The sequence below is a fragment of the Thiohalophilus sp. genome (assembly GCF_034521165.1).
GTDB lineage: Bacteria > Pseudomonadota > Gammaproteobacteria > UBA6429 > Thiohalophilaceae > Thiohalophilus.
The window spans coordinates 1-57,227 of sequence record NZ_JAXHMV010000008.1 but is presented as its reverse complement, the minus strand read 5'-3'; the positions used below and the strand labels follow the sequence as shown (position 1 = coordinate 57,227).

Sequence of the window (57,227 nt, the reverse complement as noted above, 5' to 3'; positions counted from 1 at the left end):
AGTTACCTCGACTTGATTCGCACGACGTTTGCCGGGTACGGCCGCCGTGACGGTGCTTTGGTTGGCTATCGGCACAATCCCGTGATGATTTAGGGGTTTTAGCCGCCAGGGATAAATGATGGCGGGGCGATGGGCAGCCGGGGTCTGGATCTTTACAATGGCCGACGACAGACCGGGAGAAGGTCTGCGGCGAAGTCGGGTTATCTCTGGTGCCCCCGCCACCGTCGGCTTCGCCATAACAACAATCCAACTGGAGGAGGAAATTCCATGAAACGTCTAACTGTCTTTATTCTGGGGCTTTGTCTGCTGCCGGCCGCCTGGGCCGGGGATGTGCCGGGACTGGTGGTCAAGCAAAGTCCGCACAGCGCCGCCGAAACCCTCGATCGGCTGGAGAACGTGCTGAAGAAAAAAGGCATCGGCATCGTCACCCGCTGGAACCACGCCGAAAAAGCCGCCGGAGTCGATATTCCGTTGCGCGATACCGAGCTGTTGCTGTTCGGCAACCCGGCGCTGGGCAGTCACATGTTCACCAGCCAGCAAACCGCCGGGATCGATCTGCCGATGAAGGCGCTGGCCTGGAAAGATGAAAACGGGCAGGTCTGGCTGGGCTATAACGATCCGCAGTACATCGCCGATCGCCACGGCATTAGCAACCGTTCCGAGATCATTGCCAGGATGCAGGGCGCGCTCGACAAGCTGAGCGACGCGGCGATCGCCCGCTAGATCGGAACGCCGCACAGTGGACAAAACACTGTCGGATCAGCTGTCGCGGCGGGCGGGAGAATTGCCCTTCTCCCTGCCGCCGCAGGCTCAACAAAAACTGCTGGATTTCATTGCCTTACTGGATAAGTGGAACCATGCTTACAATCTGACAGCGGTGCGCCAGCCGGCGCAGATGATCCCCCGGCATCTGATGGATTCGCTGGTGGTGATGCCCTATCTGCAGGGTGAGCAGATTCTCGATGTGGGCAGTGGCGCCGGTCTGCCCGGCATTCCGCTGGCACTGGCCTGTCCCGCGCGACAGTTCACCCTGCTCGACAGCAACGGCAAAAAGGTCCGTTTTATGCGCCAGGCCGTGGCCCAGCTGGGGCTGGAAAATGTAACTGTGGTACATTCGCGGGTGGAGCAGTTCCAATCCTCACCGGGCTTCGATACTATCATTGCACGTGCCTATGCGACCCTCGGGGAGCTGGTGCGAGGCGCGCGCCATCTGTGCCGGCCCGACGGCCGGTTTCTGATCATGAAAGGGGCCTACCCGGTGGCGGAGCTCGATGATCTGAGTGCGGATTTCGAGCTGGAAGCGAGCCATTCATTACGCGTCCCCGGACTGGAAGCGGAGCGTCATCTGTTAGTGGTCCGGCATGTCGCCGGCCGGCACTGAGCCGGTATACAGGGGAATCAGAACATGGGCAGAACCATTGCCATTGCCAATCAAAAAGGCGGGGTCGGCAAGACCACCACCTGTATCAACCTGGCCGCCTCCCTGGCTGCGACCAAGCGCCGGATCCTGCTGGTGGATCTCGATCCGCAGGGCAACGCCACCATGGGCAGCGGGCTGGACAAAAGCAACCTGCCCCTGACCACCTGCGATCTGCTGCTGGACGAGGCGGGGGTCGAACAGATTCTGCAGCGTCCGGAGGGCATTGGCTATGACGTGCTGCCGGCCAACAGCGATCTGACCGCGGCGGAAGTTGCGCTGATGAACAGCCCCGATCGTGAGCGTAAATTACGTGATTGTCTTAAAAATGTCCGCGATCAGTACGATTACATCCTGATCGATTGCCCGCCCTCGCTGAACATGCTGACCCTCAATGCCCTGGTGGCGGCCCAGTCGGTCATGATCCCGATGCAGTGCGAGTACTATGCGCTGGAGGGGTTGTCGGCCCTGCTCAATACCATCGAACGTATTCGTAACAGCGTCAATCCGGAACTGAAAGTGGAAGGCTTGCTGCGCACCATGTTCGATCCGCGGAACAATCTGGCCAACGACGTTTCCGGGCAGCTGATTTTCCATTTTCCGCAGCAGGTTTATCGCACGGTGATCCCGCGCAACGTGCGCCTGGCCGAAGCTCCCAGTCACGGCCTGCCGGTGATCAATTACGACAAGAGCTCGCGTGGCGCGCTCGCCTATCTGGCCCTGGCCGGGGAGATCCTACGCAAGGATCAGGGCGGGCTGGGCACCCGGGAAGCCAGTATCCTGGGCACGAGTGCCGGAGGAGCAGGTTAATCATGGCCGGTAAGAAACGCGGACTGGGTCGCGGACTCGATGCGCTGCTGGGGGCGGCCGCCTCGCCGCCGGTGCAAACGACCACCGAAGAAGGTGAGGTCGCCCTGCCCGAGCCCGATCAACATCCCCAGGGCGATCACCTGCGCATGCTGCCGGTGGATGTGATTCATAAAAGCCGTTATCAGCCGCGGCACGATTTTCCCGAAGAGAGTCTGCAGGAGCTGGCCGACTCCATCAAAGCCCAGGGGGTGGTCCAGCCCATCGTGGTACGCCCGCACAGCCAGGCCGGTCACTTCGAACTGATCGCCGGTGAACGCCGCTGGCGCGCCTCGCAACTGGCCGGGTTGCACGAGATTCCGGCGGTCGTGCGCGATGTGCCCGATCAGGCCGCCATGGCCATGGGGCTGATCGAAAATATCCAGCGCGAGGAGCTCAATCCCATCGAGGAGTCGATGGCTCTGCAGCGGCTAATCGAGGAATTCGGCCTGACCCATCAGCAAACCGCCGATGCGGTCGGCCGCTCGCGGGCCGCCGTGTCCAATCTGCTGCGCCTGCTGAGTCTGGAGCCGGCGGTGAAGGAACTGCTGGAATCGGAACAGATGGAGATGGGCCACGCCCGGGCCCTGCTGGCCCTGCAGGGGGGTGCCCAGATCGAGGCGGCACGGCAAGTGGCCCAGCGTGGTTTGTCGGTGCGCGAGACCGAAAACCTGGTGCGTAAGCTTTCGCAACCGGCCAAACCCAAAAAGTCGAACCAGAACAAGGACCCCGACATTCGTCGCTTCGAAGACGATCTGTCGGAAAAGCTCGGCGCCAGAGTACAGATCCAGGGCGATAATAAAGGCAAGGGCAAGTTGATTATTCAATACAATAGTCTGGATGAACTGGACGGCATCCTGGCTCATATTAAATAGTGATTAGCGCTATACCGGTTTCGCTATACCTCACGTTAGCCATTGAAAATTAACCGTTTTTATAAAAAGGCGGATAAACTCTGGTGATGTGCCCATCATTGACCCTGTCGGGTCGACCCCATATACTACGCGCCCTTGATACCTGAGGTTCCGCTCGGAGGGCAGGCACCAAGTGACCCACTTCGGCATGCCCAATGCGGCGAAGATTGCCTTCCGACGTACGCTCCTGAGGTTGATCCTGATTCAGGTGGTGCTGACCACGGCAGCCGCAATCGTGATGTTCCTGCAAAAGGGAATGGATTTCACTCTGGCGACACTGTTTGGTGGCGCCGTGGGTATCGCCGGTGCCCTGGCGGGTGCCTGGCGGATAAGTCTGGCAACAGAGTCCGATAATGCAGCGGCTGATAATAATGTGCTGCGCATGGCCGAGTTTTACAAGGCCACCCTGTTCCGCCTGCTTACCATCATCGGCGGACTGGCGCTTGGCATGGTGGTACTGGAGCTCGAAGCGATGGGGATTCTGATCGGCTTTATCGCTGCCCAGCTCGGCTATTTTTTCGCCCGTCCGTTGCGCGCCCGCTAAATTGGCGACCGGGGCACAAGATTTCACGTTATAAAATTTGGATCCGACACAACAATGGCAAGCGAATTAACTTCAAAAGAGTATATACAGCACCATTTACAGAACTGGACCTATGGCCAGCATCCCGACGGCAGCTGGGGCTTCGCCCATAGCGCGGCCGAAGCCCGGGAAATGGGTTTCTGGGCAATCCATGTCGATACCATGCTCTGGTCCATCGTCCTCGGCGCCCTGTTTTTATGGCTGTTCCGCAAGGCGGCCAAAACCGCCAGTGCCGAAACCCCGAGCGGCTGGCAGAACTTTGTCGAATGGATTTCCGAATTTATCGACACCAGCGTGCGTGGTTCTTTCAGTGGCAAGAACAATCTGGTCGCACCGCTGGCCCTGACCATTTTCATCTGGATCTTTTTGATGAATCTGATGGATCTGGTGCCGGTCGACTGGCTGCCCTCGCTGGCCGGCTGGGTCGGCTCCAGCGTGTTCGGCGTCGATCCCCATCACGTTTACTTCAAGGTGGTTTCCACCACCGATCCGAATGCCACCTTCGGTATGGCCTTAGCGGTGTTCTATCTGATTTTGCACTACAGCATCGCCAACAAGGGCGTCGGCGGTTTCCTGGGCGAGCTGACCATGATGCCGTTCCAGGCCAAGAATCCGCTGGTGCAGGCGCTGTTTATCCCGGTCAACTTTATTCTGGAATTCGTGTCCTTGATTTCCAAGCCGATTTCACTGGCCCTGCGACTGTTCGGCAACATGTACGCGGGTGAGATGATCTTCATTCTGATCGCGCTGATGTACAGCGGCGGTCTGGCGATGGGCATTTTTGGCGGCTTCCTGCAACTGGGTTGGGCCATTTTCCATATTCTGATCATTACGCTGCAGGCATTCATCTTCATGACCCTGACCATCGTATATCTGGATATGGCGCAGTCGGAACACTGACGTAAAAAGTTTTTATTTTTTGTTATTTAACGTTTAAAGCTACAGGAGAAAACAATGGAACAAGCTCTGTTATACATCGCAGGTTCTCTGATGTTGGGTCTGGGTGCACTGGGTGCCGCGGTTGGTATCGGTGTTCTGGGCGGTCGTTTCCTTGAAGGTGCTGCCCGTCAGCCGGAACTGATTCCGATGCTGCGTACCCAGTTCTTCATCGTCATGGGTCTGACCGACGCGGTTCCGATGATCGCCGTGGGTATCGCCCTGTATATTCTGTTCGCCGTTGCTGCCTAAGTTTAAGAATAGTCGAGTAACCGAGACAGACATTCGAACTAATCAACCAAGGTTCTGGCGATGAATATCAACTTAACTCTCATAGGCCAAACGATTACGTTCATCGTGTTCGTGTGGTTCTGCATGAAATTCGTGTGGCCACCGATCATGAGCGCGCTGAACGAGCGCAAGAAAAAGATAGCCGATGGCCTTGCCGCAGCCGAGCGCGGCGCGCATGAGAAAGAGCTGGCTGAAAAGAAGGCGGCAGAAGTTCTGCACGAAGCCAAACAGCAGGCTCAGGACATTATCAACCAGGCTCAGAAGCGTGCTTCCGAGATTGTTGAAGAGTCCAAAGAAACCGCGCGCAGCGAAGGCGAACGCATCATTGCAACGGCCCAGGCCGAAATCGAACAGGAAGTTAACCGCGCCCGCGAAGAACTGCGTGGCCAGGTCGCTTCACTGGCGGTTAGCGGCGCCGGCAAGATCCTCAAGCGTGAGATCGATGCCAAGGCCAACGAAGATCTGCTCAAGGATCTGGTCGCGCAAATTTAATCCAGGGGTCTGAACTATGGCAGAAAAAAGCACCATTGCACGCCCCTATGCGCAGGCCGCGTTCGATCTGGCAAAGCAGCAGGGCAAATTAAAAGAATGGTCCGAGATGCTGCAGTGGCTGGCCGCCGTGGCGGCGGATGATGCCGCGATGGATCTGGTCGGCAGCCCGGAAGTCAGCAAGGACGCAAAGGTCAAGCTGTTCGTCGATATCTGCGGTGACAAGCTCACCGCAGATGGCAGCAACCTGCTCAAGGTTCTGGCGGATAACAAACGCCTGGATGTACTTCCCGAAATTGCCGAGCAGTTCGAAGAACAACGCGCAGAAGCAGAAAAGACGGTTGAAGCGGAAGTGACGACGCCCTATCCGCTCTCTGACGATCAACAGCAGGCCATGATCGCCGCGTTGAAAAACCGTCTGGGTCGTGAAGTGACACTGGTCAACAAGACCGATGAGTCACTCATAGGTGGTGCGATCATCCGCGCCGGAGACCTGGTCATTGATGCTTCTGTCACCGGTCAGCTGGAGCGGCTGACCAACACACTGACGCATTAAAGGCTTTCAACAAGGATATCAATCATGCAACTGAATCCATCTGAAATCAGCGAGCTGATCAAGAAGCGCATCGAAGGTTTCGAAGCCGCTTCTGAAGCTCGCAATGAAGGTACCGTCGTGGCCCTGGCCGATGGCGTAGTCCGCATTCACGGTCTCGACGACGTCATGGCGGGTGAAATGATCGAGTTTCCCGGCAACACCTTTGGTATGGCGCTCAACCTCGAGCGCGATTCCGTCGGTGCGGTAATCCTCGGTGACTACGAACATCTTACCGAAGGCGACAAGGTCAAATGTACCGGTCGTATCCTGGAAGTGCCGACCGGCGAAGCCCTGCTGGGACGCGTGGTCGACGCGCTGGGTAATCCCATCGACGGCAAGGGCCCGATCGAAAACGCGGTTTCCGCCCCGGTCGAAAAAGTGGCCCCGGGCGTGTACTGGCGTAAGTCGGTTGACCAGCCGGTGCAGACCGGTCTCAAATCCATCGACGCGATGGTGCCGGTTGGCCGCGGTCAGCGTGAGTTGATCATCGGTGACCGCCAGACGGGTAAAACCGCTGTGGCCATCGACGCCATCATCAACCAGAAAGGCACCGGCGTGAAATGTATCTACGTCGCCGTCGGCCAGAAGCAGTCTTCCGTGGCCAGCGTGGTACGCAAGCTGGAAGAACACGGTGCTATGGAACACACCATCGTGGTCGCCGCCGGCGCTTCCGAATCCGCGGCCATGCAGTTTTTGGCACCCTATGCCGGTTGCTCCATGGGTGAATACTTCCGCGACCGCGGTGAAGACGCCCTGATTATTTACGACGATCTGACCAAACAGGCCTGGGGTTATCGCCAGGTTTCCCTGCTGCTGCGTCGTCCGCCGGGTCGTGAAGCCTATCCCGGTGACGTGTTCTATCTGCATTCGCGTCTGCTGGAACGTGCCGCGCGGGTTAACGAGGAATTCGTCGAGAAGGCTTCCAACGGTGAAGTTAAAGGCAAGACCGGTTCATTGACCGCCCTGCCGATCATCGAAACCCAGGCCGGTGACGTGTCTGCCTTCGTACCGACCAATGTTATCTCCATCACTGACGGTCAGATCTTCCTGGAATCGGATCTGTTCAACGCGGGTATCCGTCCGGCGATCAACGCCGGTCTGTCGGTATCCCGTGTTGGTGGTGCCGCCCAGACCGCCATCATCAAGAAACTCGGTGGTGGTGTGCGTCTGATGCTGGCCCAGTATCGTGAGCTGGCGGCCTTTGCCCAGTTTGCTTCTGACCTGGACGAGTCCACCCGCAAGCAGATCGAGCGTGGTCAGCGTGTTACCGAACTGATGAAGCAGAATCAGTACGCGCCAATGAGCGTGGCCGAACAGGCATTTTCGCTGTTCGCCGCCAATGAAGGCTACCTGGACGACGTCGAAGTGAAGAAGATCGTCGATTTCGAAAAAGCCTTGCAGGCGTATCTCAAGTCGAACCAGGCGGACCTGCTCAAGCAGATCAATGACAGTGGTGACTACAACGACGAGATTGCGGCTTCCATGAAGGATGCAATCGAGAAATTCAAAGCCACCAGTACCTGGTAAGCGAGGTTATCGCAATGGCGAGCGGCAAAGAAATACGCACTCAGATCAATAGCGTTAAAAATACGCAGAAGATCACCAGCGCCATGGAAATGGTGGCGGCAAGCAAGATGCGCAAGGCCCAGGATCGGATGGCCAGCTCTCGTCCCTACGCGGACAAGATGCGGGGTGTTATCGATCATCTGGCCTTTGCCCATCCCGAATATCACCATGCGTATCTGCAGGAACGCGATGTCAAGCGGGTCGGTTATATCATCATTTCATCCGATCGCGGTTTGTGCGGCGGCCTGAACAACAACATGTTCAAGGCTGTGCTCAACGACATGAAGCAGTGGCAGGAACAGAATGTCGATATGGACTTCTGCACCATTGGTCAAAAATCGCTGGCGTTCTTCAAGCGGCTGACGGGCAACATCAAGGCGCAGACCACCCATCTTGGCGATGCACCGTCGCTGACCGATGTCATCGGTACTGTCAAGGTGATGCTGGATGCGTATGACAACGGCGAGATCGACCGTTTGTTCGTGGTCTATAACCGCTTCGTCAATACCATGACCCAGCAGCCGACGATCGAACAGTTGCTGCCGGTGGCTTCCGCCGAACGGAACAAAGAACTCGAATACCACTGGGATTACATTTACGAACCGGATGCCAAGGAAGTCTTGGATGGCCTGCTGGTACGTTACATCGAATCCCAGGTTTATCAAGGTGTTGTAGAGAACGTCGCCTGCGAAATGGCGGCCCGGATGGTGGCCATGAAGGCCGCTTCCGACAATGCCGGCAACCTGATTGATGACCTGCAGCTGGCCTACAACAAGGCCCGCCAGGCCGCCATTACCCAGGAGCTGTCCGAAATCGTCTCGGGCGCCGCGGCGGTATAACCGATTTCAAGCAAAGTTACAGGGGAACTGACAATGAGTTCTGGAAAAATCGTACAAATCATCGGCGCGGTCATCGACGTGGAATTCCCGCGCGACCGGATGCCGAAAGTGTATGACGCACTGACAGTCGAGGAAACCGGCCTGACTCTCGAAGTCCAGCAGCAGCTGGGTGACGGCGTGGTTCGTACCATCGCCATGGGCAGCTCGGAAGGGATCAAGCGTGAAACCGCGGTGGCCAATACCGGCGCGCCAATCACCGTGCCGGTGGGTCTCAAGACCCTCGGTCGCATCATGGACGTGCTGGGTAACCCGGTGGACGAACAGGGTCCGATCGGTGCCGACGATTCCATGCCGATTCATCGCAAGCCGCCGACCTATGCCGAACAGGCGACCGGGATCGAAATCTTCGAAACCGGCATCAAGGTTATCGACCTGGTCATGCCCATCGCCAAGGGCGGTAAAATCGGGCTGTTCGGGGGTGCGGGTGTTGGTAAAACCGTAACCCTGATGGAGCTGATTCGTAACATCGCGATGGAGCACAGCGGTTATTCCGTCTTCGCGGGTGTCGGCGAACGTACTCGTGAAGGGAACGACTTCTATCACGAAATGACCGAATCGGGCGTACTCGACAAGGTGGCCCTGGTTTACGGTCAGATGAACGAGCCGCCGGGTAACCGTCTGCGTGTCGCCCTGACCGGTCTGACCATGGCCGAGTACTTCCGTGACGAAGGCCGTGACGTACTGATGTTTATCGATAACATCTACCGTTACACCCTGGCCGGGACCGAAGTCTCCGCCCTGCTGGGACGTATGCCCTCCGCGGTAGGCTATCAGCCGACCCTGGCGGAAGAGATGGGTGTCCTGCAGGAACGTATTACCTCCACCAAGACCGGTTCCATCACCTCGTTCCAGGCCGTTTACGTTCCCGCGGACGATTTGACCGACCCGTCGCCGGCGACCACCTTCTCGCATCTGGATGCGACCCTGGTACTCTCCCGTCAGATCGCCGAGCTGGGTATCTACCCGGCGGTGGATCCGCTCGATTCCACCTCGCGCCAGCTGGACCCGCTGGTTGTCGGTGAGGAACACTACGACGTGGCCCGTAACGTCCAGGGTACCCTGCAGCGCTACAAGGAGCTGAAGGATATCATCGCGATCCTCGGAATGGACGAACTGTCCGAAGAAGACAAACTGGCTGTGTCCCGCGCGCGTAAAATCCAGCGCTTCCTGTCGCAGCCGTTCTTCGTGGCGGAAGTGTTCACCGGCGCCCCCGGTAAATACGTTTCCCTCAAAGACACCATCCGTGGCTTCAAGGGCATTGTTGAAGGTGAGTACGACAACATCCCGGAACAGGCCTTCTACATGGTGGGCACCATCGAGGAAGCCCTGGAGAAAGCCAAGTCCCTGTAATCGGGCGAGGAGTGAAACATGGCCATGACCATGCATCTTGACATCGTAAGCGCCGAAGCGGAGATCTTCTCCGGGACGGCCGAAATTGTGGTGGCGCCGGCCAGTACCGGTGAGGTGGGGATCTATCCCCGCCATACCCAGCTGCTGTCCCCCCTCAAGCCCGGCGAGGTCCGCGTGACCAAAGAGGGTGGCGAGGAGGAAAGCTTCTACGTCTCCGGCGGGATCCTCGAGGTTCAGCCGCATCACGTGACCGTGCTGTCGGATACCGCCGTGCGGGCCCACGACCTGGACGAAGCCGCGGCCCTGGAAGCCAAGCAGGCCGCCGAGCAGGAGCTCAAGGATCGTTCCGGCGAAATGGAGCTGGCCGAGGCCCAGGCCAAACTGGCCGAGGCGGTGGCCCAGCTGCAGACCATCCAGAAGATGCGCAAGAAACGCTGATCGTCACCCGACAATGGATGTGTCAGAGCAAAGGGGCAGTTGTTATACTGCCCCTTTGCTATTTTGGGTACCACTGATCAAGTCATTCCGGCGGAAGCCGGAATCCAGTAACTGATTTATCCGGACCCCGGCTTTCGCCGGGGTGACGATCTGGCCCCGGCTTTTGTCGGAGTGATGAACAGAGGCGCAGGTCAGGTTGCGCACAGCGCTACCTGACATTCTGCCGCAGTCGCCCATGCAATTATGATTAAGAGAAGGTGTCATGGCTGAAGAACGGGTGGAAAAAAATAAAATCGTGACCTTTGTTTACACGATTACCGACGAGGCAGGCGAGGTCCTCGAGCAGTCCGATATCCCCAACGACTATCTGCACGATCAGGATGAACGGATGTTTCCCAGGGTGATGGAGGCACTGGAAGGCCACCAGGTGGGCGATACGGTGACCGTGACCCTGACCCCGGAAGAAGGCTTTGGTCATTATGATCCGAGTCTGACCTTTTCCGATGATCTGAAAAACGTTCCCAAAGAGTATCAGCGGATCGGCGCCGAAGCCGAGTTTCGGGACGACACGGGCCAGGCGGTCACCATGCGCGTCACCAGCATCGAGAACGGGCGAATCGAACTGGACGGCAACCCGCCCTTTGTCGATCGGACCGTAGTGTTTATTATCAATATCCTCGGCATCCGTGATTCGAGCGCGCAGGAAGTCGACAGCGGGCAGCCGGTGGAGCCTGCGCAAACGTCGAAGCCGACGCTGCATTGATCCGATGGACTCGTTACAATCCCCTTATGGCCAAATCTGAACTGAATATCCTCATCCTTGCCGCCGGGCAGGGCACCCGCATGCGCTCGCGCCTGCCCAAGGTGTTGCATCCGCTGGCCGGCCGGCCGATGTTACAGCATGTGATCGAGACGGCCCGCGAGCTGCGCCCGCACGGGCTGGGGGTCATCTACGGGCACGGCGGCGAGCAGGTCCCGCAACAGATTGGGGACGAATCGATCGAATGGATCCTGCAGGCCGAGCAACTTGGCACAGGCCATGCCGTGATGCAGGCCCTGCCCCAGGTGGCGGACGAGCAAATCGTGCTGGTGCTCTACGGCGATGTCCCGTTGCTCGAAGCCGACACGCTGGCCATGCTGGTGGAGCATGCCGATCAGGCGTTGTGTCTATTGACCGTGCATTTGCCCGATCCGACCGGATACGGGCGCATCGTGCGTGACGAACATGGTCGGGTCACCGCCATCGTCGAGCACAAGGATGCCACGGATGAGCAGCGGCGTATCACCGAGGTCAATACCGGCATCCTGGCGGTCAACGGCGGGCGGCTCAAGAAATGGTTAGGCCGGCTCGATAACAACAATGCCCAGGGCGAATATTACCTGACCGATATCATCGCCATGGCGGTGGCCGATGGCGTGCCGATCGAGGTGAGTCATCCGGCTGAAGTCAGCGAGGTGCTCGGGGTCAACAGCCGCCAGCAACTGGCCGCGCTGGAGCGCGAATACCAGCTGCGACAGGCCACGCGACTGATGAGCGAGGGCGTCTCGCTGGCCGATCCGGCGCGGCTGGATATCCGTGGACGACTGCATTGCGGCCAGGATGTGGCGCTGGATATCAACCTGGTGGTCGAAGGCGAGGTCAGCCTGGCCGACAACGTGACGGTAGGCCCCAACTGTGTGTTAAAAGATTGTACGCTGGAAGACGGGGTGCAGGTATTGCCTATGAGCGTGATCGAAGGCGCGCATATCGGCGCCGGCAGCCGTATCGGCCCGTTTGCCCGCATCCGTCCGGGGACCGAGCTTGCCGGGCAGACCCATATCGGCAACTTCGTGGAACTGAAAAACAGCCAGGTGGGCGAAGGCAGCAAGATCAATCACCTCAGTTACGTGGGCGATACAATAATCGGCAAACAGAGTAATATCGGTGCCGGGGTCATCACCTGTAATTACGATGGGGCCAACAAGCACCGCACCGAAATCGGCGACAACGCCTTTGTCGGCTCCGACGTGCAGCTGGTCGCCCCGGTCAAAGTCGGTGACGGCGCCACCATCGGTGCCGGCACCACCCTGACCAGTGATGCCCCTGAAAACGCTTTGACCCTGAGTCGAACCAAACAGAAAACCGTGACGGGTTGGAAGCGACCGACGAAACAGGGACGAGGGACGAGGGACGAGTGACGAGGAAAAGCGTATTATGGCTTATATAAAATCGTATAATCAGAATCCAATCTACGTTAATAGCAACAGGTCCAGAAGTATGCAGGTTGTAATGAAGGCCTCGTCCCTCGTCCCTCGTCCCTCGGCCCTGTAATTATTATGTGCGGTATTGTAGGCGCCATTTCCCATCGAAACATCACCCCGATCCTGGTCGACGGGCTCAAGCGGCTGGAATATCGCGGCTATGACTCGGCCGGGGTGGCCGTGCTGGATGACCAGGCGTGCCTGAACCGGGTGCGCACCGTCGGCAAGATCGCCAATCTCAAGCAGGAACTGGAGAAAACCCCGGCCGATGGCCACATAGGTATCGGCCATACCCGCTGGGCGACCCACGGCGAGCCGGCCACGCACAATGCCCATCCCCATGTGTGCAAACAAACCGTGGCACTGGTGCACAACGGTATCATCGAGAACTTTGAAGGGCTCAAGAATGCCCAGCTGGGCGAGGAATACCTGTTTACCTCCGATACCGATTCCGAGGTCATCGTCCATCAGCTGCACAAGCATTTGAACAAGGGTGAGAAACTGCTAACGGCGGTGCAGAAGACCGTTGCCGAACTGGAAGGGGCCTATGCCCTGGGCGTGGTCTACAACCGGGAGCCGGACAAGCTGGTCGCGGCACGACGTGGCTCACCGCTGGTGATCGGTATTGGCGAGGGCGAGAACTTTATTGCCTCGGATATGGCGGCCCTGTTACCGGTAACCAACCGGTTTTATATCCTTGAAGAAGGCGATGTGGCGGTAATTACCCGCGATGGGGTCACCATTTATGATGAACACCATCAGCCAGTCGAGCGCCCAATCCATGAAAGCAAACTGAGCGCCGACGCGGTCGAGCGTGGCGAATACGCGCATTACATGCTCAAGGAGATCTACGAGCAGCCTCATGCTATTGCCGAGACCCTGGAAGGGCGGCTGGGTGAAGACAAGGTGCTGGAAGCCAGCTTCGGCCCGAAGGCCGCGGCGATTTTCGAGAAGACTCGCAACATCCAGATCGTCGCCTGTGGCACAAGCTATCACGCCGGCTTGATCGCCAAGTACGGCTTCGAGTCGGTCACCCGCCTGCCCTGTAACGTGGAAGTGGCCAGCGAGTTTCGTTATCGCAAGCACGTCGTCCAGCCCGATACCCTGTTCATTACCATATCCCAGTCCGGCGAAACCGCCGACACACTGGCGGCGTTGCGCCTGGCCAAGGAACTGGGTTACGAGCACACACTGACGATCTGCAACGTGCCGGAAAGTTCGCTGGTACGCGAATCCGAACTGTCGTTGATGACCCGCGCCGGCCCGGAGATCGGTGTGGCGTCCACCAAGGCCTTCACCACCCAGCTGGTTGCCATATTGTTATTACTGGTCGTGCTGGCGCGCCGCCACGGTCTGTCCAAAGAGATCGAGGCCAAGGTGGTGGACCAATTGCGCCATCTGCCGAGCATTATCGAGGAAGTGCTCGGACTCGACGGGGAGATCCAGAAACTGGCCGAGAACTTTGCCGACAAGCAGCACGCCCTGTTTCTGGGGCGCGGCATGATGTACCCGGTGGCCCTGGAAGGAGCGCTCAAGTTAAAAGAGATTTCCTATATTCATGCCGAAGGCTATCCGGCCGGCGAACTCAAGCACGGCCCGCTGGCGCTGGTCGATGCCAATGTCCCCGTAGTCGCCGTCGCGCCCAATGACAAGCTGCTGGACAAGCTCAAGTCCAACCTGCAGGAAGTGCGGGCACGGGGCGGCAAGCTCTATGTCTTTGCCGATCAACACGCCGGCATGCGTGCCGATCAGGGCGTAACGGTACTGGACATTGCGCCGGTCGATATCGCCATCTCGCCCATCATCTACACCGTCCCGCTGCAGCTGCTGGCCTACCACGTCGCCCTGCTCAAGGGCACCGACGTGGACCAGCCACGCAATCTCGCCAAAAGCGTGACCGTCGAATAAGGCAAGGTTTCCAGGCCAGGTTATTGTCCGGGGAAAAAAATGTTCTTACCTGGAAAATAAAGTCTTTACCTGAATAAAAAAGTTCTTACCTCAGCGGGTGTGGTTAAGTAATTGATTAAAAATGAGTTATCCGAAGAAGCAATTATTTGGTCCGTTTAGAGGCTGGTCAGACCGAGATTAGCCAGGAGCTCTGCAAAGAGCCCGGTTCTGTGCAATTTTGGGTATCCGGAATTTTCGGTTGATAAAACGCCAAAAACCCAAAGGAGAAAACCTTTCTCAACGGATTATATGGTTGATATTCTCAAGACTTTTCTGTCAGATTTCTGTTTCCATTCTATGCCTAACTTTTCAATGACGATGCCAGCTAGGAATGGCAGTTTGAGCAGAGCGAGCATCAAAGCCGTTCTGAATCATGCTCAATCTGGACGCCTGCACAACATTCTTCTTGCAAGAACCCAATCAGGTTCTCTAGATGCTCATACTCCGGTATGCAGACGATGGTGCGGCTATGTTTCTCCTGCCGGATTAGCCCAACCTTAGCCATGCGTGCAAGGTGATGCGATAGCGTCGAAGCAGGAATACCCAATCCCTTCTGGATATCCCCGACCGAAGACCCATTATGGCCAGCTTTGACCAGAAAACGGAACACAGACAGTCGGTGACTATTCCCTAACTCAGCTAAGCTGGCTGCAACTTTTTCGTGATTCATAACACCCCTCATAAGATTCGATATTTCTAGAATCATAGTTGACAGACCTGAGAAGCGCAATTAACCTATCTTATATTCGATGTATCTAGAAATATAGGAGTAAAAATGTCGCCTCAACTGCAAGATACCCTAAGCATGTTCGCCTTCCTCGCTGTCGAGCTATCGGTCTTATTCATTGGTATCAGCCTGCTAGTCGGGGTTCTTCAACGCCATATCCCGCCATCCAAAGTGGAAGCTTTACTGAGCTCCAACCAGCGCAGGGGCTATTTTCTCGCCGCTGGTCTGGGGGCAATCACGCCTTTTTGTAGTTGCTCCACCATTCCCATGCTGAAAGGCCTGATTCGTGCGCGTGCTGGGTTTGGTCCGATGATGGTATTTCTTTTCGCCTCTCCGTTGCTGAATCCCATCATCGTCGTTCTACTGATAGCCACCTTTGGCTTGGCCCTCTCCGCTATCTACGTGCTCGCAGCTCTCGTGGTCTCACTCGGTGCCGGCTGGTTACTGCACACGCTTGGGTTCGAGCGTTATGTGCGTCGGATGGCAACACAAGAGCACAGTGGATGTAGTTCATCAGCAAACCCATGCGGTGCTACACCGACCGTATCGAGTTGCGGAACCAACAGCTGCGATACAATTCCGAAGACGGCTTTTTGCGCCGCTGATGAGAAGACAGATTTTACGTCCAGCGGATGCTGTGACAGTCAACCTTCTGTCACGGTTAAGAAAAAAGGGAAGTACAGTGGCGTTTGGCGGGACGCCTGGTCGGACTTTGTTGATGTGCTGCCTTACCTGCTTATCGGTATTGCGATTGGCAGCGTGATCTATGGTTTCATGCCTACTGGTCTATTGGAGCAGTATGCTGGTCCGGACAACCCGTTCGCTATTCCGATCGCAGCCGTCATTGGTGTGCCGTTGTACATTCGCGCTGAAGCCGTCATACCGCTGGCAGCGGCTCTGATGGCTAAAGGCGTGGGTGCCGGGACGGTACTGGCCTTGATCATCGGCAGTGCCGGAGCCAGCCTGACCGAGATCATTCTGTTGCGCTCTTTGTTCACACTAAAGCTTCTAGTAGCGTTTGTAGCCGTCATCTTTGCCATGGCAATGATTGCAGGTTACGCTACCTATCTGTTTTTCTGACCGAGGCGGGAGATGATTAATCCCTTAAACCTCCCTGGGTATCAGTTAGTGGGTTCTGAGGAACAGAATGACGACATACATCTTCGGCTTGAGGCACCTACACCATTAGCCTGCGAAGAGTGCGGCGTGCGGGGTGAGTTCGTGCGGCTCGGCAAGCGTGATGTTCCCTATCGTGATCTTCCCATCCACGGCAAGCGGGTCACCCTCTGGGTGGTCCGCCGCCGGTACACCTGCCGGGCCTGCAAGACCACCTTCCGACCCCTACACGGAACCGGGGTCAGCGGAACCGGGGTCAGAGCACAGATTTTGCTAATATACTACTGAGACAATCAACCTGCGATAGTTAGTCAAACCACAAGGAGGTGGCCAATGGCAGGGATATTTGGGGTCAGAGTAAAAACATGAGCGTCCGCTACTGGCCGCAAGCTGCCAGATTGCGATGACTTTTTTTAAATATTACGTTTACAGACTCTACAGCCTACTCTTTCAACAACCGCTTGAGAAACACCCGCATTTCCTTCGCAGCCTGCATATCGCCTTTCTTTTCCGCGACTTCGATGCCTTTTTCATAGGTGGCGATGGCCTGATCGCGATCGCCGCTGTCAGCGTGGGCCTGGCCGAGCAGTTTCCAGGCGGCGGAGTATTCGCCGTCGAATTGCAGGGCGCGTTGCAGGTGGGCGATGGCGTTGTCGTAATGGCCTTCCTTGTAATAGGCCTGTCCCAGGCCGAAGCGCAGCAGCAGACTGTCCTGCCCGTCGGCGAGCATTTTTTCGAGGTTGTTGATCATGTTCATGCAATCAGCATAAGTAGCCGGCGTGAAAATTACAACGCGCGGGATACAGGGTTATTGAGGTTTAGCGGCGCCAGAAGGCGGGAGTGAGTAGAACAAGCAGGGTGAAGATTTCCAGACGCCCCAGCAGCATGGAAAAGCAGAGAATCCATTTGGCAGTATTGGTCAGCGAGGCATAGGTGACGCCGACCTCGCCCAGACCGGGGCCGAGGTTATTGATGGTGGCGGCCACGGCGGAGAAGGCGGTGACCTGATCCAGGCCGGTCATCATCAGGATTAGCAGCATGATGGCAAAGACCGCGACATAGGCGGAGAAAAAGCCCCAGATCGCGTCGATGATGCGCGGGGAGACCGGTTTGCCACCGAGTTTGATCGGAATCACGGCGTTGGGATGAATGATCCGGGTGATCTCGCGCATGCCCTGTTTGATCAATAACAAAAACCGGATCACCTTCATGCCACCGCCGGTGGACCAGGCGCAGGCGCCGACGAAACTGACAAACAGTAACAGCACCGGCAAAAAGCCGGGCCACAGGTGGTACTGGTGCGTGGTAAACCCGCTTGTGGTGCCGATCGAGACCGTCTGGAAGACCCCGTGCAGCAAAGCCCGATCGAAGCCGGGGAAGACGTTTTCGTTATACAGGTAAAAGACGGTAATCAGCGCCACCAGCAGAAGAATGACCACATAAGCGCGGAATTCGGAATCGAGCAGGTAATACACCGGTGAGCGATGGCGCCAGGCGGTAAAGTGCAGCGCGAAGTTGATACCGGAGAGGAACATGAAAATGATCGCCACCACCTCGACCATGGGCTTGTCGATGTAATAGCCCATGCTGGCATCATGGGTTGAAAAGCCGCCGATGGCGACGGTCGAGAAACTGTGCCCGATAGCATCGAACAGACTCATGCCGCCCAGCCAGTAACCCAGCGCGCAGAGCACGGTCAGACTCAGATAGATATACCACAGGGCCTTGGCGGTCTCGGTAATGCGCGGGGTGATCTTGGTATCCTTGACCGGCCCCGGCGTTTCGGCGCGGTACAACTGCATCCCCCCGATGCCGAGCATGGGCATGATGGCCACGGCCAGCACGATGATCCCCATGCCGCCCAGCCACTGCAATTGCTGGCGATAGAAGCGGATGGACTCGGGCAGGTAATCGATCCCGGTCAGGACCGTGGAGCCGGTGGTGGTCAAACCGGAGAAGGACTCGAAAATCGCATCGGTGATGGAGATGGACGGATCCGGCGAGAGAATGAACGGGATGGCCCCGAACAGGCTCAATGTGGTCCAGAACAGCGCCACCACCAGAAACCCGTCCCGCACGCGCAGTTCCTGTTTCTGGTTTTTGACCGGCAGCCATAAAACGATCCCGCTGATCAGGATAATGGCAAAACTGTAGAAAAAGGCTTCGAAAGTAATATTGAGATAGAGAAAGGAGACGAACAGCGGTGGCAGCATGGCCAGGCTGAAGACCATCAGCAAAATACCCAGGATGCGTTGGATAACTAACAAATGCATGATCAGGAACAGTGCTGAGTGCTGAGTTCTGAGTGCTGAGAAAGGCTCACGAGCCCTCCGTTGTTGTCTTGCTTACGCTCGGCGTTACAGCGTGCTCCGGCAATGAAAGAATGGAATGTACTCATTTTCCTCGTCCCTCGTCCCTCGTCACTCGTACCTTGTTTTTATATGAACGTGATGCTGACCTGGAACAGGCGTTCGACATCGGGGATGCGGGCCTTGTCGACCAGGAACAGGATGACGTGGTCGTCGGGTTCAATCAGGGTGTCGTGATGGGCGATGATGACCTCTTTGTCGCGGACGATGGCGCCGATGGTGGTGCCCGGCGGCAGTTTGAGTTCCTCGATCTTGCGTCCGACGACCTTGGAGGTATTGATATCGCCGTGGGCGATCGCCTCGATGGCTTCGGCCGCACCGCGGCGCAGGGAGTGGACCTTGACCACATCGCCGCGTCGCACGTGGGCGAGCAGGCTGCCGATGGTGGATTGCTGGGGCGAGAGCGCGATGTCGATCACGCCGCTCTGGATCAGATCCACATAGGCCGCGCGGTTGATCAGGGTGATCGCCTTGCGCGCCCCCAGGCGCTTGGCCAGCATGGAGGAGAGGATATTGGCTTCGTCGTCGTTGGTCAGCGCGCAGAACACGTCGGTCTTGTCGATGTTCTCTTCCAGCAACAGTTCCTCGTCGGCCGCGTCGCCGCACAGCACCATGGTCTTGCTCAATTCGTTGGAGATTTGCCGGGTCCGTTCCGGATTGTGATCGATGAGTTTGACCTGGTATTTGCGCTCCAGGGCCTGGGCGACGCGTTTGCCGATATTGCCGCCGCCGACGATCATGATGCGTTTGTAGGGTTTGTCCAGGCGGCGCAGTTCGCTCATCACGGTGCGAATGTTCTTGCTGGCGGCGATGAAGAAGACTTCATCATCGGCCTCGATCACGGTGTGACCTTCGGGAATAATCGGCCGGCCGCGCCGGTAAATGGCCGCCACCCGGGCCTCGACACCGGGCATGTGCTGGCGCAGGGTGCGCAGCTCATGCCCGACCAGCGGACCGCCGTAATAGGCGCGCACCCCGACCAGCTGCACCAGCCCGTCGGCAAAATCGAGCACCTGCAGGGCACCGGGGTGATTGATCAGGCTCTGCACATAATTGGTGATCAACTGCTCGGGGCTGATCAACACATCGATGGGCAGGGCGGACGGGCTGAACAGGTTATTGTGCTTGAGGTATTCCAGGGCCCGGACACGGGCAATCTTGGTCGGGGTATGGAAGATGGTATAGGCCACCTGGCAGGCGACCATGTTGGTCTCGTCGCTGTCGGTCACGGCGATCAGCATATCGGCGTCGTCGGCGCCCGCGCGCTGCAGAACCTCGGGATGCGAGGCATGACCGATGACGGTGCGCAGATCGAGGCGATCCTGGAGTCCCTGCAGCACCTCTTCCCGCTGGTCGACCAGGGTAATGTCGTTGGCCTCGCTGGCCAGATTCTCCGCCAGCGAACTGCCGACCTGACCGGCGCCGAGAATGATGATCTTCATAAAGGTCCAGAGTCGTTCTTGTTATTTGAACGCAATTGTAAAGTGTTTGATGACCGTTTACCCGTCCTGGGGAACATTTTTCGGATCGATGCCCAGTGAGCGCAGCTTGCGATACAGATGGGTTCGTTCCAGCCCGACGGCCTGGGCAACCTTGCCGACACTGCCCCGGGCCTTGCGCAGCTGATACTCGAGATAGTCGCGCTCGAACTGTTCACGGGCCTCGCGCAGCGGCAGATCGTAATTCACCTCGACCTCGCGTTTGTGCAACGTCGGGCCGGTCTCGCCCAGGGCGATATCGACCTCGTCCACATCGATTTCGTGGCCGGAGCCGACGATCAACAGCCGCTGGATCAGGTTGGTCAGCTCCCGCAGGTTGCCCGGCCAGTGATAGTTGCGCAGCCGGTTCTGGGCCGCCAGGGTGAATTTGCGATACGGCAGCTTCTCCTGATCCACCAGCAGGTTGGTGAAAAAGTTGAGCAGATCGGGTACGTCTTCGCGATGTTCGCGCAGCGCGGGGATACGCACCGGGACGACATTCAGCAGATAAAACAGATCCTTGCGAAACCGGCCGTCGGCCACCCGTTGTTCCAGATCCTGATGGGTGGCGGCAATGATGCGTACGCGCAGTTCGACCGGATGGTTGCCGCCGGTGCGATAAAAACTGTGGGTATCCAGCGCGGAATAGAGCCGGGCCTGGGTGGCCAGATCCATTTCGGCGATGTCGTACAGCAACAGCGTGCCGCCGTTGGCCTGTTCGAGCAGGCCGTAATGGACGCTGCCGCCCTGTTCGACGCCGAACAGTTCGCGGGCGGCGTTGTCCGGGGCGAGACTGGCGGCATTGACCTCGACAAACGGGCCGTCGCGGCGGCTGCTGGCGTCGTGCAGGTAACGGGCGGCAATGTGGATCCCGCAACCCGGTTCGCCGCTCATCAACACGCCACTGTCATGTTCGGCGATGCGCCGCAGCTGATCGCGCAGGCCCTGCATGACTGCGCTTTTACCGATGGGTTCATTGACCTGCAGGCTGTGGCGGCGCAGTCCCTGGTTCTCGCGTTGCAGCTTCTGGGTTTCCAGCGCATGTTCGACGGTCAGCAACAGCTTGGCCAGGGAGATCGGCTTTTCGATGAAGTCATAGGCCCCCAGGCGGGTGGCTTCGACGGCGGTTTCCACGGTGCCATGGCCGGACATCATGATCACCGGCCCGCCGGCCTGTTCCTCGTCTTTCCATTCCTTGAGCAGGCTGATGCCGTCGATATCCGGCATCCAGATATCCAGCAGGATCAGATCCGGTTTGCGCTGGCGATGTTGCTGGCGGGCGGCTTCGCCGTTTTCGGCCACGGCGATCTCGTAGCCTTCATCCTCGAGGATCTCCTGGAGTAACTGGCGAATGTCCGGCTCGTCATCCACCACCAGAATATAGGGCGCGGCGGTCGTGGCGGGCTGGGACAGGTCCCGGGTGGCGGCTTCAGGCGGCGGCATCATCGTTGCTGTTATAGGTTGATTCGGCGTCGCTGTCCATTGTATCGCGGATCTCCGTGCCGGTTGAAACCACCGGCAGGCGGATAATAATGGTGGCACCCCCGTCGGGGTTGTTCTCGGCCCACAGCATGCCGCCGTGTTCCTCGATGATCTTCTTGACGATGGCCAGCCCCAGGCCGCTGCCGCGCGGCTTGGTGGTGACATAGGGATCGAACAGCTGATCGAACACACCGGGGGGAATACCCGGGCCGTTGTCCTCGATTTTCAATTCCACATAGCGACAGCTCTGCTCGTGAGCGCAATGGGTGCTGACCTGGATCCGGGAGCCACTGGCATACTCCATGGCTTCGAGCGCGTTTTTGAACAGGTTGTGCAGGACCTGGCGTAAGCGTCCGGCATCGGCCTCGATCTGCGGCATACTCGGGTCGAGTTCGAGCCGAAAGCGGATCTGGTGGTTGCTGGTGCGATACAGGTCCAGGACTTCGTCGATGATGTGATTCAGATCCAGGGTTTCCAGTTGCAATTCGGGCATGCGCGCATAATCGGAGAAGGCCTTGACCATCTCCTTGAGGGACTCCACCTGCTGGACAATGGTGTGGGTCGAGCGGTCCAGCACCTCGGCATCCTTTTGTTCCATCTTTTTCAGGTATTTGTGCCGCAGGCGCTCGGCGGCCAGCTGGATGGGTGTGAGCGGGTTTTTGATCTCGTGGGCCAGGCGCCGGGCCACCTCGCCCCAGGCGGCGTTGCGCTGGGCCTGAATCAGCGCGGTGATGTCATCGAAGACGATGATATTGCCGCTGTCGCGATCGCCGCTGTCGGGTAACGGAGTCCCGCGGCACATCAGCACCTTGCGGCCGTTGGGACCGAACAGGGTGACCTGTTCCTGCCATTCCTGTTCACCGGCATCCAGATACTGGCAGATGGCATCGATCAGCTGACGCGAGGCCGGTTCGGCCCCGGCCAGGGTATCCAGGCGCGCATCGTGATAGCGATCCAGATCCACGTTCAGTATCTCGCTGGCCGCCAGGTTGTGGGTGCGCAGACGATGATCGTGATCCAGGGTCAGCACCCCGGAGGAGAGATTGGCCAGCACGGCTTCCAGATAGGCGTGCTGGGCTTCCAGTTGCTGCTGGCTCTGCTGGGCCTGTTGCTGGGCGATGGCGATCTTGTGGGTCATCTCGTTGAACGAACGCACCAGAAAACCCAGTTCGTCCTTGCCCGGCAGGGGCAGGCGCTTGTCGTAATTGCCGGCCGCCACCGCCCGGGTGCCTTCCACGAGATCGTAAATGGGTTGGACCATGCGCCGCGCCGCATAAAACGCCGCCCAGATCGCCACCAGAATACTCAGCAGCAACACCAGCGACAGGGCCAGAATAAAACTGTATTTGAGCGGGGTGCGCAGATAGGCCACTTCACGGTACTGACTGAAGGCCGTCTGCACACTGTCGGCCAGGGTATTGATGCGATCGCTGACCGGGAACAGCGCCTGTAAAAAGCGGGGTTCGGTGACGGCGTCGGGCCCCGGCACCGTGACGGCCGCACGAAAATGCAGCCCGCTGTCCTTGATGGGGACCAGCCCGATATCATCGTTGCCCTGACGCAGCATGTGCAAACTGGCATCGTCCAGGCGTTCGGGTAACAACTGGGTCGATTCCATGCTGCTGGAGGCGATAATGCGCCCGTTACGGGAGAACAGGGTCAGTTCGGACGCCTCGGTACTGCGATGAATCTCGCTCAGTTTCAGCGCCACGAGGTTGTTGGGCGTATCGGACAGGTTGCGGCCCAGATTCTGGGTTTCGCGCAGCAACTCGCGCATGCGCATGCCCAGTGATGCCTGACTCAGTTCCAGCGCATCGTTCAGGGCATTCTCGACCCGCACATCGAACCAGCTGTCGATACCGCGCTTGATAAAATCGAGCGAGAAATAATAGACCACCGACACCGGTGTGACCGACAGGATGATAAACATGACCACCAGTCGGGCGGTGAGGCGGGTGCCGGTGTCGCGCTTGCGATATTGCTGGACCAGTTGCCACAGGCTTTTGCCGATCAATACCAGCAACAGGCCGATGGCCAGCAGGTTGATGCCGAGCATCAACGAATAGAGTTTGCCGAACAGCGCCGAGTTATGCGTGGCCCCACTCATCAGATAGAGCGAGGTCAACAGCAGCACGAACAGGATGATGATCGGTGCGCTGCCGGAAAACAGTTTGCGGATCAGTGAACCAATGACCATGAGTACCAGTCGCTTTGCAGTTGCCAGTCACTGGAAATATAGGCCAGTGGGCGCATGGGTGCCGGCAGGGATTCGATGTCCAGTCGGCTGCGCAGCTCCAGCGTGTATTCGGCGCCCGACTCCAGCAGATTGGCGTCAATCAGGGGCAGATTGTCGACCCGGCCCAGTGCCCACAGGGCGGTATCCAGATTGACGTAGTTTTCCTGAATCCCGCTGTTGAGATTGTGAATCACGTATTTTTCGGTCAGCGCATGATAGAGCAGCAGATAATTCTGGGTGAGGGTCGCCACTTCCTGGTTCAGCCACCAGCGGCGCTGGCGTTCCACCCGGATATCCATGGCGATGATCAGCGGGACGCCGTTTTTGACCGCGTCGATGGCCTCGGGGGAGAGCTCATAGTCGATCCGGGCGTCGAGGTGATAGACGCTGCCCTGCAGGCTCATGCCGGCATCGCGGATCACAAACCCGTTGTTGGCCAGCGCCAGCGGGGCACTGCCCAGCACGCTGACCAGCAACAGGCAGCGCAGCCAGCGCCGCGGGGCCGGGCGGCGGGTGTCAGCTTGTCTTGACCAGGCGTGCGTAATAGAAACCATCCATTTCATCCTCACCCGGCAGGATCTGTTGTCCGGTCGACAGGGGGTGTCCCCAGCCCGTCGCGAGAGGCACGTGTCGCGCCGAGTTCTCGGCGGCGAGAAAGCGTTCTACCTGCTGCCGGTTCTCCTCGGGAAGGACCGAACAGGTGGCATACAGCAGCGTACCGCCGGGTTTGAGCAGTGGCCACAGGGCCAACAGCATAGCATGTTGCGTGGTGGCCAGTGCGGCGATATCGCTTTGCCGGCGATGCAGTTTGATGTCCGGATGACGGCGAATCACGCCGCTGGCGCTGCAGGGCGCATCGAGCAGAATCCGATCGAAGGGCTGTCCGTCCCACCAGCTATCCGGTTGGGCGGCATCGCCCGCGATCAGGGTGGCAGTCAGCTGCAGACGGGTCAGGTTCTCCTGTACCCGTTGCAGCCGGGCGGCATCGAGATCCAGGGCGATCAATTCCTGCAGCTCGGGCTGGCGTTCCAGCAGATGGGCGCTCTTGCCGCCGGGGGCGGCGCAGGCGTCCAGCACCCGCTCGTCCGGTTGTGCATCGAGCAGGGTCGCCGCCAGCTGGGCGGCGCCATCCTGCACCGAGACGTCACCCGTGGCGAAGTCGGGCAACTGCTCCACCGGGCAGGGTTCGGCCAGAATCACGCCGCTTTCGGTGTGCGCCGCCGGGCGTGCCTCCAGCCCCGCGTCGAGTAAACGCTTTATATAAGCGTCGCGCGAACCGTGGCGGCCATTGACCCGCAGGCTCATGGGGGCCTGGGTGTTGTTCGCTTCCACGATCGCCGGCCAGTGATCGGGCCAGGCCTGTTGTAACGCGGTGAGTAACCAGGGCGGGTGCGCGCTGCGGGCCGGCGGATCCTGCTCCAGGCGTTGTTCCAGGTCAGCTTGACGACGGGTGTAATTGCGCAGGACCGCGTTGACCATGCCCCGCGCCCAGGGTTTGTTCAGGCGCTGGGTCAGGGCCACGGTCTCATCGACCGCCGCATGGGCGGGAATCCGGGTGAAGCGCAGCTGATAGAGGCCGAGCAGCAGCAGCAGGCGCAGATCGGTGTCTTTCTTTTTTAAAGGTTTGTGCAGCAGCCGGGCGAGCAGGAACTCCAGCTGCGGATACCAGCGCATGACCCCGTAGCACAGATGCTGGAGCAGTCCCTGATCCCGGGCCTGTTCCAGTTGCGGGATCACGCTCTCCAGGGCGTTATCCAGATTCTGTCCCTGCTGCACGATTTGCTGCAGCACCTGCAGGCTGGCGAGGCGGGCGTTCATGTCGACTGGCTGTCACCCAGCCGCATGCCGGGTTCGATACGCCCGGGGCGGCCATGCAGGAAGGCGGCCGCGCTCATGGCCTTGCTGCCGGCCGGCTGGATTTGCTGCAGCAGCAGGCTGCCCTCGCAACAGGCCACCGCAATCCCGTCGACATCCGTACTGAGCACGGTTCCGGGCGTCGCGCCAGGCGTTGCCGGCTGGGCCTGGGCCTGCCAGATGCGCAGCGGCTGAGCGTCGAGCAGGGTGTGGCTGACCGGCCAGGGGTTGAAGGCGCGCACTTCCCGGGCCAGTTGCCCGGCCGGTTTGTGCCAGTCGATCCGCGCCTCGGCCTTGTCCAGCTTGCGGGCGTAAGTGGCCTGGCTGTCGTCCTGTGGTTGTGGTGTCAGGCTATCCAGGTTAGCAAGCGCTTGCACAATCGCCTCCCCGCCCAGTTTCGCCAGCCGGTCATGCAGACGGCCGCCGGTGTCGTCCGGGGCGATGGGGCAGGATAATTTGAGCAGCATGTCGCCGGTGTCCAGCCCGGCGTCCATCTGCATGATGGTGATGCCGGTCTCGCGGTCACCGGCCAGAATGGCGCGCTGGATCGGTGCCGCCCCCCGCCAGCGCGGCAACAGCGAGGCGTGAATATTCAGGCAGCCGTGACGGGGAATATCCAGCACTTTTTGGGGCAGCAGCAGTCCGTAGGCGGCGACGATCATGCGATCCGCCTGCCAGCGGGCCAGCTCGGCCAGGGCCGCGTCGGAGTTGAAATTCTCCGGCTGACAGACAGGCAGATCGTACTCCAGCGCCAGCTGCTTGACCGGACTGGCCTGCGGCTTGCGCCCGCGCCCCGCCGGGCGATCCGGCTGGGTATAGACGGCGACGATATTGTGCCCGGCATCAAGCAGGGCGCGCAGGGCCGTGGCGGCGAAAGAGGGGGTTCCAGCAAAGATCAGGGGGGAAGGAGAGGTCATCGTTTGTTTTTTTTGAAGTTATGCGGCCGCGGATAAGTGACCAGGTGCCAGGGGCTAGTTTCCAGGACCTGGCCCCTAGTATCTAGCACCTGCCGGATTTATCCGGCCTGGCGTTGTTGTTTTTGCAGTTTTTTGCGAATGCGCTGGCGCTTGAGGTCGGAGAGGTAGTCGACGAACAGCTTGCCTTCCAGGTGATCCATTTCGTGCTGGATACAGACTGCCAGCAGGCCCTCGGCTTCCATCTCCACCGGGTTGCCGTCGCGATCCTGCATCTTGAGGCGGATATGCTCGGCCCGTTCGACCGGCTCGTAGACGCCGGGGACGGACAGGCAACCTTCGTCGATCTGCTGGATGCCGTCCTTTTCGGTGATCTGGGGGTTGATCACCACCAGCGGCTGGCTTTTGTCCTCGGAAACGTCGATGACGATCAGCCGCTGATGGAAATCCACCTGAGTGGCGGCCAGGCCGATGCCCGGCGCGGCGTACATGGTCTCGAACATGTCGTCGATCTGCCGGTGCAGGCGCGCATCAAACTCGGTCACCGGCTTCGCCTTGATGCGCAGCCGATCATCGGGATAATTTAAAATATTGAGTATTGCCATATAATTTCGTGACGTTTCTCTAGTACAAGTGTAGAAAAAGCTGCTAACATTATGATACTACTAGGATAGACCTGTCAGATTCGGGCTTGTTCCGGGCGCCAGGTCAATTAAACTCGAATAACAAAGCGGCCTCTGACAGGGGAACCTTCCATGGTGAATAATAAACTGACTGGCCTCAGATTGACACGTTTCCTGTCCACACTTTTACTGGGCCTGGGTCTGGCGGCCTGTGGTTCTGCCCCGGAGCAGCCGCCCGCGGCGCCGGCGCCCCAGACAAGTTCTTACTCCCTGGAAGAGCCCAGTGCCCCGGAACCGGAAAAACCGGTTTTCAAGCCCGATTATCCCGAACGTTATGTGGTGAAAAAAGGCGACACCCTGTGGGGTATTGCCGGACGTTTTCTCAATGATCCCTGGTTATGGCCGCAGGTCTGGCATATCAACCCCGAGATTCGTAATCCGCACCTGATCTATCCGGGTGACGTGGTGGTGCTGTATCGCGATGCCGACGGCAAACCCTATCTGACGCTGGAAGGCAGCGCGGGTATGGCCCCGCCGCGCGGCATCCAGACCGAAAAACTCTCGCCGCGGCCGCGCTACGAATCGATCGAAAAGGCGATTCCGACCATCCGTCGCTCGGTGATCGCGCCGTTCTTGCAGCGCCCGCGGGTCATCGGTAAGGATGAGCTGGAAAATGCCCCCTATATCGTGTCCAGTTACGAGGGGCATCTGATCAGCGGCACCGGCAATCGGATTTATGCCCGCAACATCCAGGATGAGAGCATCGGTCGCTACGATGTGGTGCGCCCGGGACGGGTCTACAAGGATCCACAGAGCGGCGAAGTACTGGGGTATGAAGTCATTCGCCTGGCCGACGCCCGGGTGATTCGCGGCAAGAGCGGTCGCGATGACGTGGTCACCCTGAACATCTCGCGGGCCCAGCAGGAAGTGCTCAACGGCGATCGCCTGCTGCCGATCGAGCAGCAGCAGCTCGAGTTCAATTTCTTCCCGCGGCCACCCAAAGAAGAAGTCGAAGGCGAGATCATCGCGGTGCATAACGGCCTCTCCCAGATCGGACAGTATAATGTAGTGGTCCTGAGCAAGGGCGCGCGGGACGGCCTCGAGCCGGGCCATGTGCTGGCCATCTACCAGGACGGCGGCACGGCCCGGGATCCCGACAGCTGGCTCGGTTTCCATGTGGATTTGCCCGACGAGCGGGCCGGCGTCCTGATGGTGTTCCGCAGTTACGAGAAGGTCAGCTACGCGCTGGTGATGGAGGCCTATCGCTCCCTGCATGTGAACGACAAGGTCGCCAACCCGTAACCCCTCTGAACCCGGCGGGGCTGTGCAAATCCCCGCCGGGTGGTACAATGGCTCAACAAACCGTCAACCCGGCCGGCTGATCCGGCCGTGGTCGATGACCAAACGGAGTTGGTCTGGACAGGAGCTATGGCTGACGAACAGGAATCACTGCGCCCCTGGCTGGTGCTTCATCGGGCCCCGTACCTCGGCCCCGCGACTTTTCACTCCCTGATCGAGCGTTTTGGCAGCCCCGGGAAGATTCTCGGCGCCGGGCGAACGGCGTTGTCCGCGGCCGGTTTGCGCGAGCAGACGCTGGCGGCGTTGCTGAGCCCGGATGAGGCGGCAATCGAGGCCGATCTGGCCTGGGCCGCGCAGCCCCGGGCGCATATCCTGACCCTGGCGGATCCCCGTTATCCCGCACGCCTGCGGGAGATCAGCGATCCACCTCTGCTGTTATATGTGTTCGGGGATCCCGATTGTCTGGCACTGCCCCAGCTGGCGATGGTCGGGACCCGCAACCCGACCCCGTCCGGGCAGGAGACGGCGCAGGAGTTTGCCCGCCACCTGGCCGGGATGGGACTGACCATCACCAGCGGCCTGGCCCTGGGCATCGACGCCGCCAGCCACCGGGGTGCCCTCAAAGGCGGCGGCTACAGTCTCGCCGTGGTGGGCACCGGACTGGATCGGGTCTACCCGGCCCGGCATCGCGAGCTGGCGCACGAGATTGCCACGCAGGGGGCGCTGGTCTCCGAGTTTGCCCCGGGCATGCCGCCGCTGGCGGCCAATTTTCCGCGCCGCAACCGCATTATCAGCGGCCTGGCAGTGGGCACCCTGGTCGTAGAGGCGGCCCGGCAGAGCGGCTCGCTGATCACCGCCCGCCTGGCGCTGGAACAGGGCCGCGAGGTCTTTGCCGTACCCGGTTCCATTCATAATCCGCAGGCCCGGGGTTGTCATCAGTTATTGCGCCAGGGGGCCAAACTGGTCGAGACCGCGCAGGATGTGGTGGAAGAACTCGGTTCCCTGGTGGCCTGGACACCGATGAGCGGGACGCAAGAACCGGTTTGTGGCACAGCGCCCGAACTGGACGCGGAGTATCAAAAAGTGCTGGAGTGCATCGGTCACGAGCCGACATCCGTGGATACCGTGGTAGAACGTAGTGGATTGACGGCCGATGCCGTTTGTTCCATGCTCTTGGTACTGGAATTGCAAGGCTTTGTAGCCGCCACCACCGGTGGTCATTATTGCCAGACCTGCTAGAGGGGTAGAAAAATGAAAGAGAGTGTACTCGACGTATTGATGTATCTGTTTGAAAACTATATGAATGATGAAATAGAATTCGATACGGACGAGGAAACACTGCGCGTTGAACTGCAGGAAGCCGGTTTTCGTCAGGTCGAAATCACCCGCGCCTTTGAGTGGCTGGAAGGACTGGTTGCTCTGCAGGATGACCCGTCGATTTACAGCGGCAAAACCACCGGTTCAATTCGTATCTATACCGCCGAAGAGTGTGAACGGCTGGATATCGAAGCGCGCGGTTTTCTGCTGTTTCTGGAACAGACCGGTGTCCTCGATCACTTCACTCGCGAGATGGTGATCGATCGGGTCATGGCACTGGGCGAAGATGAAATTGATCTCGAACAGCTCAAATGGGTTGTCCTGATGGTACTGTTTAATCAACCGGGCAGGGAAGCGGCATTTGCCTGGATGGAAGATCTGGTGTTTGACGAAATGCCCGGTATTCTGCATTGAGTGGCAAAACAAGCAGAGTTAACCACAGTGCCCGCTAAACGCGGGCATTTGCTTTTATAAGAGTAACCAATCTTATGGCTAAAAGTCTGGTCATCGTTGAGTCGCCCGCCAAGGCCAAAACGATTAAAAAATATCTCGGCAAGGATTATGAAGTCCTGGCCTCCTACGGTCATGTGCGCGATTTGCTGCCCAAGGAAGGCGCGGTCGATCCTGAACATGACTTTGCGATGAAGTATCAACTCATCGAAAAGAACGAAAAACATGTTGATGCGATTGCCAAATCCCTGAAAAAAGCCGACAACCTCTATCTCGCGACCGACCCGGATCGCGAGGGCGAAGCCATCTCCTGGCATCTGTATGAAATTTTAAAAGACCGTGGCCTGCTCAAGGACAAGCATGTGGGCCGCGTGGCCTTCAACGAGATCACCAAGCGCGCTGTCAACGATGCGGTCGAGCATCCACGCGAACTGTCCGACGATCTGATCCACGCCCAGCTGGCACGCCGTGCGCTGGATTATCTGGTGGGTTTTAATCTCTCGCCCCTGTTATGGAAAAAAATCCGCCGCGGGCTCTCCGCCGGCCGGGTACAGAGCCCCGCCCTGCGTTTGATCGTCGAGCGCGAGAACGAGATCGAAAACTTCAAGCCCAAAGAATACTGGACGGTCGATGCCGAGGTAGAGCAGGACAAGCAGGCTTTCGCCGCCAAGCTGACGTATCTCAAGGGCAAGAAAGTCAGCCAGTTCACCATCAACAACGAAAAGAAAGCCAAAGACGCCGAGCAGACTTTAAGTTCCGCCGCCAACGGCAAACTCACGGTCCACAAGGTTGAAAAGAAGCAGCGCAAGCGCAACCCGGCCGCACCGTTTACCACTTCCACCCTGCAGCAGGAAGCCTCGCGCAAGCTGGGGTTCACCGCGCGCAAGACCATGAGCGTGGCGCAGCAGCTCTATGAAGGTATCGATATCGGCGGCGAAACGGTCGGCTTGATTACCTATATGCGTACCGACTCGGTGAACCTGGCGGAAGAAGCGCTGACCGAGATCCGTCAGTTTATTCAGGACAAGTACGGTGCGGACAACCTGCCCAAGGAACCGCGTCTGTTCAAGACCAAGTCAAAAAACGCCCAGGAAGCGCATGAAGCAATTCGCCCGACTTCCGTGCTGCATGAGCCGGATCAGATCAAAAAACATCTGAGCAAGGATCAGTTTCGTCTCTATGAATTAATCTGGAAGCGCACCGTCGCCTGCCAGATGATTCACGCCACCATGAATACCGTGGCGGTGGATCTGGCTGCCGGCAGCCCGGAAAACCTGTTTCGAGCCAACGGTTCCACCGTGGTCAAGCCGGGGTTTATGGCGCTGTACATGGAGAGCGAGGACGACGCCAAAAAAGACAAGGAGAAGGATGACAAGGATCGGATCCTGCCGCCGATGAAAGAAGGCGATGAAGTCAAGCTGCTCAAGATCCTGCCCGAACAGCATTTCACCGAGCCGCCGCCGCGCTATTCGGAGGCGAGCCTGGTCAAGGCACTGGAAGAGTATGGCATCGGACGACCTTCGACTTATGCCTCGATCATCTCCACGTTACAACAGCGTGAATATGTGGAGATGGACAAGAAGCGCTTTATCCCGACCGACGTGGGACGTATCGTCAACAAGTTCCTCACCGAGCATTTCCCGCAGTATGTGGACTACGAGTTCACCGCGCACATGGAAGATGATCTGGATGCCATCTCCCGCGGCGAGAAGGACTGGGTGCCGATGATGAAAGCGTTCTGGAAGCCCTTCCACGAACTGGTCGAGGACAAGGACAAGAGCGTGGATCGCAAGGACGTGACCCATGAACAGATCGACGAGAAATGTCCCAAGTGCGGCGGCAGCCTGGCCATTCGCCTGGGCCGGCGCGGCCGCTTTATCGGTTGTAATAATTATCCCGACTGCGACTACACCCGTAACGTCAACGAAGACGCCAACGCCGAGCCGGAAGTGATCGAGGGGCGCAAATGTCCCGATTGCGGTTCGGACCTGATCATTCGTCATGGCCGTTATGGCAAATTCATCGGCTGCAGCGGTTATCCCGATTGCCGTTATATCGAGCCGCTGGAGAAACCGGAAAACACCGGCGTGCAGTGCCCCGAATGCAAGCAGGGCAACATGCTCAAGCGCAAGGCGCGCAGCGGCAAGATCTTCTTCTCCTGCGAGCGCTATCCCGACTGCAAATACGCCGTCTGGAACCAGCCGCTCAACGAAGCCTGCCCCCAGTGTGGCTGGCCGATGCTGACCCTCAAGACCACCAAGCGCCGCGGCACCGAAAAAGTCTGTCCGCAAAAGGACTGCAATTACAGCGAGCCGGTGGAAACCGAGGAAGAAGAGACTGAGCAGGAATAAGAAAAAGTTGGCAGTTAGCAGCCTGCAGTTGGCAGTCGAAAATCGTTAATCGTTGTCGATCTGATTTGTTATGCCATCTGCCGGTGTAGGAGCGGCTGCGCCGCGACCTTTGGCAGCGGAAAATCGGAAGTCGTGAATCGTCAATCGATGGTGGTCTGATTTGTTGTGCCATCGGCCGGTGTAGGAGCGGCTGCGCCGCGATGCGACCTTCGGCAGCGGAAAATCGGAAGTCGTGAATCGTCAATCGATGGTGGTCTGATTTGTGGTGCCATCTACCGGTGTAGGAGCGGTTGTGCCGCGATGCGACCTTCGGCAGAGGAGAATCGGAAGTCGTGAATCGACGGTGATCTGATTTGTTGTGCCACCGGCCGCTGTAGGAGCGGCTGCGCCGCGATGCGACCTTGAATAATGAAGGGTAACAGCCATGTCCTCGTCGATAGAGCAAGCCGTGGAAGTGTTACGCAATGGCGGGGTGGTTGCCTATCCCACCGAGGCGGTCTATGGCCTTGGGTGCGATCCGGATAACAGTCGGGCGATCGAAAAGATTCTGGCGTTAAAACAACGTGAAAGGAACAAGGGATTGATCCTGATCGCCAGCGAGGTCGGGCAGGTAGCGCCCTATCTGGACGAATTACCGGAAGAGGCGCGGCATCGGGTTCTGGCCAGCTGGCCGGGACCGTTTACCTGGTTGTGGCCGGCCAAAGCGGATACAAGTGAGTGGTTGCGCGGTGACTTTACCACGCTCGCGGTGCGCGTCACCGCCCATCCGCAGGTACGGGAACTGTGTCAGGCCTTCGGTAAACCGCTGGTTTCGACCAGCGCCAACCTCAGCGGTCAGCCGCCGGCGCGCACGGCCGCACAAGTGCGTGAACAGTTCGGCCAGCAGGTTGATTTTGTGCTGGAGGGTGAAGTCGGCCCACACAGCAGCCCGACCGAAATCCGCGATGCGCTCAGTGGCGAGCTGATCCGAGGATAAGAAAATCTCACCGCAGAGACGCAAGCCCTTCGGGCAGGGACGAGTTACGAGGCGCGAGGGACGAGGAAGTCATTAAGTAAAACCGGAGACTATCAGTTCGCAGAGTGGTTCAAGTCGCGTAGGTCACGCTGGCGATAGCCTGCGTGACACCTCTCGAACGGGGTGTCAGGTAGCGCTATCGCGCAACCTGACCTACAGCACTTAAATTATTATTTCTCTGTGCTCTCAGTGTCCTCCGTGGTGAAAATAAATATCAATTAAGGTCTACTGTCGATGAGTGAAGTCAATCCCGAAGCGGTCAAAGCCTATCTGTTAAACCTGCAGGATGAAATCTGCAACGCGCTGACTGAAGAAGACGGCGGTGACGGTTTTATCGAGGACAGCTGGGAGCGTGAGGAAGGCGGCGGCGGCCGTTCCCGCGTTCTGGAAGAGGGCAAGGTCTTCGAAAAGGCCGGGATTAACTTCTCGCACGTATATGGCCCGGGTCTGCCGGCCTCGGCCACGGCACACCGTCCCGAGCTGGCCGGGCGCAGTTTCCAGGCGATGGGCGTGTCGCTGGTGATTCATCCGCGCAATCCCTATGTGCCGACCTCGCACGCCAATGTACGCTTTTTTATCGCCGAAAAAGAGGGCGCCGATCCGGTCTGGTGGTTCGGCGGTGGCTTTGATCTGACGCCGTACTATCCGTTTCGCGAGGATGTGATTCACTGGCATACCGTTTCGAAGCAGGCCTGCGACCCCTTCGGTGACGAGGTCTATGCGCGCTATAAAAAATGGTGCGACGACTATTTTTATCTCAAGCACCGCGACGAGACCCGCGGAGTCGGCGGACTGTTTTTCGATGACCTGAATGAATGGGGCTTCGACAAGAGCTTCGCCTTCATGCAGAGCGTCGGCGATCATTATATTCCCGCGTACCGGCCCATCGTAGCCAAACGCAAGGATCATGAGTACGGCGAACGGGAGCGGAATTTCCAGCTGTATCGACGCGGACGTTACGTGGAGTTCAACCTGGTCTACGATCGGGGCACCCTGTTCGGCCTGCAGACCGGCGGGCGCACCGAATCGATCCTCATGTCCCTGCCGCCGCTGACCCAATGGCGCTATAACTGGTCGCCCGAACCGGGCACGCCCGAAGCCGAGCTGTATGAGCAGTATCTACAACCTCGGGAATGGCTCGGCCAGTAACATAGGCCGCATCCGTAGCCACTGAACAGGTATGCCGTCACTTGTCACTTTGATCAAACCCTGGGAGTTTTCTCCCACCGTGCTGGTCAGCACCCTGGCTGCGGCAGTTCTGTACTGGCGGGGGATAAAACAGCGACGGCGCGATAAGCTGCGCACCGGTTTCTGGCCCACATTGAGTTTTTGCCTCGGGTTATTACTGATTTACGGGGTGATGCAGACTTATGTGGATTACCTGTCCCAGCACATGTTCTGGGTGCATCGCCTGCAGCATCTGGTCCTGCATCATCTCGGACCGTTTCTGATTGTGCTGGCCACACCCCATAAGGTTCTCGGCCGGGGCATCCCGCAAAAATGGCGCCAGCAGATGCTGTTGCCGATCTGGTATAGCCGGCCTGTACGCGGGATCTATCGATTCCTCCAGAACCCGGTCGTGGCGCCAGCGTTGTTTGTAGGCCTGATCTATTTATGGTTGATCCCGGAGGTGCACTTCGAGGCGATGCTCAGCGCGACACGTTACAAGATTATGAACTGGAGCATGCTGATCGACGGTCTGTTGTTCTGGTGGCTGATCGTGGATCCGCGACCGCCGCGAGGACGGATAACCCTGCACTATTCAAGTCGAATAGTCATGCTATGGGTTGTGATGGTTTTGCAGATTATCATTGGCGCCTATATCGCACTGAGTGGGAAGGTGCTGTATGACGTCTACAGCGTATGCGGTCGGGCCTGGCCGATTAGCCCGCTAACGGATCAGACCATCGGCGGACTGACCACATGGATCCCCGCTGCGATGATGAGCGTGGTCGGCATTTTGCTGATTATTCGCCTGTGGATGAGGCAAAGCGCGCAAGCTGAGCAGAAAAATGTTTCCGGTGGCGAAAGCAAGCAGGTATGAACATGACTATGCATCGAGACCGTAAAGTAACGATACCCAGCTTGGGGCATCTTGTCGTGTTACTGATGATCGTGCTATTTCTTCATGGCTGCACTGACAGTGATGAAAAGTGGCAAACAAAGAACATTACTGGCCTTATGCCACCGCTGGCTTTTAACATGCGCTCCGCAAACAGTAAAAGCATGGTTGATGCGCAGGATTATCGTGGCAAGATCCTGTTAATGTATTTCGGCTATATGCATTGTCCGGATGTCTGTCCGATGACCCTGAGTCGACTGCAGAGTACGGTTTCGCAATTAGGCAAGCGAGCAAGTGAGATCAGGATACTGTTTGTCAGCGTAGATCCGCGGCGTGATAGTCTTGACGAGCTGGGACAGTATGTACAGGCCTTTGGCCAACAGGTTGTTGGCCTGCGTGGGGGTCGGCAGGCCCTGCAGAAGCTGACCAAACGTTATCGTGTAACCTATGGTTACGACAAACCTGATGCTGACGGTGATTACACCGTTTCACACAGCAGCGCGGTTTATGTGTTCGATCGTCAGGGACAGGCGCGCCTGCTGATCCGTGATAGTGATTCAACAGAGGCAATTCGTCACGATCTGGAACAATTGCTGGCCGAAGGCCACTGACCTGCCCTTTTTATTCCTCGAGTAGCGTTTCAATCCGGCATAAAATCAGATTCTGTTCACAGTATCGCAGGTCTGGTTGCGCGAGTGCGATACCTGACACCTCATTCGAGAGGTGTCACGCAGGCTATCGCCAGCGTGACCTACGCGACTGGCTTAAATAAAAATTTTCACCGCAGAGACGTAGAGGGCGCAAAGGTTTTTATCAGTATTATTTGTTTTGTTAGCGGGGTGGATTTATGTGTATTGCCTGTCGTTAAACGAAATAAAACAGGTCAAATAAATATTTTCTTCGCGTCCTCTGCGTCTCCGCGGTAAAAAATAATAGAATAACAGTCTCTTTATTCCTTCAGGAGCTTTTCGATTTTGTCGAGGATATCCGGCCGTTCCCAGTCCACACTACCGAATAGCGCATAACGAATCTGTCCCTGTTTATCGATTAGATTGCTGGTGGGGAATGCGAAGACGTCCCATTGTTTCAGTGCCTTGCCGTCGCGATCCAGCAGGATCGGGAAGGTGACGTTGACTTTGTTTTTCAGGAAATCCCGGATGGTGGCTTTGTCCTCGGCCATGTTCACGGCCAGAATCGTAAACGGCCTGTCCTGCAGTCGGTTTTGCAGCCGTTCCATGGAGGGCATTTCATGTACGCAGGGCGGGCACCAGCTGGCCCAGAAGTTGACCAGTACGACCTCGCCACGGTACTTCGCCAAATCGTCGTCTTCACCATTCAGCCCGGGCAGTTGCAGTGGCGGCGGCCGGGGATCGCCGGCGTAGGGTTTCAGGGCGCGGGCCGGCTTGCTGGCAGGCAATGGGTCGAGTTGTTGCTCCAGTGGCGACACCGAACGGGGCCGATCCGGCCAGCGGTGCCGTGCCAGTGCCGCCTGGCGTATGAGTTGGGGTAACCGCGTTTCCAGTTGCTGTTCCGATGGCGTGGCATCGGGACGGTAATAAAAGCGATCCCGCACGTCGGGCAGCAAACGGAAGAATACCTCGCTGCCGCTTGTTTGCAGCGCGGGAAGGGTCTGTTCCAGTTTCCAGCGCCACGGTGATTTGGCCGGTTGCAGAATAAAGATCGGTGCGTTGGTTTGTTCGACGATGGGTCGCAGTCGGGCCGGCTCCCCGGGATCGGGTGTTTGATGATAAAACTGGGGACTGATCAGGATCACCCCGGGCGTGTGATCGTTGTCCGGATTCTGCAACTGCCAGGCGTGCAGGCCGCGTAACACGGGCAGGGCGCCGCGACCGCTGCTGAGCAGAAAAACCGAGCGCTTTTGCGGATTCGCCCTGTCGATCAGGGCGGTGATATCCTGTGCAGCAATCCGGTCCAGGCTGCTGGCGGTGGTTGGTAAAAAACGGGATTCAAACAGATCCACCAGCCACTGTTCGTAACCTGCTCCGGCCAGTGTTCTGGCGGTTTCGCGTTCGGCAGCCTGCAGGCCATCCTCGGAGGGCAACCAGATAAACAGCGGGGCGTCTTTATCGCCTGGATGACGACGGTAGGTGATCTCGGTGCTGTCGTCACTGCGTACCGCACCGGTTTCGACCGCACGGGCCGGTTGTATGGATAGCAGCAACAGGGCAAACAGTCCCATCAGGAACAGGTGCATGTTGAGATGTCGATCGCTTGTGAGCATGATAGTCTTTATACCCTGTAGCTTTATCAGCGGACAAACTGTCCCCCGAAAATGGAATCGATGACATGCCTCAATCTGAATACGATCTGGTGATCGTCGGCAGCGGTCTGGCCGGTTATACCCTGGCCCGGGAATATCGCAAGCTGAACAAGACAAGTTCGCTATTGCTGATCAGTCGCGACGACGGGGTGTTTTACTCCAAACCCATGCTGTCCAATGCCCTGGCGGGGAACAAGACGCCCGAGCAGCTGGTGATGAAACCGGTCGAGAAGATGCGCGAGGAGCTGGCGGCCGATATCCGGGTAGAAACCGATATTACGGCGATCGATCCGCAGGCCCATCGACTGGCCAGCAGCCAGGGCGAGGTGACATACGGCCAGCTGGTACTGGGAGTCGGTGCCACGCCACGTCAGTTACCCCTGCAGGGTGAGGCGGCCGACGAGGTCATCAGCGTTAACGATCTCACGGCTTATCGCACCTTCCGTCAGCAACTGGAGGGCAAGCAGCAGATCGCGGTGATCGGCCCGGGGCTGGTGGGCTGTGAATTCGCCAATGATCTGTTGCGCAGTGGCCATCGGGTCCAGGTGATCGGGCCGGATCCCTATCCACTCAGTCTGTTGTTACCCGAAGCGGTCGGCCAGCATATGCAGCAGGTGCTGGGGAACAAAGGGTTTGAATGGTATCTGGAGCGCACGGTGGCGCGGATCGACCGACAGGAGGGAGGCTTGCGTCTGACCCTCTCCGACAGCACGGAACTGCAGAGCGATTTTATCCTTTCCGCCGCCGGGCTGGTGCCCAATACTGAACTGGCCGAAGCTGCGGGCTTGAAAGTCAATCGCGGCATCGCGGTGGATCGCCGGCTGGCCACCAGTGCCCCGGATATTTACGCGCTGGGCGATTGTGCCGAGGTGGATGGTTTATGGTTGCCGTATGTGATGCCGATCATGAACGCGGCGCGAGCCCTGGCCAAAACCCTGGCCGGCGAGCCGACCGATCTGGTTTACCCGCCGATGCCGGTGGTGGTCAAAACCCCGGACTTTCCGCTGGTCATCTCGCCACCGCCAAAAGCCGCGGGCGACGGTCACTGGCAAATCGACCGTGATGACGATGGCATGCGGGCCCTGTTCGTCGATGCGGATGAGCGGCTGCTGGGCTTTATTCTGACGGAAGACAAACTCAAGGAAAAGCAGAGCCTGGCCAAACAACTGCCCAACGTCCTGGACAGCTGAACAGCGGGGCGTCGCCCATCGCTGGAATTACAGGTCCGCCTTGTCCGCCTGCATCAGCCGGTTGCGCCCCGCCTGTTTGGCCCGATAGAGCGCCGCGTCGGCCGCACGGGCCAGATTGCCGGCATCGTCGCTCAGCGTGCTGTCGATCACGCCGGCACTGAAGGTACAGTAAATTTCCCCGTCATGGGTATGTTGTCGCAAGCGGGCAAAATCGACTCGTATCGAGTCGATCACCTCGCAGGCTGCATCGGCCGGCGTGTTGGGCATGACAATCGCAAACTCTTCCCCCCCGTAACGGCCGATATAATCGCTGCCACGCAGCCGCTGGCGCAACAGGCGCGATAGTGACTGGATAACCTGATCGCCGATGCCGTGCCCGTAATTGTCATTGACCTGTTTGAAGCGATCGAGATCCAGCATCACATAACTGACTATGTCGCTGTGGCGGGAAGCCCGCTGCAACTCGCGATGGAAAAGATCGAACAGGGCGGTATGGTTATACAGGCCGGTCAGGCTGTCCCTGAGCATCAACGCCCGCAGTTCACGAAAACGGCGGGTGCGTGAACGTACCGCCGCGACCAGGTGGCCGGCACTGATCGGTTTGGTAAGAAAGTCATCGCCGTGTTGTATGACATCCAGCTGCTTTTCCAGATCGCTTTCGGCCGATAGAAACACAATCGGGGTGGCGAGGTTGCTCTCCTTCTGGCGTATCAGTTCCGACAGCTCCTTGCCGCTGCATTTGGGCATATAGAGATCCATCAGGATCAGTTCCGGGGAGAAGCCGGAAATTGCCTCCATGATCTGCATGGGATCGGTGATGTACTGCACCTCCATGCCGGCCTGCTGCAGATGCGCGGCATAAAATTCGGCGGCCGGTTGCGAGTCCTCGACGATGAGAATCCGACAGGGGGTATGCGGTTCTTCGTGAGTGAGATGGTCCAGGGTGTCGATCAGATCGATAATATTGGCCGGCTTGAGAAAATAGGCCTGAATGCCGTTGCGCACGGCCTGCAGACGATGCGCCGTATCACCGTTGTCGGTGATGAGCAGGGTCGACGCCTGTTGCGCCAGTGATGCAAAGCGGGACAGTTCAGCTGGATCCGCCTCGGCCAGGGAACAGGTCAGTACAATGGCGGCGGGTAACTGTTGCTGCAGTTGCTGTTGTAACAGACGGGGTTCGTCGAACAGCTCGATAGTATAGCCGTAGTTGCGTATTTCCCCGGCCAGTTCATGGGCGTAGTGATCGGCTTCATCCAGTATATAGATAAGTCGATCGGCTGACGGGTCTGCCGTTTTGGCGTCGGGATCCATCCGGTTGTCCGGGGCCTGGCGGGACAATTCGCGCAGCTGGTTCAGATGCCGGTTGATCTGTTGCGATAACGCATCGGGGATGTCTGCGTGATCGTCCAGGCTCTGCAATGCCTGCTCGATCTGCCGGCAATGCTCTGTCACCTGCACGAAGCCGTAACTGGCCCCGGAGCCGGCCAGGGTGTGGCACAGCCGGATCAGCTCCTGACAGGTGGTTGCATCGGGGGCCGCCAGCAGTTGCTGCCAGAGCCGATCGATGACGCCGACCTTGTCCGGCAGCTGGCGGGCATAATCCTGGTGTAGTCGTTCGAGTCTGGCCTGAATATCCGATACGTTGCTGTTCATGGGGGTATTTGTGTTGTCCTGGCGCGTGTTCGGCTTCCGGGATGATGGCCCGTCGGTGGCGGGGTCATCGGCAACCCCGATCCGTTCAAGTATGGTTCAAAACCCGGCAAATGAAAAATACGGACCGGCAAACCCCGCGGGCGCGGCCAATTTGATAAACTGCGCCGCATGGATATTTCCGGCATTCTCGACCCCCTCAACGACGCCCAGCGCCAGGCGGTCTGCGCTCCGACGGGCAATGTGCGGGTGCTGGCCGGCGCCGGCAGCGGCAAGACCCGGGTGCTGGTGCATCGCATCGCCTGGCTGCTGCAGGCCGAGAACGTCTCGCCCTATGGCATTCTGGCGGTGACCTTTACCAACAAGGCCGCCGGCGAGATGCGTTCGCGCATCGAGCAGTTACTGGGCATTCCCGCGGCCGGGCTGTGGGTGGGGACCTTTCACGGTATCGCCCATCGCCTGCTGCGTGCCCACTGGAAAGAAGTCGAGCTGCCACAGGGCTTTCAAATTATGGACAGCGAGGATCAGCTGCGCGCGGTCAAGCGGGTGGTGCGCGAGATGGGGCTGGACGAGGAGCACTGGTCGCCGCGTGAGGCGCAGTGGTTTATCAATGCGCGCAAGGACGAAGGCCTGCGGCCGCAGCACCTGGAACATCATGGCGATCCCTGGCAACGGCACATGATCGCCATTTACGAAAACTATGAAGCTGCCTGCCGCCGCGCCGGGCTGGTGGATTTTGCCGAGCTGCTGTTGCGCGCTCACGAGCTGTGGCTCAAGCATCCCGATATCCTCGGCCATTACCAGCGCCGCTTCGGGCATATCCTGGTGGACGAGTTTCAGGACACCAATACCATTCAATATGCCTTCGTGCGTCTGCTGGCCGGCCAGAGCGGTCAGGTGTTCGCCGTCGGCGACGATGATCAGTCCATCTATGGCTGGCGCGGCGCCCGGGTGGAAAACATTCATCAATTTGCCCAGGACTTTACCAATACCCAGACCTTTCGCCTGGAACAGAATTACCGTTCCACCTCGACGATCCTCAATGCGGCCAACGCGCTGATTGTCAACAATACCGATCGCCTCGGCAAGAGTCTGTGGACCGCCGGTGCCGAGGGTGAGCCGATCAGGCTGTACGGGGCATTCAACGAGCAGGAAGAAGCGCGCTATATTGTCGAACAGATTCAGGACTGGATTGACCAGGGTGGCGCGCGCAGTGAATGTGCCCTGCTGTATCGCTCCAATGCCCAGTCCCGGGTGCTGGAACAGGCGTTACTCCAGGAGCGCATCCCGTACCGGGTTTATGGTGGACTGCGGTTTTTCCAGCGCCAGGAAATCAAGGACGCGCTGGCCTATCTGCGCCTGGCGGTGAATCATGAAGATGATGCCTCGCTGGAGCGGATCATCAATGTCCCGACCCGCGGAATCGGCAGCCGCACGATCACCTCGCTACGCGAGACGGCCCGCAACAGCGGCGTCTCTTTGTGGCAGGCCATGACCCAGTTGATCGAGCACAAACAGTTGTCGGCCCGGGCCCTGGGTGCCTTGCAGAACTTTGTGCATCTGATCGAGCAGCTGGGCCATGACATTCGCGATCTGGAACTGCATGAACAGATCGAACAGGCTATTCAGGCCAGTGGCCTGATCGCCCACTATGAAAAGGAAAAGGGCGAGCGCGGCCAGGTCCGGATCGAAAACCTGGAGGAGCTGGTCAGCGCCGGACGTGACTTCACGCCGGAACCGGTGGAAGATGGCGAGCGCGAACTGGCACCCCTGGAAGCGTTTCTGGCCGATGCCGCCCTGGAAGCGGGTGAGCGTCAGGCGGACGAATGGGACGACTGCGTGCAACTGATGACCCTGCACTCGGCCAAGGGGCTGGAGTTCAGGCAGGTGTTCATGTGCGGCATGGAAGAAGGCCTGTTTCCCCATCGCCTGTCGGCGGAAGACCCGGGTCGGCTCGAGGAGGAGCGGCGTCTATGTTATGTGGGCATGACCCGCGCCATGGCGCAACTGACGCTATGCTATGCCGAAAAGCGTCGTCTGTATGGCGAAGAGCATTACGCCAAACCCTCGCGCTTTCTCAAGGAGATTCCGCCGGAACTGATCGAGGAACAGCGCCTGACCGGCGTGGTGACACCGGCCGCCAGTTTCTCTGCCGGGGGTGGCGACGTCTCGTTCAACGAGTCGGCGTTTATTCTGGGCCAACGGGTTTGCCATGAAACCTTCGGTGAAGGCGTGGTACTGAACTACGAAGGCGAGGGCCGTCATGCCCGGGTGCAGGTCAACTTCGAGTCCGAAGGCAGTAAATGGCTGATGGTCGAATACGCCAACCTGATGGCGTGTTGAGTCGAATCTAGCGCAGGGCCCAGTACTTCACCTGCTGGGCGTCGAGAAAGGCTTCGGCCCCCGCGCCCTGCAGCATCGCCAGCGTGGCCAGGATCCCGGCGTCGGTACAGGTGCCGGCCAGCACCGTGATCGAATGGGGCGCATCCCACACCGGCCAGCCGGTCAGCGGGTTGAGAATATGGGAATAACGCACCCCGTCCTTGAGCAGAAAACGGCGTGCATCCCCGCTGGTGGCAACGCCGCCCTGCTGCAGTTCGAAACTTTCCCCCGCCGCCGAGGCCAGATTGATATCTCCGCTGTCGGTATGCTGGCCGGGTTGTTCCACGCCGATGATCCAGCCATGCCCGTTTTGCCGGGGCCGGTTGACGTAAAGATCGCCGCCGTAGTTGATCAGAAAACTGGCCCCGGTCTGTTGCGCCAGTAATTGCGCGGTGCGATCCACCGCGTATTCCTTGCCGATCCCGCCCAGGTCGATCTCCATGCCCTCGGGCAGGCGAATCGCGGGTGGATGCCAGTCGACCCGGGGCCAGCCAATGGCCTGACGCGCCGTCTCCACCACTTCAGCATCAGGAACCCGGTCACTGCCATCAAAGTGCCAGACGCGTCGCAGCACGCCGGAAGTAATATCAAACAGCCCGTCGCTGATCCGGTAACAGTGATCGGCATATTCGAGCAGGGCCGCGGTTTCCGGGTCGACGCTGACCGGCTGGCCGCGGGCGTGGTTGATACGATGGATAATATTGTCATCGCGATAGCGACTGAATTTGCGCTCGATGCGCAGGGCCTCATCCTGGGCCGTGCGGGCCAGTTGTTCGACCAGGGCGGGATCGTCGCTGTCCAGCAGCAGTTCGCAGGGGCTGGCCATGGCCTGAAAGTGGGCCGAGCGAAAACCGGGGCCGGATTTAAACTGCAGATCATGTGACATGGCGGACTGGATGGCCGAAAACCCGGCCATCCATATTACCCGATAACGGGCCGTATATCAGAACACAAATGAATAATTCAGCTGCAGGATCGTGGCGTCCACATCGGGGAACGGGGCATCGCCTTCGCTTTGCTGGGTCATCATCTCCGCCCGCACCGAGAACTCACTGTCATTGCTCAGCTGGATACCGTATTTCAGGCCCAGGGTGGTGGTACTCAGATCGGCCAGACGATAATCGGCACTGGCATATTGCGGGATGTTACCGTCCACGAGTTTGTAGTTATAAAAATCCGCCTTGTCCTGCAGATAATAGCGGGCATGAGGCATCAGATAATGACCGCCGCCCATCTCGTAGCGGTAACGGGCGTCCAGGGTATGCGAAGTAATCCCCCAGTCATCCCAGTAGTAGCGATAGCTGAAGTTGATCACATCCTCGTTAAACTGGTGCACGGTTTTCCAGTAAAGCGCATTGCGCGCCCGGCTGTCGGGACGGTTCTCGTAAAGATAGGGCATAGCCGCCAGCGTCTCGGATGAGGGGCCGGTGACGACACTGAGGATCTTGTAGGGATCGGTCAGATAGCCGTCATCCATCCCGTAGGTATAGTTAAACTGCATCAGGGTCTTGCGATCGATGACCTGGGTGACGCCGAGCAGTAAATCGGCGACAGTTTTATCATCACTGCTGCCCAGAGTGCTTTTCTGCACGCTGGTAGTGGTTGGCATCGCCGTCAGGCCGTCAGGAATCCCGCCGACCGGTTCGATCGTGTCCAGGTTGTAGGAGAGGCCGGCACTGACGGTGGTATTGCGGTTATTGAAATCGCGCGCCAGGGTGGCGGAGACGCCCAGCGAGGTATAGTCGTACTCGCTGGAGGCATTGATCGCGAAAAATCCCTTGAGATAACGGCTCAGGGGTTTTTCCCATTCGGCATTGAGTGCCACCCGGGTGTCCAGGAAGGTCGGATCCAGCGGCGTGGTATTGGCCGGGGTCGTATAGGTGGCATTGCCCGAGGGCGAGGTAAAGGTCTGCGGCGAACTGGTGGCGATCGCGCCGTTGGCCGAGGAGCCGGTCAGGCTGTCCACTACCAGGCGATAGGTCATGTACTCGTCATCACCGATGGCCTTGCGCGCGCGGACAACCGGTTCAATGGCGGTTACGCGACTGTCTTCGGAATAATAGAGAACGCTGGTGTCGATCGCCCAGTCATCGGCCGTGGCGGCCTGGGCAGCCGGGCCCACCGCGCCCAGCAACGAGGCGGTGGCCAGCGCGAGTTTGCGACGGACCTGGGGCGGATTTGTCAGTTGCATCCGCAACCTCCTCCGCCGACACCGGCGCCGCCCGTGGAGCTTTCCTTGCTGTAATAGATATGGTCGTCCAGGTAGCTGTCGACCGGGTAGGGATCGAGTTGCATCTTGTCCTGGGCCAGGATATCCCGCTCCCAGGGCTGGACGTTCTGCAGACTGCATCCCCCTGCCAGCAGGGAGAAGAGAACCGCGCTGATGATTGTCTTGAACATAGGGTCCCTCATGGTTTTATTGTTCCAGCCGGGCCTTGATGCGCGCCTCGAGCCGGTCGGCATCGGTGGAGCGAAAACCGGTGTGCGACATGACCAGATTGCCCTGGCGATCGATCAAATAACTGGCCGGCATGCCTTTGAGTTCATAGCGTTCGGCAACGTTGCCATCGGGATCGAAGGCCACGGTGAAGTTGGCCGGGTATTTTTTGAGAAACCGGCGGGCTGCGGCGGTATCCTGATCGAGATTGACAGCCAGTACCACCAGTCCGTCGTCGGCGTAACGTTCCTGCAGGGCATTCATCCAGGGAAATGATTTGCGACACGGGGTACACCAGGAGGCCCAGAAATCGAGGTAGACGACCTGACCGCGATATTCCTGCAGCTCGATCACCCCCTGCGGGCCGGAGAGGGTAAAATCCGGGGCCGGGACACTGGCAGCCGGTAGCTGACCGGGAAGCAGCAGTGTCACGGCAAGGGAGCAGGCGATGGCGGCAGATCGCAACATAGGGTGGTTCCATCGGTTTGAACAGGCAGGCAATGTAACGCCCGAACCTTAAGACAATCTTAAGAATGACGTGGTATGTATAGAATGCGAGAGAGTTCACATTTGACGTCTGATCCGGATACCCAAACACAATGCGCCTGTTACTGATTGAAGATGACGAAATGCTGGGCAAGGCTGTCAGGGCCGGCCTCAAGCAGGACGGTTATACCGTCGACTGGTTGACCGACGGTGAAGCCGGACTGCAGGCCCTGGGGAGCGATGATTTCGATGTGGTCGTGCTGGATATCGGCCTGCCCGGCATGTCCGGCATTGAGGTGCTGCAACGCCTGCGTAAGCAGAAAAAGACCCTGCCGGTGATGATCCTGACCGCTTACGATGCGGTCTCTGATCGGATTACCGGACTGGATGCCGGGGCCGATGATTATCTGATCAAGCCGTTTGATCTGGACGAGTTGCTGGCACGGCTACGGGCTATTACCCGACGCCGGGAAGGGCGCGCGCAAAGCCGGATAGAGCTCGGCAGCATCCAGCTGGATACCGCCGCGCACCGGCTTGTGATCCATGGCGAAGAGGTGTCGCTGTCAAACAAGGAGTACCAGTTGCTGGAATACCTGTTAACACACGCCGGCAATGTGATCCCGCGCGACCGGCTGGAATCCATCCTGTATGGCTGGGAAGGCGGGGTCGAGAGTAACTCACTGGAAGTGTATATCCATAATCTCAGGAAAAAGGTCGGCCCCGGGACGATCAAGACGATTCGCGGCGTGGGCTATCGACTGGAGCAGCCGGCACATTGAATTCCATACGTAACAGATTGCTGTTGATCCTGATTCTGGTGATCGCACTGAGCGGCGCATTGACCATCTGGGGCAGCTACCGATCGTCGGCCCATGAAGTGGAAGAGCTGTTTGATGCACAACTGGCCCAGTCGGCGCGAGTCTTGCTGTCGATCATTCTGACCCGGACCCGACACGAGGACTTTCAGTCCATCCAGGAGTTTCTCGATGCCGGCGGCAATATGCCGGCTATTGCCGACGATGATGCGGGAGGCGAAGAGCGAAAAGACTATCATGAGTACGAGCGCAAGCTGGCGTTCCAGTTGTGGGACCCGAAGGGTCGCCTGTTGCTGCATTCCGGGCATATTGGAACCGAGCCGCTGTCACCGCAGGGGCTGGATCCTCATCACCGGGGCTATCATGATGAGACGTTTTCCGGAGAACACTGGCGGGTTTTCACCCTGTGGGACGATGAGCATGGCTATCTCATCCAGGTCGGCGAGCGTTATGACATACGCAATGAACTGGTGACCGAGATCGTTTTGCACTTTCTGACGCCGTCGGTGATTTCCATTCCAATAATTGCGTTTTTGATCTGGTGGTCGATTGGCAAGGCTATGCAACCGCTGCAGCGACTTCGAACCGCGGTGGCCAACCGCGATCCGGATAATCTCGAAGGGTTGCGGTTTGAAGGCGTGCCGGTTGAAGTGGTGCCACTGGTGAGCGAACTCAACACTCTGTTTCGGGCGCTGAATACCGCACTGGAGAAAGAACGCCGTTTTACCGACGATGCCGCCCATGAGCTGCGCACCCCGCTATCGGCGCTCAAGACCCGGGTACAGGTTGCGCTGCGCAGTGACATCCCTGCCGAGCGTGAGGAGGCTTTGAAGGATATTCTGGCGGGGGTCGATCGCATGACGCACATGTTGAACCAGATGCTGACCCTGGCGAGACTGGACAATACCCGGGACATCGAACCGGTAACGGTCGATTTAAAGCAGATGCTGGAGGCCGTCGTCAGGCAGTTGTCTGCTAAAGCCCGGAAAAAATCCATCACCATTGAATCTGAATCAATCCCCGGTTTGTCGCTGGTGACCGAGCCGGTCAGTCTGGAGATCTTACTGCGTAATCTGATCGATAACGCGATTCATTACACGCCTGATGGCGGGCAGGTGAGCATTGCAGCCGAACAACGGCAAACGGATATGGTGCTCTGCATTAGCGACAGCGGGCCGGGTATCAAGCCGGAATTGTATCAACGGGTCTTTGAGCGATATTTCCGCAAACCCGGTCAGCTGCAAAACGGGAGTGGACTCGGGCTGGCGATTGCCCGGCGTTGTGCTGATCTGTTGCAGGGGGAACTGGAACTGGACACCTCGGCGGCCGGGGGCCTGACTGTCCGTGTCATATTGCAGGACTATCATCCCCGGGTAGAGAATGAGCGATGATGGTGATTGCTCAGGCGTTCTTCACTGAGTCTGCATGCGAGCGGTGTTCCGCTATATCGCTGGAGGGTTTGCCCAGATAATGGCCCTGGGCGAAGTCAACCCCGAACTCCTTTAGCAAGCCGAGCGTTTTCTTGTTTTCCACAAATTCGGCAATGGTCTGTTTGCCGAGCGCATGGGCGATCTGGTTCATGGAACGCACCATCGCCTGATCGACTTCTGAGCTGGCCAGGCCCTTGACGAAGGAGCCGTCGATCTTGAGCTTGTCCACGGGCAAATGCTTGAGATAGGCAAATGACGAGAAGCCGGTGCCAAAATCATCCAGGGCAAACTGACAGCCGATATCCTTGAGCTGATAGATAAAGCGGGTGGCCTCGGCCAGGTTGGAAATCGCCGCCGACTCGGTAATTTCAAAGGTCAGAGTGGCGGGACTGAGACGGGTCTCCTGCAACAGGCTGTTAATCAGGGGCAACAGCTCGCGATCCTCGAAGGCACGACCGGAAAGGTTGATGGCGAAACGAATCTGGTCATTGTCCTTATGCAGTTCAGCCAGATATTGCATGGCGCTGCGTACGGTCCAGCGATCCACATGGTTGATCAGGCCGAAACGCTCGGCAGCCGGCAAAAAGCCGCCCGGCAGGATGACATCATCATTATCCAGTGACATGCGCAGCAGCACTTCGTAATCTTCGCTCAGGCCACTGTCGATATTAACAATAGGTTGAAACACCAGTTTGAAGTGGTCATTCTCGAACGCATCCCGGACCCGGCTGGCCCAGCCCATATCCTCGGCCATGCCGTCGCGCTGCTTGTCACCGGGATCGTACAGATGCAGACAGTTACGTCCCTGGGACTTGGCGATGTTACAGGCCAGGTCCGCATGCGAGAGCACCTCGTCCCCTGTTTTGGTCTGTTTGTTGAGCATGGCGACACCGATGCTGCAGGTGACATTGAACGTTTTGCCGCCATCAATGAAGCGGTAGTTTTCAAACAGCAGGCGAATGCTCTCGGCGACCTGCATGGCAGCCGGTTGTTCGACATCATCCAGCAGGACGGTAAATTCATCCCCACCGAAGCGGGCCAGCAGATCCGCATCGCGGGTATGTCCCTGCAGCAGCCCGCTGCATTCGAGCAACAATCGATCGCCGGCGGCGTGGCCGAGTGTGTCGTTGACATACTTGAACTGATCCAGATCCAGATACAGCAGCGCACAGCTGTTGCCGCGGCGGTGAATCCGGCTGAGCGTACGTTCGAGTTCACGCTGGAAATAATTGCGATTATAAAGCCCGGTCAGGGTGTCATGCTGGGCCTGGTAGGTCAGCTCGCGCTCGAAGGCTTTTTGTGCCGAGATATCCCGTGCCGTACCCATAATACTGACGATCTCGCCGTTTTCATTATGCTGGGGTTTGGCATTGAAACTGATGTAACGCCGCTGTCCATCCTTGTCCAGATGAATGGTTTCATACTCCAGCAGCTCATGACCTTGCAGTACCCGGTCTATGGCGGCCTGATCATGGCGAATCGATTCGGGCGACTGAAACTCGGTGAAGTGCTGGAACAGCATCTCCTCGGCCTGATAGCCATAAATCCGGCTCACCGCGTCATTCAGGTAAGTCCAGCGGCCGTCACGATCCATGCTCCAGACCAGATCATGGGCGGTTTCGACCAGGTTGCGGTAACGGGCTTCGGCATCCAGCAGCATTTGCTCGGTCGCCTTGCGCGCCGAGATATCCGCCAGCAGGCAGGTAAAATAGATCCGGTCGTCGTTATGCATCAGGCTGATGCACATCGACATGGGAATGGCATAACCGGTGCGATGCCGTCCTTCGACTTCGATCTCCTCCCGTGGCAGAGAAGTCTCGTCGCGCGGCAGGATAAAGTCGGGCAGCAACCAGTCCAGCGATTTGCCGCGAATCTCCTGGGAGGTAAACCCGAACAGTTTTTCCGCGGCCGGGTTAAAGGTCTCGATCGAATGCTGGTCGTTGACCACGATGATGCCTTCGGCCGCGTGATCGACAATCGCATGCACATGGCTTTCCTGATCGCCGAGGCGGCGGAACAATCGGCCCAGCATCTGAATCAGATAGCCGGTTTCGTCCGTCGAGCGCGGCCGCAGGCGTTTGGCCATGTCCTCGTAATTGGTGGCGCCGCTGCCGCTGATCAGCTCCTGCACCGGCTGCAGGGATTGCTTGAGACTGCGGATGGATAAAATGGTGACGGTAAAGGCAAACAGCCCGAGTACGGCCCAGATCAGTATGATTTCGCCGGTCATGTACTGGGTCCGCCACCAGTAATATTTCAGCAGGATGGTGCCGGTGAGCAGCGGTACATAGCCTCCGATCAGCAGCATCTTGGCCTGCATGCTGACATGTACCTGGCGAAAGCCGTTGTGCTCGACCAGCCGGCCGATTAACGCCAGTGTATAAAGATAACCGGGCATGCCGACCAGCACGGCGATCACCAGTTGTAACAGAATAAACTGAGTGAGACTGGCAAAGGCGGAGTGTTCGGCCGGATAGAGACCCAGCCAGTGTTGCAGGGTGGGCGCGAGCAGCGCATAGAGCAGAAAAAACAGCCAGTAGTTGTCACTGAAATTTTTCAGCCGCTGATCCAGCTGTTCCGGCAGGAGGGAGTAACCCCGCTGGCTGGTTTGCCACTCCCGCAGCGGTTTAAAATAGCGTTTGAAATAAAAACAGACGGCGGTCGGCAGCGCCAGGGTAATCAGGCTCAGTAACAGGGCGGCTTCCAGGGAGGCGAGCTGTTCCGCCCTGATCATGGTAAAAAACCAGGCCGTCGAATAGCCGATGATCGGAGTGAGGACGAAACTGGCGGTGATGACAAGCACAAGCCGCCGGTGGATTCGCCTCAGAGCTTGTTCTTCCATGGCACCCGCATTATTGTTTAGTTTTTGCCGGAACAGCAGTCTGACCAATCCGCTCAATAGTGACAGAATAAAATCCGTGATACCAGTGGCAAATCCCGGGTCAAGTTAGCCGGGTTTGTTCACAATCTGCGTCAAGGGTGTTGACGAAGTGACGATTTCGCAAAGAAAAAATCGTATCGAATCAATAACAACGGGGACGGAGCCATGAAACGACGTGACTTTATCAAATCCGCCGGTGCCGGCTCATTGCTGGCCGGCGGCCTGGTGACCGGTACCGGCGCGGCGGTGGCCAAACCGAAATACCAGTGGAAAATGGTCACCACCTGGCCGAAAAATTTTCCCGGTCTGGGCACCGGGGCCAACAATCTGGCGGCCCTGATCAATGAACTCAGCGGGGGCCGGATCGAGGTCAAGGTCTATGGCGCCGGGGAACTGGTCCCGGCGCTGGAAGTGTTCGATGCGGTGTCACGCGGGACCGCGCAGATGGGCCACGGCGCCGCCTATTACTGGAAAGGCAAGAGCGAGGCCGCCCAGTTTTTCTCCGCAGTGCCATTCGGACTGACGGCCCAGGAAATGAACGGCTGGCTCTATTACGGCGGCGGCATGGAATTGTGGGAAGACGTCTATGCCCCGTTCAACCTGGTGCCGGCCGCGGCCGGTAACACCGGGGTGCAGATGGGTGGCTGGTTCAACAAGGAGATCAATTCCCTGGCCGATCTCAAGGGACTGAAAATGCGTATCCCCGGTCTCGGTGGCGAAGTTCTCAAACGTGCCGGCGGTACCCCGGTCAACCTGCCCGGCGGCGAGCTGTATACCTCGCTGCAGTCGGGCAACATCGACGCGACCGAATGGGTCGGGCCCTACAACGATCTCGCCTTCGGTCTGTACAAGATCGCCAAATACTATTACTACCCCGGCTGGCACGAACCGGGCACCACGCTGGAGGCCATGATCAACAAGGAAGCCTTCGAAGAACTGCCGAAGGATCTGCAAAGCATCGTGCGTAATGCCTGCAAGGTGGTCAACCAGGACATGCTGGCCGAATACACCGCGCGCAACAACCAGGCGCTCAAGACCCTGGTGGAAAAACACAACGTCGATCTGCGCCGCTATCCGGACGATGTCCTGAAAAAACTGCGTAACCTGTCCGACGAAGTCGTCGCCGAAGTGGCCGAAAAGGACAAGATGAGCAAGAAAGTCTATGAGTCGTTCAAAAAATTCCGAGATCAGGCGATGGAGTGGCACCGCATCTCCGAACAGACCTACATGGCCGCCCGGGAGATGTAAAAAAAGCCTGTTTACCGCAGAGACGCAGGCCCTTCGGGCAGGGACGAGGTACGAGGGACTAGGAACGAGGCGATTTTGTGTGAGCTGATTCGTATCACCCCTCCCTTACCCTCCCCTTGAAGGGGAGGGAATGATCTTGTTAGTCGCAAAGATTTTGTTCCCCCTCCCTTATAGACGAGTCCTTAGGATGGATTCGGTAGAGCGAAGCAGGAGATGTCCGAGCCGAGGGGGCCAGGGGAAGGGGATAAATTAAACCTCGTCCCTCGTTACTCGTCACTCGGCACGGCCCGAAGGGCCAGAGAGTTGATGCAGTAGCGCAGGCCGGTGGGGGGTGGGCCGTCGGGGAAGACGTGGCCGAGGTGGGCATCGCAGCGGCTGCAATGCACTTCGGTGCGGCGCATGCCGTGGCTGGTGTCCTCGGTGGTCTCGATGGCTTCGTCGCTGATCGGCTGCCAGTAACTGGGCCAGCCGCTGCCCGAGTCGAATTTTTCTTTGGAATGAAACAGCGGTTGTCCGCAGCAGACACAGACATAGGTCCCCGGGGCCTTGCTGTCGCAATACTCCCCGCTGAACGGCCGCTCGGTACCGTGCCGCCGGGTCACCTGGAACTGCTCCTCGGTCAGCAGTTCCCGCCACTCTGCATCCGACTTTTTGATTTTATCTGCCATAGCCCTGTTTTACCCGTAGATAGGCTCAAGAACAAGAGATGTTATGCAAGGTTATTCACCACCAAGACGCCAAGGCACCAAGATATAAAGTTTTCCTTGGTGTCTTCGTGGTGAAGATTTAGATCAAGCCTTACCTCGGTTCAAGGTAGTGTCACATAGGCTATCGCCAATGTGACCTACGCGACTTCTCCGCCATGCGTCCTTTTTTACAGGGTTAACCAGCTCATAGGCAACAGGCTTCTCTATACAGAATCGCAAGCCCGGCGGAGAGGGCCGAGGGACGAGTGACGAGGAGGTATTCATAGCCGTGCAGGTTAATTCACCACCGGTACGCCAGGACACAAAGTTTTTTCGCCTCGTCAGAAAAATTCGTGGGCAGTTTCTGGCACAGGTAACGCCCCAAGTGCATGATATAAAGCGATTTCAGCCGCATGAAAGGTCTTAAATCCATACGCTTTTCTGGTAGTCAGTTTCGCTTTGTTGTTGAAGCCCTCAACAATGCCGCTGGAGAACTGCTTTTTTGCCCGAAACCAGTTCAGCAGCAGCGGCTGATGCTTCCTCAGCATGCGGGCGACCTTCTTCATCGGTTCAATCTTGGAACGCATCGTTTTCGTACACCACTTATCCAGAAACTTGCCTGCCCAATAGGGCGACTTATACGACCAGAACAGTTGAAAATCTTCTTTGAGCAGATAGCTCCTGATCGACTTCAAATTGTACTGCAGGAGTTCGGCCAGCGTACTCTGCTGTTTGTCCGTCAGATTTTCTGGTCGCTTCAGCAGCAGCCAGCGGCTCTTGGTCAGCACCGGTTCATACCCCTTATCCCTCAGCGCCTTCACTTCCCCGGCGCGCACTTCGTCAATCGCCTTGCTCAGGTGCGCCATGATGTGGAAGCGGTCCAGAATGTGAAGCGCATGCCCGGCCTTTTTCGCGATCACCTTCAAGTAGGGCTTCCACATGTCGCTGCAAATATAGCGCAGCCGTACTGTCCGCTCCTGACCAAACCAGCGAAAGAACCCCAGCAGGGTTTTGACTTTCCGCTTGTTGCCGACCCACAGCAACCGTTTGCAAGACGCGTCGATCTGGTAGACCAGCGTCAGGTACTTGTGGCCCCGTTGCCACTGGATCTCATCAATGCCAATCGCCTCGACCCCCGACAGGTCCTGGTGCTGGCGGCCCCACGTGACCGCCATCTCCACCGAGTGGAAAACATGGTCCCAACTGGTACGAAACACCTCGGCGACCTCTTTCCAGCTCAACCGCTTAGCCCAGCCGGCGAGAAACCAGGCGTAGGTCTCGGTCAGGCGGTGTTTCCCCGCCGACCAGGGCATCCGCTCCACCCGAACGCCACACGTTGGGCAATCCACCCGGCGCGGCGCATAGCGGAAAAACACCTTAATGCCCCACATCGGGATGAACTCGAAACGGCGTCCCGGCAGGGTGTCGTAGCCGGGCCGGCGCCGGCCACATCCCGAGCAAATCGCCCGACTGTTGCCGCGCGGATGGATTTCCACCTCAATCGTCGGTTCCGCCGCCTCTACCCAATGGACGGCACCATACACAAAAGATTTGAATTTTTGCGCCCGATTCAGGATAGTCTTGAGCTGCATCCTGGCTCCTTTTCTTTGAATGATGGTTGGTCGCACTTCCATCTTCTCAGAATTGGGGGCACAGGGTGCACCATTCCTAACCAAGTCTGTATTTTGCTACTCTTGGAGCGTTATTCCTCCATATTTTTACCCATGAATTTTCCTGAAGAGCCGTTTTTTCTTGGTGTCTTTGTGCCTTGGTGGTGAAGATTTTAATCAGCCGCTGCCGTAGATGATGCCGGGCAGCCAGGTGGCCAGGCCCGGCCACAGGGCCAGCAGCGCGAGGGCCAGCAGCTGGATGGCGATAAACGGGGCGACGCCGCGATAGAGCTGGCCGGTGCTCATGCCCTGGGAGGCGACGCCGCGCAGGTAGAACAGGGCGAAGCCGAACGGCGGGGTCAAAAACGAGGTCTGCAGGTTGATGGCGATCATCACGCCGAGCCAGATGGGGTCGAGGCCCATCATCAGCAGAATGGGCGCGACGATCGGCACGATCACGAAGGTGATTTCGATAAAGTCGAGAATGAACCCGAGCAGAAACATCACCAGCATGACGATCAGCATGGCACCGACCACGCCGCCGGGCAGGCTGGTGAGAATCTCGCGCACCGCCTCGTCACCGCCAAAACCGCGGAATACCAGCGAGAACAGCGAGGCGCCGATGAAGATCAGAAATACCATGCTGGTGACCTGGACCGTGGTGCGCATCACCTCGCGCAGTTTGCCGAGATCGAGCTGGCGTTGTAGCAACGCCAGCAGTATGGCGCCGACGGCTCCCACCGAGGCCGCCTCGGTCGGTGTGGCGGCGCCGGCCATGATGGAGCCGAGCACCGCTACGATCAGCAGCAGCGGGGGGATTAATACCTTGATCACCCGGCCGGCGAGTTCCCGCTTGCTGTGCTGACGTTCAGCGCGCGGCATGGCCGGCACTTTGGCCGGCTGCAGCCAGGCGACGCCCAGCATATAGAGCACATACAGTCCCACCAGTAACAGGCCGGGAATCAGCGCGCCGGCGAACAGATCCCCGACCGAGACCGTCTCCGGGGCGAACAGTCCCATGTCGAGCTGGGCCTGTTGATAGGCCGAGGAGAGGACATCCCCCAGCAGTACCAGAATGATCGAGGGGGGAATGATCTGGCCGAGCGTGCCCGAGGCACAGATGGCGCCGCCGGCCAGGCCCGGGTCATAGCCCCGTTTGAGCATGGTGGGCAAGGAGAGCAGGCCCATGGTGACTACGGTGGCACCGACGATGCCGGTACTGGCCGCCAGCAGCATCCCGACCAGGATGACCGAGATTCCCAGCCCGCCGCGCAGGGGGCCGAACAGCAGGGCCATGGTATCCAGCAGCTGATCGGCGACTTTTGAGCGCTCCAGCATGACCCCCATGAAGACAAACAGCGGCACGGCGATCAGGGTGCCGTTGGTCATAATGCCGTATAGCCGGTTGGGCGCCGCCGTCAAAAAGGCTTCGTCGAAGGTGCCGGTCAGGTGGCCGAGCAGGGCAAAGGCCAGCGCCGTCCCGCCCAGGGAAAAGGCCACCGGGTAACCGCTGAGCAGGACCAGCCCGACGACCAGAAACATCAGCAAGGGCATCAGTTCGGCCATGTTCAAAGCACCTCCTGCTGGTGCTCGTCGTCGTTATCGCGACGCCGCTGCCCGCGCAGCACCTGCCAGCTCTGCAGGGCGGTGGCCAGCCCCTGCAGCATCAGCAGCAGGGGCATCAGGATCAGCAGGCTCTTGAGCAGATAGACGAAGGGCAGGCCGCCCGGCTCGTTGGAGGTCTCCAGCAGTTCCCAGCTGACGGCCACATAATCCCAGCTGACAAGCAGGATAAACAGGCACATGGGCCACAGCAGCAACAGGGTGCCCAGCAGGTTCACCCACGCCTTGCCACGCGGGCCAAAGCGCTGGTAGAAAATGTCCACTCGCACATGCCCTTCATGGCGCAGGGTATAGGCGGCCCCGAGCATAAAGACCGTGGCATGCAGGTAAGTGATCACTTCCTGCAGGCCGATCCAGCCCAGGTCGAACCCGTAGCGCAATACCACCACGAGAAATGTGATGCAGACCATCGCGCCGGTCAGCCAGGCAATGGCGCGCCCGCTGTATTCGCTCAGACGCTCGAGAAACTGGCTCAGTTTGTCCATGGGGCAGCGGAGTCCGGGTGGCGATCCTGGCCGCAACCGGGGGGCGGTTCAGGGGATCGGCGAAGCCTCTCAGGGTTTACCCCAAGAGGAGTTATACACAGTTGGCTAAGTGCATGACACATTTATGAAAATATTCGAAAACTTGAACCTGAGCCCATAAAAACAATGCAAGTCATTGTTATTTATAATAAAACAGAACTTGCTAATATTCTTGCCTC

General features: G+C 58.4%; 51 protein-coding genes and 1 pseudogene. 31 read left to right on the top strand and 21 right to left on the bottom strand.

Annotation, left to right across the window (positions count from 1 at the left end; genetic code table 11):
• Nucleotides 1-267: 267 nt before the first annotated feature.
• The 16 genes from U5K34_RS04980 (at nt 268) to glmS (ending at nt 14,473) form a co-directional block, all read left to right on the top strand.
• Entirely contained in the window at nt 268-723 is a 456-nt protein-coding gene (locus U5K34_RS04980; RefSeq protein ID WP_322567369.1) for a DUF302 domain-containing protein, read from the top strand.
• Between the two features lie 16 nt (nt 724-739).
• The gene (rsmG, locus tag U5K34_RS04975; protein ID WP_322567368.1) at nt 740-1,381 is read left to right on the top strand and encodes a 16S rRNA (guanine(527)-N(7))-methyltransferase RsmG; all 642 of its coding nucleotides are present in this window, start codon (nt 740-742) and stop codon (nt 1,379-1,381) included.
• A 24-nt stretch (nt 1,382-1,405) separates the two neighbouring features.
• Entirely contained in the window at nt 1,406-2,227 is an 822-nt protein-coding gene (locus tag U5K34_RS04970; RefSeq protein WP_322567367.1) for a ParA family protein, read from the top strand.
• A gap of 2 nt (nt 2,228-2,229) precedes the next feature.
• A complete protein-coding gene (locus tag U5K34_RS04965; protein ID WP_322567366.1) occupies nt 2,230-3,138 on the top strand; it encodes a ParB/RepB/Spo0J family partition protein in 909 nt (302 codons plus the stop codon).
• Between the two features lie 172 nt (nt 3,139-3,310).
• Complete coding sequence (locus U5K34_RS04960; protein ID WP_322567365.1) at nt 3,311-3,721, top strand: ATP synthase subunit I; 411 nt, start codon at nt 3,311-3,313, stop codon at nt 3,719-3,721.
• A 54-nt stretch (nt 3,722-3,775) separates the two neighbouring features.
• Nucleotides 3,776-4,660 (top strand): F0F1 ATP synthase subunit A, encoded by an 885-nt coding sequence (gene atpB, locus U5K34_RS04955; protein WP_322567364.1) that lies wholly within the window; start codon nt 3,776-3,778, stop codon nt 4,658-4,660.
• 54 nt (nt 4,661-4,714) lie between these two features.
• Nucleotides 4,715-4,948, top strand: a complete 234-nt coding sequence (gene atpE, locus U5K34_RS04950) for a F0F1 ATP synthase subunit C (RefSeq protein WP_134080306.1) — start codon at nt 4,715-4,717, stop codon at nt 4,946-4,948.
• A gap of 60 nt (nt 4,949-5,008) precedes the next feature.
• The gene (locus U5K34_RS04945) at nt 5,009-5,479 is read left to right on the top strand and encodes a F0F1 ATP synthase subunit B (RefSeq protein ID WP_322567363.1); all 471 of its coding nucleotides are present in this window, start codon (nt 5,009-5,011) and stop codon (nt 5,477-5,479) included.
• Nucleotides 5,480-5,495: 16 nt separating this feature from the next.
• Complete coding sequence (locus U5K34_RS04940; RefSeq protein WP_322567362.1) at nt 5,496-6,032, top strand: F0F1 ATP synthase subunit delta; 537 nt, start codon at nt 5,496-5,498, stop codon at nt 6,030-6,032.
• 24 nt (nt 6,033-6,056) lie between these two features.
• Nucleotides 6,057-7,598, top strand: coding sequence for a F0F1 ATP synthase subunit alpha (atpA, locus tag U5K34_RS04935; protein WP_416224037.1), 1,542 nt, complete (start codon nt 6,057-6,059; stop codon nt 7,596-7,598).
• A gap of 14 nt (nt 7,599-7,612) precedes the next feature.
• Nucleotides 7,613-8,476: a F0F1 ATP synthase subunit gamma gene (atpG, locus tag U5K34_RS04930; protein ID WP_322567361.1), complete on the top strand. Its 864-nt coding sequence runs from the start codon at nt 7,613-7,615 to the stop codon at nt 8,474-8,476.
• A gap of 33 nt (nt 8,477-8,509) precedes the next feature.
• Nucleotides 8,510-9,886 (top strand): F0F1 ATP synthase subunit beta, encoded by a 1,377-nt coding sequence (gene atpD / locus U5K34_RS04925; protein ID WP_322567360.1) that lies wholly within the window; start codon nt 8,510-8,512, stop codon nt 9,884-9,886.
• Between the two features lie 18 nt (nt 9,887-9,904).
• Nucleotides 9,905-10,324 carry a F0F1 ATP synthase subunit epsilon gene (locus tag U5K34_RS04920; protein WP_322567359.1) on the top strand — a complete coding sequence of 140 codons (420 nt, stop codon included), beginning with the start codon at nt 9,905-9,907 and terminating at the stop codon, nt 10,322-10,324.
• A gap of 262 nt (nt 10,325-10,586) precedes the next feature.
• Nucleotides 10,587-11,087, top strand: a complete 501-nt coding sequence (locus U5K34_RS04915) for an FKBP-type peptidyl-prolyl cis-trans isomerase (RefSeq protein WP_322567358.1) — start codon at nt 10,587-10,589, stop codon at nt 11,085-11,087.
• 26 nt (nt 11,088-11,113) lie between these two features.
• Nucleotides 11,114-12,502: a bifunctional UDP-N-acetylglucosamine diphosphorylase/glucosamine-1-phosphate N-acetyltransferase GlmU gene (gene glmU, locus U5K34_RS04910; protein WP_322567357.1), complete on the top strand. Its 1,389-nt coding sequence runs from the start codon at nt 11,114-11,116 to the stop codon at nt 12,500-12,502.
• A gap of 138 nt (nt 12,503-12,640) precedes the next feature.
• Entirely contained in the window at nt 12,641-14,473 is a 1,833-nt protein-coding gene (gene glmS / locus U5K34_RS04905; RefSeq protein ID WP_322567356.1) for a glutamine--fructose-6-phosphate transaminase (isomerizing), read from the top strand.
• A 394-nt stretch (nt 14,474-14,867) separates the two neighbouring features.
• On the opposite strand, the gene U5K34_RS04900 is transcribed toward glmS, so the two are convergent.
• The gene (locus tag U5K34_RS04900; RefSeq protein ID WP_322567355.1) at nt 14,868-15,182 is read right to left on the bottom strand and encodes an ArsR/SmtB family transcription factor; all 315 of its coding nucleotides are present in this window, start codon (nt 15,180-15,182) and stop codon (nt 14,868-14,870) included.
• A gap of 105 nt (nt 15,183-15,287) precedes the next feature.
• On the opposite strand from U5K34_RS04900, the gene U5K34_RS04895 reads away from it, so the two are divergent.
• Both U5K34_RS04895 and U5K34_RS04890 read left to right on the top strand, forming a co-directional pair.
• On the top strand, nt 15,288-16,319 hold the full coding sequence (locus U5K34_RS04895) for a permease (RefSeq protein WP_322567354.1): 1,032 nt from the start codon (nt 15,288-15,290) through the stop codon (nt 16,317-16,319).
• A 12-nt stretch (nt 16,320-16,331) separates the two neighbouring features.
• A pseudogene (locus U5K34_RS04890) lies at nt 16,332-16,581 on the top strand (transposase family protein); the annotation flags it as partial.
• 216 nt (nt 16,582-16,797) lie between these two features.
• Here the strand turns inward: U5K34_RS04890 and U5K34_RS04885 are convergent.
• From U5K34_RS04885 to def, 9 genes are all read right to left on the bottom strand, one after another.
• A complete protein-coding gene (locus U5K34_RS04885; protein WP_322567353.1) occupies nt 16,798-17,112 on the bottom strand; it encodes a tetratricopeptide repeat protein in 315 nt (104 codons plus the stop codon).
• A gap of 61 nt (nt 17,113-17,173) precedes the next feature.
• Nucleotides 17,174-18,628 carry a TrkH family potassium uptake protein gene (locus U5K34_RS04880; protein WP_322567352.1) on the bottom strand — a complete coding sequence of 485 codons (1,455 nt, stop codon included), beginning with the start codon at nt 18,626-18,628 and terminating at the stop codon, nt 17,174-17,176.
• A 164-nt stretch (nt 18,629-18,792) separates the two neighbouring features.
• On the bottom strand, nt 18,793-20,166 hold the full coding sequence (trkA, locus tag U5K34_RS04875; protein WP_322567351.1) for a Trk system potassium transporter TrkA: 1,374 nt from the start codon (nt 20,164-20,166) through the stop codon (nt 18,793-18,795).
• Nucleotides 20,167-20,223: 57 nt separating this feature from the next.
• Nucleotides 20,224-21,645, bottom strand: a complete 1,422-nt coding sequence (locus tag U5K34_RS04870) for a sigma-54-dependent transcriptional regulator (protein ID WP_416224048.1) — start codon at nt 21,643-21,645, stop codon at nt 20,224-20,226.
• Nucleotides 21,632-23,881: an ATP-binding protein gene (locus U5K34_RS04865; protein ID WP_322567349.1), complete on the bottom strand. Its 2,250-nt coding sequence runs from the start codon at nt 23,879-23,881 to the stop codon at nt 21,632-21,634. Before U5K34_RS04865 ends, U5K34_RS04870 begins: the two co-directional genes overlap by 14 nt.
• The gene (locus U5K34_RS04860; protein WP_322567348.1) at nt 23,863-24,474 is read right to left on the bottom strand and encodes a DUF4390 domain-containing protein; all 612 of its coding nucleotides are present in this window, start codon (nt 24,472-24,474) and stop codon (nt 23,863-23,865) included. Before U5K34_RS04860 ends, U5K34_RS04865 begins: the two co-directional genes overlap by 19 nt.
• Nucleotides 24,437-25,738, bottom strand: a complete 1,302-nt coding sequence (gene rsmB, locus U5K34_RS04855; RefSeq protein ID WP_322567347.1) for a 16S rRNA (cytosine(967)-C(5))-methyltransferase RsmB — start codon at nt 25,736-25,738, stop codon at nt 24,437-24,439. Before rsmB ends, U5K34_RS04860 begins: the two co-directional genes overlap by 38 nt.
• Nucleotides 25,735-26,691, bottom strand: coding sequence for a methionyl-tRNA formyltransferase (gene fmt, locus U5K34_RS04850; protein WP_322567346.1), 957 nt, complete (start codon nt 26,689-26,691; stop codon nt 25,735-25,737). Before fmt ends, rsmB begins: the two co-directional genes overlap by 4 nt.
• 98 nt (nt 26,692-26,789) lie before the next feature.
• The gene (def, locus tag U5K34_RS04845; RefSeq protein WP_322567345.1) at nt 26,790-27,293 is read right to left on the bottom strand and encodes a peptide deformylase; all 504 of its coding nucleotides are present in this window, start codon (nt 27,291-27,293) and stop codon (nt 26,790-26,792) included.
• Between the two features lie 150 nt (nt 27,294-27,443).
• On the opposite strand from def, the gene U5K34_RS04840 reads away from it, so the two are divergent.
• The 8 genes from U5K34_RS04840 to U5K34_RS04805 all read left to right on the top strand — a co-directional run bounded on the left by U5K34_RS04840 (nt 27,444) and on the right by U5K34_RS04805 (nt 36,416).
• Nucleotides 27,444-28,613, top strand: coding sequence for a LysM peptidoglycan-binding domain-containing protein (locus U5K34_RS04840; RefSeq protein WP_322567344.1), 1,170 nt, complete (start codon nt 27,444-27,446; stop codon nt 28,611-28,613).
• A 126-nt stretch (nt 28,614-28,739) separates the two neighbouring features.
• Nucleotides 28,740-29,849 (top strand): DNA-processing protein DprA, encoded by a 1,110-nt coding sequence (dprA, locus tag U5K34_RS04835; protein ID WP_322567343.1) that lies wholly within the window; start codon nt 28,740-28,742, stop codon nt 29,847-29,849.
• Between the two features lie 12 nt (nt 29,850-29,861).
• Nucleotides 29,862-30,341: a DUF494 family protein gene (locus tag U5K34_RS04830; protein WP_322567342.1), complete on the top strand. Its 480-nt coding sequence runs from the start codon at nt 29,862-29,864 to the stop codon at nt 30,339-30,341.
• 74 nt (nt 30,342-30,415) lie between these two features.
• Entirely contained in the window at nt 30,416-32,728 is a 2,313-nt protein-coding gene (gene topA / locus U5K34_RS04825) for a type I DNA topoisomerase (protein WP_322567341.1), read from the top strand.
• Nucleotides 32,729-33,152: 424 nt separating this feature from the next.
• Entirely contained in the window at nt 33,153-33,704 is a 552-nt protein-coding gene (locus U5K34_RS04820; RefSeq protein WP_322567340.1) for an L-threonylcarbamoyladenylate synthase, read from the top strand.
• A gap of 273 nt (nt 33,705-33,977) precedes the next feature.
• On the top strand, nt 33,978-34,892 hold the full coding sequence (hemF, locus tag U5K34_RS04815; RefSeq protein WP_322567339.1) for an oxygen-dependent coproporphyrinogen oxidase: 915 nt from the start codon (nt 33,978-33,980) through the stop codon (nt 34,890-34,892).
• Between the two features lie 31 nt (nt 34,893-34,923).
• Nucleotides 34,924-35,787 carry a cytochrome c oxidase assembly protein gene (locus tag U5K34_RS04810; protein WP_322567338.1) on the top strand — a complete coding sequence of 288 codons (864 nt, stop codon included), beginning with the start codon at nt 34,924-34,926 and terminating at the stop codon, nt 35,785-35,787.
• Nucleotides 35,784-36,416, top strand: a complete 633-nt coding sequence (locus tag U5K34_RS04805; protein WP_322567337.1) for an SCO family protein — start codon at nt 35,784-35,786, stop codon at nt 36,414-36,416. The genes U5K34_RS04810 and U5K34_RS04805 overlap by 4 nt, the downstream gene beginning before the upstream one ends.
• A gap of 338 nt (nt 36,417-36,754) precedes the next feature.
• Here U5K34_RS04805 and U5K34_RS04800 read toward each other — a convergent pair whose 3' ends face one another.
• The gene (locus U5K34_RS04800) at nt 36,755-38,047 is read right to left on the bottom strand and encodes a TlpA disulfide reductase family protein (protein ID WP_322567336.1); all 1,293 of its coding nucleotides are present in this window, start codon (nt 38,045-38,047) and stop codon (nt 36,755-36,757) included.
• A 65-nt stretch (nt 38,048-38,112) separates the two neighbouring features.
• Between U5K34_RS04800 and U5K34_RS04795 the strand changes: the two genes are divergently transcribed.
• Nucleotides 38,113-39,276: an NAD(P)/FAD-dependent oxidoreductase gene (locus tag U5K34_RS04795; protein WP_322567335.1), complete on the top strand. Its 1,164-nt coding sequence runs from the start codon at nt 38,113-38,115 to the stop codon at nt 39,274-39,276.
• Between the two features lie 27 nt (nt 39,277-39,303).
• On the opposite strand, the gene U5K34_RS04790 is transcribed toward U5K34_RS04795, so the two are convergent.
• On the bottom strand, nt 39,304-40,929 hold the full coding sequence (locus U5K34_RS04790) for a diguanylate cyclase (RefSeq protein ID WP_322567334.1): 1,626 nt from the start codon (nt 40,927-40,929) through the stop codon (nt 39,304-39,306).
• A 168-nt stretch (nt 40,930-41,097) separates the two neighbouring features.
• Between U5K34_RS04790 and uvrD the strand changes: the two genes are divergently transcribed.
• Nucleotides 41,098-43,269, top strand: a complete 2,172-nt coding sequence (gene uvrD, locus U5K34_RS04785; protein ID WP_322567333.1) for a DNA helicase II — start codon at nt 41,098-41,100, stop codon at nt 43,267-43,269.
• Between the two features lie 7 nt (nt 43,270-43,276).
• On the opposite strand, the gene U5K34_RS04780 is transcribed toward uvrD, so the two are convergent.
• The 4 genes from U5K34_RS04780 to U5K34_RS04765 are packed head-to-tail and all read right to left on the bottom strand — an operon-like array spanning nt 43,277 to nt 46,213.
• A complete protein-coding gene (locus U5K34_RS04780) occupies nt 43,277-44,224 on the bottom strand; it encodes an FAD:protein FMN transferase (protein ID WP_322567332.1) in 948 nt (315 codons plus the stop codon).
• 27 nt (nt 44,225-44,251) lie between these two features.
• Entirely contained in the window at nt 44,252-45,499 is a 1,248-nt protein-coding gene (locus U5K34_RS04775; RefSeq protein WP_322567331.1) for a DUF3570 domain-containing protein, read from the bottom strand.
• On the bottom strand, nt 45,490-45,708 hold the full coding sequence (locus tag U5K34_RS04770) for a DUF4266 domain-containing protein (RefSeq protein ID WP_322567330.1): 219 nt from the start codon (nt 45,706-45,708) through the stop codon (nt 45,490-45,492). Before U5K34_RS04770 ends, U5K34_RS04775 begins: the two co-directional genes overlap by 10 nt.
• A 16-nt stretch (nt 45,709-45,724) precedes the next feature.
• On the bottom strand, nt 45,725-46,213 hold the full coding sequence (locus U5K34_RS04765; protein ID WP_322567329.1) for a TlpA disulfide reductase family protein: 489 nt from the start codon (nt 46,211-46,213) through the stop codon (nt 45,725-45,727).
• 131 nt (nt 46,214-46,344) lie between these two features.
• Between U5K34_RS04765 and U5K34_RS04760 the strand changes: the two genes are divergently transcribed.
• Together U5K34_RS04760 and U5K34_RS04755 are read left to right on the top strand one after the other, a co-directional pair.
• Entirely contained in the window at nt 46,345-47,010 is a 666-nt protein-coding gene (locus tag U5K34_RS04760; protein ID WP_322567328.1) for a response regulator transcription factor, read from the top strand.
• On the top strand, nt 47,007-48,437 hold the full coding sequence (locus tag U5K34_RS04755) for an ATP-binding protein (RefSeq protein ID WP_322567327.1): 1,431 nt from the start codon (nt 47,007-47,009) through the stop codon (nt 48,435-48,437). Before U5K34_RS04760 ends, U5K34_RS04755 begins: the two co-directional genes overlap by 4 nt.
• A 10-nt stretch (nt 48,438-48,447) precedes the next feature.
• Here the strand turns inward: U5K34_RS04755 and U5K34_RS04750 are convergent, their stop codons facing one another.
• Complete coding sequence (locus U5K34_RS04750) at nt 48,448-51,318, bottom strand: putative bifunctional diguanylate cyclase/phosphodiesterase (protein WP_322567326.1); 2,871 nt, start codon at nt 51,316-51,318, stop codon at nt 48,448-48,450.
• Between the two features lie 204 nt (nt 51,319-51,522).
• Here U5K34_RS04750 and U5K34_RS04745 point away from each other — a divergent pair, with 204 nt between their 5' ends.
• Entirely contained in the window at nt 51,523-52,605 is a 1,083-nt protein-coding gene (locus U5K34_RS04745) for a TRAP transporter substrate-binding protein (protein ID WP_322567325.1), read from the top strand.
• Between the two features lie 266 nt (nt 52,606-52,871).
• Here U5K34_RS04745 and msrB read toward each other — a convergent pair whose 3' ends face one another.
• The 4 genes from msrB to U5K34_RS04725 all read right to left on the bottom strand — a co-directional run bounded on the left by msrB (nt 52,872) and on the right by U5K34_RS04725 (nt 57,009).
• Nucleotides 52,872-53,273: a peptide-methionine (R)-S-oxide reductase MsrB gene (gene msrB, locus U5K34_RS04740; RefSeq protein ID WP_322567324.1), complete on the bottom strand. Its 402-nt coding sequence runs from the start codon at nt 53,271-53,273 to the stop codon at nt 52,872-52,874.
• A 359-nt stretch (nt 53,274-53,632) separates the two neighbouring features.
• The gene (locus U5K34_RS04735) at nt 53,633-54,883 is read right to left on the bottom strand and encodes an ISL3 family transposase (RefSeq protein ID WP_322567323.1); all 1,251 of its coding nucleotides are present in this window, start codon (nt 54,881-54,883) and stop codon (nt 53,633-53,635) included.
• Nucleotides 54,884-55,078: 195 nt separating this feature from the next.
• Nucleotides 55,079-56,467, bottom strand: coding sequence for a TRAP transporter large permease subunit (locus tag U5K34_RS04730; protein WP_322567322.1), 1,389 nt, complete (start codon nt 56,465-56,467; stop codon nt 55,079-55,081).
• 2 nt (nt 56,468-56,469) lie between these two features.
• On the bottom strand, nt 56,470-57,009 hold the full coding sequence (locus U5K34_RS04725; RefSeq protein WP_322567321.1) for a TRAP transporter small permease subunit: 540 nt from the start codon (nt 57,007-57,009) through the stop codon (nt 56,470-56,472).
• Nucleotides 57,010-57,227 lie beyond the last annotated feature (218 nt).

Excerpts from the sequence above, each read along its gene's own strand:
- U5K34_RS04795 (WP_322567335.1), top strand. The coding sequence starts at position 38,113 with ATGCCTCAATCTGAATACGATCTGGTGATCGTCGGCAGCGGTCTGGCC.
- U5K34_RS04810 (WP_322567338.1), top strand. The coding sequence starts at position 34,924 with ATGCCGTCACTTGTCACTTTGATCAAACCCTGGGAGTTTTCTCCCACC.
- U5K34_RS04945 (WP_322567363.1), top strand. The coding sequence starts at position 5,009 with ATGAATATCAACTTAACTCTCATAGGCCAAACGATTACGTTCATCGTG.
- U5K34_RS04725 (WP_322567321.1), bottom strand. The coding sequence starts at position 57,009 with ATGGACAAACTGAGCCAGTTTCTCGAGCGTCTGAGCGAATACAGCGGG.
- atpA (WP_416224037.1), top strand. The coding sequence starts at position 6,057 with ATGCAACTGAATCCATCTGAAATCAGCGAGCTGATCAAGAAGCGCATC.
- U5K34_RS04745 (WP_322567325.1), top strand. The coding sequence starts at position 51,523 with ATGAAACGACGTGACTTTATCAAATCCGCCGGTGCCGGCTCATTGCTG.
- U5K34_RS04790 (WP_322567334.1), bottom strand. The coding sequence starts at position 40,929 with ATGAACAGCAACGTATCGGATATTCAGGCCAGACTCGAACGACTACAC.
- U5K34_RS04735 (WP_322567323.1), bottom strand. The coding sequence starts at position 54,883 with ATGCAGCTCAAGACTATCCTGAATCGGGCGCAAAAATTCAAATCTTTT.
- atpD (WP_322567360.1), top strand. The coding sequence starts at position 8,510 with ATGAGTTCTGGAAAAATCGTACAAATCATCGGCGCGGTCATCGACGTG.
- uvrD (WP_322567333.1), top strand. The coding sequence starts at position 41,098 with ATGGATATTTCCGGCATTCTCGACCCCCTCAACGACGCCCAGCGCCAG.
- msrB (WP_322567324.1), bottom strand. The coding sequence starts at position 53,273 with ATGGCAGATAAAATCAAAAAGTCGGATGCAGAGTGGCGGGAACTGCTG.
- U5K34_RS04915 (WP_322567358.1), top strand. The coding sequence starts at position 10,587 with ATGGCTGAAGAACGGGTGGAAAAAAATAAAATCGTGACCTTTGTTTAC.
- U5K34_RS04870 (WP_416224048.1), bottom strand. The coding sequence starts at position 21,645 with ATGCCGCCGCCTGAAGCCGCCACCCGGGACCTGTCCCAGCCCGCCACG.
- atpB (WP_322567364.1), top strand. The coding sequence starts at position 3,776 with ATGGCAAGCGAATTAACTTCAAAAGAGTATATACAGCACCATTTACAG.
- U5K34_RS04750 (WP_322567326.1), bottom strand. The coding sequence starts at position 51,318 with ATGGAAGAACAAGCTCTGAGGCGAATCCACCGGCGGCTTGTGCTTGTC.
- U5K34_RS04895 (WP_322567354.1), top strand. The coding sequence starts at position 15,288 with ATGTCGCCTCAACTGCAAGATACCCTAAGCATGTTCGCCTTCCTCGCT.
- def (WP_322567345.1), bottom strand. The coding sequence starts at position 27,293 with ATGGCAATACTCAATATTTTAAATTATCCCGATGATCGGCTGCGCATC.
- atpG (WP_322567361.1), top strand. The coding sequence starts at position 7,613 with ATGGCGAGCGGCAAAGAAATACGCACTCAGATCAATAGCGTTAAAAAT.
- U5K34_RS04760 (WP_322567328.1), top strand. The coding sequence starts at position 46,345 with ATGCGCCTGTTACTGATTGAAGATGACGAAATGCTGGGCAAGGCTGTC.
- U5K34_RS04780 (WP_322567332.1), bottom strand. The coding sequence starts at position 44,224 with ATGGCCGGGTTTTCGGCCATCCAGTCCGCCATGTCACATGATCTGCAG.
- rsmB (WP_322567347.1), bottom strand. The coding sequence starts at position 25,738 with ATGAACGCCCGCCTCGCCAGCCTGCAGGTGCTGCAGCAAATCGTGCAG.
- glmU (WP_322567357.1), top strand. The coding sequence starts at position 11,114 with ATGGCCAAATCTGAACTGAATATCCTCATCCTTGCCGCCGGGCAGGGC.
- U5K34_RS04940 (WP_322567362.1), top strand. The coding sequence starts at position 5,496 with ATGGCAGAAAAAAGCACCATTGCACGCCCCTATGCGCAGGCCGCGTTC.
- U5K34_RS04965 (WP_322567366.1), top strand. The coding sequence starts at position 2,230 with ATGGCCGGTAAGAAACGCGGACTGGGTCGCGGACTCGATGCGCTGCTG.
- dprA (WP_322567343.1), top strand. The coding sequence starts at position 28,740 with ATGGCTGACGAACAGGAATCACTGCGCCCCTGGCTGGTGCTTCATCGG.
- U5K34_RS04770 (WP_322567330.1), bottom strand. The coding sequence starts at position 45,708 with ATGTTCAAGACAATCATCAGCGCGGTTCTCTTCTCCCTGCTGGCAGGG.
- atpE (WP_134080306.1), top strand. The coding sequence starts at position 4,715 with ATGGAACAAGCTCTGTTATACATCGCAGGTTCTCTGATGTTGGGTCTG.
- U5K34_RS04865 (WP_322567349.1), bottom strand. The coding sequence starts at position 23,881 with ATGGTCATTGGTTCACTGATCCGCAAACTGTTTTCCGGCAGCGCACCG.
- topA (WP_322567341.1), top strand. The coding sequence starts at position 30,416 with ATGGCTAAAAGTCTGGTCATCGTTGAGTCGCCCGCCAAGGCCAAAACG.
- fmt (WP_322567346.1), bottom strand. The coding sequence starts at position 26,691 with ATGACCTCTCCTTCCCCCCTGATCTTTGCTGGAACCCCCTCTTTCGCC.
- U5K34_RS04970 (WP_322567367.1), top strand. The coding sequence starts at position 1,406 with ATGGGCAGAACCATTGCCATTGCCAATCAAAAAGGCGGGGTCGGCAAG.
- U5K34_RS04920 (WP_322567359.1), top strand. The coding sequence starts at position 9,905 with ATGGCCATGACCATGCATCTTGACATCGTAAGCGCCGAAGCGGAGATC.
- trkA (WP_322567351.1), bottom strand. The coding sequence starts at position 20,166 with ATGAAGATCATCATTCTCGGCGCCGGTCAGGTCGGCAGTTCGCTGGCG.
- U5K34_RS04840 (WP_322567344.1), top strand. The coding sequence starts at position 27,444 with ATGGTGAATAATAAACTGACTGGCCTCAGATTGACACGTTTCCTGTCC.
- U5K34_RS04800 (WP_322567336.1), bottom strand. The coding sequence starts at position 38,047 with ATGCTCACAAGCGATCGACATCTCAACATGCACCTGTTCCTGATGGGA.
- U5K34_RS04820 (WP_322567340.1), top strand. The coding sequence starts at position 33,153 with ATGTCCTCGTCGATAGAGCAAGCCGTGGAAGTGTTACGCAATGGCGGG.
- U5K34_RS04860 (WP_322567348.1), bottom strand. The coding sequence starts at position 24,474 with ATGGTTTCTATTACGCACGCCTGGTCAAGACAAGCTGACACCCGCCGC.
- U5K34_RS04775 (WP_322567331.1), bottom strand. The coding sequence starts at position 45,499 with ATGCAACTGACAAATCCGCCCCAGGTCCGTCGCAAACTCGCGCTGGCC.
- U5K34_RS04885 (WP_322567353.1), bottom strand. The coding sequence starts at position 17,112 with ATGAACATGATCAACAACCTCGAAAAAATGCTCGCCGACGGGCAGGAC.
- U5K34_RS04980 (WP_322567369.1), top strand. The coding sequence starts at position 268 with ATGAAACGTCTAACTGTCTTTATTCTGGGGCTTTGTCTGCTGCCGGCC.
- U5K34_RS04765 (WP_322567329.1), bottom strand. The coding sequence starts at position 46,213 with ATGTTGCGATCTGCCGCCATCGCCTGCTCCCTTGCCGTGACACTGCTG.
- U5K34_RS04730 (WP_322567322.1), bottom strand. The coding sequence starts at position 56,467 with ATGGCCGAACTGATGCCCTTGCTGATGTTTCTGGTCGTCGGGCTGGTC.
- glmS (WP_322567356.1), top strand. The coding sequence starts at position 12,641 with ATGTGCGGTATTGTAGGCGCCATTTCCCATCGAAACATCACCCCGATC.
- U5K34_RS04880 (WP_322567352.1), bottom strand. The coding sequence starts at position 18,628 with ATGCATTTGTTAGTTATCCAACGCATCCTGGGTATTTTGCTGATGGTC.
- hemF (WP_322567339.1), top strand. The coding sequence starts at position 33,978 with ATGAGTGAAGTCAATCCCGAAGCGGTCAAAGCCTATCTGTTAAACCTG.
- U5K34_RS04830 (WP_322567342.1), top strand. The coding sequence starts at position 29,862 with ATGAAAGAGAGTGTACTCGACGTATTGATGTATCTGTTTGAAAACTAT.
- U5K34_RS04805 (WP_322567337.1), top strand. The coding sequence starts at position 35,784 with ATGAACATGACTATGCATCGAGACCGTAAAGTAACGATACCCAGCTTG.
- U5K34_RS04900 (WP_322567355.1), bottom strand. The coding sequence starts at position 15,182 with ATGAATCACGAAAAAGTTGCAGCCAGCTTAGCTGAGTTAGGGAATAGT.